Source organism: Cricetibacter osteomyelitidis (assembly GCF_004340985.1).
GTDB lineage: Bacteria > Pseudomonadota > Gammaproteobacteria > Enterobacterales > Pasteurellaceae > Cricetibacter > Cricetibacter osteomyelitidis.
In genome coordinates, this window is sequence record NZ_SLYB01000014.1 from 1 (window position 1) to 57,671 (window position 57,671).

49 protein-coding genes and 1 other RNA gene (1 of these 50 running past the window's edge) are annotated in these 57,671 nt (G+C 40.9%); 27 read left to right on the forward strand and 23 right to left on the reverse strand.

All coding sequences use genetic code 11. The features are described 5' to 3' along the window. Positions 1-198 precede the first annotated feature (198 nt). From tdeA to EDC44_RS07720, 5 genes are all read right to left on the reverse strand, one after another. The gene (gene tdeA / locus EDC44_RS07700; protein ID WP_131977026.1) at positions 199-1,578 is read right to left on the reverse strand and encodes a toxin/drug exporter TdeA; all 1,380 of its coding nucleotides are present in this window, start codon (positions 1,576-1,578) and stop codon (positions 199-201) included. Between the two features lie 111 nt (positions 1,579-1,689). Further along, positions 1,690-3,624: a MacB family efflux pump subunit gene (locus EDC44_RS07705; RefSeq protein WP_131977028.1), complete on the reverse strand. Its 1,935-nt coding sequence runs from the start codon at positions 3,622-3,624 to the stop codon at positions 1,690-1,692. A gap of 15 nt (positions 3,625-3,639) precedes the next feature. Further along, complete coding sequence (locus tag EDC44_RS07710) at positions 3,640-4,806, reverse strand: efflux RND transporter periplasmic adaptor subunit (RefSeq protein ID WP_131977030.1); 1,167 nt, start codon at positions 4,804-4,806, stop codon at positions 3,640-3,642. Positions 4,807-4,945: 139 nt separating this feature from the next. Then, entirely contained in the window at positions 4,946-5,494 is a 549-nt protein-coding gene (locus EDC44_RS07715) for a KdsC family phosphatase (protein WP_131977032.1), read from the reverse strand. After that, entirely contained in the window at positions 5,494-6,429 is a 936-nt protein-coding gene (locus tag EDC44_RS07720; protein WP_131977034.1) for a KpsF/GutQ family sugar isomerase, read from the reverse strand. The genes EDC44_RS07715 and EDC44_RS07720 overlap by 1 nt, the downstream gene beginning before the upstream one ends. A 95-nt stretch (positions 6,430-6,524) precedes the next feature. On the opposite strand from EDC44_RS07720, the gene rnpB reads away from it, so the two are divergent. Next, an RNA gene (gene rnpB / locus EDC44_RS07725) (RNase P RNA component class A) lies at positions 6,525-6,910 on the forward strand. 69 nt (positions 6,911-6,979) lie between these two features. On the opposite strand, the gene mrcB is transcribed toward rnpB, so the two are convergent. Next, the gene (gene mrcB, locus EDC44_RS07730) at positions 6,980-9,352 is read right to left on the reverse strand and encodes a penicillin-binding protein 1B (protein WP_131977036.1); all 2,373 of its coding nucleotides are present in this window, start codon (positions 9,350-9,352) and stop codon (positions 6,980-6,982) included. 978 nt (positions 9,353-10,330) lie between these two features. Continuing rightward, the gene (locus EDC44_RS13320) at positions 10,331-10,462 is read right to left on the reverse strand and encodes a hypothetical protein (RefSeq protein ID WP_279388373.1); all 132 of its coding nucleotides are present in this window, start codon (positions 10,460-10,462) and stop codon (positions 10,331-10,333) included. Positions 10,463-11,901: 1,439 nt separating this feature from the next. Here EDC44_RS13320 and EDC44_RS07735 point away from each other — a divergent pair. The 3 genes from EDC44_RS07735 to EDC44_RS07745 all read left to right on the forward strand — a co-directional run bounded on the left by EDC44_RS07735 (position 11,902) and on the right by EDC44_RS07745 (position 14,211). Next, on the forward strand, positions 11,902-13,107 hold the full coding sequence (locus EDC44_RS07735) for a PqqD family protein (RefSeq protein WP_131977038.1): 1,206 nt from the start codon (positions 11,902-11,904) through the stop codon (positions 13,105-13,107). An 83-nt stretch (positions 13,108-13,190) separates the two neighbouring features. After that, a complete protein-coding gene (locus tag EDC44_RS07740) occupies positions 13,191-13,940 on the forward strand; it encodes a hypothetical protein (RefSeq protein ID WP_131977040.1) in 750 nt (249 codons plus the stop codon). A gap of 1 nt (position 13,941) precedes the next feature. Then, positions 13,942-14,211, forward strand: coding sequence for a PqqD family protein (locus EDC44_RS07745; RefSeq protein WP_131977042.1), 270 nt, complete (start codon positions 13,942-13,944; stop codon positions 14,209-14,211). Positions 14,212-14,269: 58 nt separating this feature from the next. Here EDC44_RS07745 and EDC44_RS07750 read toward each other — a convergent pair whose 3' ends face one another. The 5 genes from EDC44_RS07750 to erpA all read right to left on the reverse strand — a co-directional run bounded on the left by EDC44_RS07750 (position 14,270) and on the right by erpA (position 18,878). Next, entirely contained in the window at positions 14,270-15,196 is a 927-nt protein-coding gene (locus tag EDC44_RS07750; protein ID WP_131977044.1) for a glycosyltransferase family 52, read from the reverse strand. A gap of 23 nt (positions 15,197-15,219) precedes the next feature. Then, positions 15,220-16,329: a nucleotidyltransferase domain-containing protein gene (locus EDC44_RS07755; RefSeq protein WP_131977046.1), complete on the reverse strand. Its 1,110-nt coding sequence runs from the start codon at positions 16,327-16,329 to the stop codon at positions 15,220-15,222. Positions 16,330-16,341: 12 nt separating this feature from the next. Continuing rightward, a complete protein-coding gene (locus EDC44_RS07760; protein ID WP_131977048.1) occupies positions 16,342-18,042 on the reverse strand; it encodes an ABC transporter ATP-binding protein in 1,701 nt (566 codons plus the stop codon). Beyond that, positions 18,039-18,425, reverse strand: a complete 387-nt coding sequence (locus EDC44_RS07765) for a hypothetical protein (RefSeq protein ID WP_131977050.1) — start codon at positions 18,423-18,425, stop codon at positions 18,039-18,041. Before EDC44_RS07765 ends, EDC44_RS07760 begins: the two co-directional genes overlap by 4 nt. Positions 18,426-18,536: 111 nt before the next feature. Continuing rightward, positions 18,537-18,878, reverse strand: a complete 342-nt coding sequence (gene erpA / locus EDC44_RS07770; RefSeq protein WP_131977052.1) for an iron-sulfur cluster insertion protein ErpA — start codon at positions 18,876-18,878, stop codon at positions 18,537-18,539. Positions 18,879-19,016: 138 nt separating this feature from the next. On the opposite strand from erpA, the gene map reads away from it, so the two are divergent. Beyond that, complete coding sequence (gene map, locus EDC44_RS07775; protein ID WP_131977054.1) at positions 19,017-19,823, forward strand: type I methionyl aminopeptidase; 807 nt, start codon at positions 19,017-19,019, stop codon at positions 19,821-19,823. Positions 19,824-19,873: 50 nt separating this feature from the next. On the opposite strand, the gene EDC44_RS07780 is transcribed toward map, so the two are convergent. Beyond that, a complete protein-coding gene (locus tag EDC44_RS07780; RefSeq protein ID WP_131977056.1) occupies positions 19,874-21,082 on the reverse strand; it encodes an aromatic amino acid transporter in 1,209 nt (402 codons plus the stop codon). Between the two features lie 166 nt (positions 21,083-21,248). Further along, positions 21,249-22,109: an SAM-dependent methyltransferase TehB gene (tehB, locus tag EDC44_RS07785; protein ID WP_131977058.1), complete on the reverse strand. Its 861-nt coding sequence runs from the start codon at positions 22,107-22,109 to the stop codon at positions 21,249-21,251. Between the two features lie 274 nt (positions 22,110-22,383). Here tehB and rplM point away from each other — a divergent pair, with 274 nt between their 5' ends. The 4 genes from rplM (at position 22,384) to glmM (ending at position 25,706) form a co-directional block, all read left to right on the forward strand. Beyond that, positions 22,384-22,812, forward strand: coding sequence for a 50S ribosomal protein L13 (rplM, locus tag EDC44_RS07790; RefSeq protein WP_131977060.1), 429 nt, complete (start codon positions 22,384-22,386; stop codon positions 22,810-22,812). A gap of 17 nt (positions 22,813-22,829) precedes the next feature. Continuing rightward, positions 22,830-23,222 (forward strand): 30S ribosomal protein S9, encoded by a 393-nt coding sequence (gene rpsI / locus EDC44_RS07795; protein WP_131977062.1) that lies wholly within the window; start codon positions 22,830-22,832, stop codon positions 23,220-23,222. 293 nt (positions 23,223-23,515) lie between these two features. Beyond that, entirely contained in the window at positions 23,516-24,346 is an 831-nt protein-coding gene (gene folP, locus EDC44_RS07800) for a dihydropteroate synthase (protein WP_131977064.1), read from the forward strand. Positions 24,347-24,371: 25 nt separating this feature from the next. Continuing rightward, positions 24,372-25,706, forward strand: coding sequence for a phosphoglucosamine mutase (gene glmM / locus EDC44_RS07805; RefSeq protein ID WP_131977066.1), 1,335 nt, complete (start codon positions 24,372-24,374; stop codon positions 25,704-25,706). A gap of 38 nt (positions 25,707-25,744) precedes the next feature. On the opposite strand, the gene EDC44_RS07810 is transcribed toward glmM, so the two are convergent. Beyond that, positions 25,745-26,464, reverse strand: a complete 720-nt coding sequence (locus EDC44_RS07810) for a class I SAM-dependent methyltransferase (RefSeq protein WP_131977068.1) — start codon at positions 26,462-26,464, stop codon at positions 25,745-25,747. Positions 26,465-26,489: 25 nt separating this feature from the next. On the opposite strand from EDC44_RS07810, the gene gloB reads away from it, so the two are divergent. The 3 genes from gloB to hemA all read left to right on the forward strand — a co-directional run bounded on the left by gloB (position 26,490) and on the right by hemA (position 29,999). Next, a complete protein-coding gene (gene gloB, locus EDC44_RS07815; protein WP_131977070.1) occupies positions 26,490-27,197 on the forward strand; it encodes a hydroxyacylglutathione hydrolase in 708 nt (235 codons plus the stop codon). Positions 27,198-27,200: 3 nt separating this feature from the next. Next, a complete protein-coding gene (locus tag EDC44_RS07820) occupies positions 27,201-28,394 on the forward strand; it encodes a Bcr/CflA family multidrug efflux MFS transporter (protein WP_131977072.1) in 1,194 nt (397 codons plus the stop codon). A gap of 294 nt (positions 28,395-28,688) precedes the next feature. Beyond that, the gene (hemA, locus tag EDC44_RS07825) at positions 28,689-29,999 is read left to right on the forward strand and encodes a glutamyl-tRNA reductase (RefSeq protein ID WP_131977073.1); all 1,311 of its coding nucleotides are present in this window, start codon (positions 28,689-28,691) and stop codon (positions 29,997-29,999) included. Positions 30,000-30,003: 4 nt separating this feature from the next. Here hemA and matP read toward each other — a convergent pair whose 3' ends face one another. Beyond that, positions 30,004-30,450 carry a macrodomain Ter protein MatP gene (gene matP, locus EDC44_RS07830; protein WP_131977074.1) on the reverse strand — a complete coding sequence of 149 codons (447 nt, stop codon included), beginning with the start codon at positions 30,448-30,450 and terminating at the stop codon, positions 30,004-30,006. A 135-nt stretch (positions 30,451-30,585) separates the two neighbouring features. Between matP and EDC44_RS07835 the strand changes: the two genes are divergently transcribed. From EDC44_RS07835 to EDC44_RS07845, 3 genes are all read left to right on the forward strand, one after another. Next, positions 30,586-32,367, forward strand: coding sequence for an AAA family ATPase (locus EDC44_RS07835; protein ID WP_131977075.1), 1,782 nt, complete (start codon positions 30,586-30,588; stop codon positions 32,365-32,367). Between the two features lie 100 nt (positions 32,368-32,467). Further along, entirely contained in the window at positions 32,468-32,998 is a 531-nt protein-coding gene (gene fabA, locus EDC44_RS07840) for a 3-hydroxyacyl-[acyl-carrier-protein] dehydratase FabA (RefSeq protein WP_165870243.1), read from the forward strand. A 165-nt stretch (positions 32,999-33,163) separates the two neighbouring features. Continuing rightward, the gene (locus EDC44_RS07845; RefSeq protein ID WP_131977077.1) at positions 33,164-34,174 is read left to right on the forward strand and encodes a PTS sugar transporter subunit IIC; all 1,011 of its coding nucleotides are present in this window, start codon (positions 33,164-33,166) and stop codon (positions 34,172-34,174) included. Positions 34,175-34,210: 36 nt separating this feature from the next. On the opposite strand, the gene EDC44_RS07850 is transcribed toward EDC44_RS07845, so the two are convergent. Then, on the reverse strand, positions 34,211-34,819 hold the full coding sequence (locus EDC44_RS07850; protein ID WP_131977078.1) for a DedA family protein: 609 nt from the start codon (positions 34,817-34,819) through the stop codon (positions 34,211-34,213). Between the two features lie 205 nt (positions 34,820-35,024). Between EDC44_RS07850 and rplY the strand changes: the two genes are divergently transcribed. The 8 genes from rplY (at position 35,025) to nirK (ending at position 45,676) form a co-directional block, all read left to right on the forward strand. After that, positions 35,025-35,312 carry a 50S ribosomal protein L25 gene (gene rplY / locus EDC44_RS07855; RefSeq protein WP_131977079.1) on the forward strand — a complete coding sequence of 96 codons (288 nt, stop codon included), beginning with the start codon at positions 35,025-35,027 and terminating at the stop codon, positions 35,310-35,312. Between the two features lie 113 nt (positions 35,313-35,425). Beyond that, on the forward strand, positions 35,426-36,214 hold the full coding sequence (gene truA / locus EDC44_RS07860; protein ID WP_131977080.1) for a tRNA pseudouridine(38-40) synthase TruA: 789 nt from the start codon (positions 35,426-35,428) through the stop codon (positions 36,212-36,214). 186 nt (positions 36,215-36,400) lie between these two features. Then, positions 36,401-38,317 (forward strand): molecular chaperone DnaK, encoded by a 1,917-nt coding sequence (gene dnaK / locus EDC44_RS07865; RefSeq protein WP_131977082.1) that lies wholly within the window; start codon positions 36,401-36,403, stop codon positions 38,315-38,317. An 86-nt stretch (positions 38,318-38,403) separates the two neighbouring features. Continuing rightward, positions 38,404-39,012 carry a hypothetical protein gene (locus EDC44_RS07870; RefSeq protein ID WP_131977084.1) on the forward strand — a complete coding sequence of 203 codons (609 nt, stop codon included), beginning with the start codon at positions 38,404-38,406 and terminating at the stop codon, positions 39,010-39,012. A gap of 32 nt (positions 39,013-39,044) precedes the next feature. After that, positions 39,045-40,181: a molecular chaperone DnaJ gene (gene dnaJ, locus EDC44_RS07875; RefSeq protein WP_131977086.1), complete on the forward strand. Its 1,137-nt coding sequence runs from the start codon at positions 39,045-39,047 to the stop codon at positions 40,179-40,181. A gap of 244 nt (positions 40,182-40,425) precedes the next feature. Then, positions 40,426-43,233, forward strand: coding sequence for a 2-oxoglutarate dehydrogenase E1 component (gene sucA, locus EDC44_RS07880; protein ID WP_131977088.1), 2,808 nt, complete (start codon positions 40,426-40,428; stop codon positions 43,231-43,233). Positions 43,234-43,317: 84 nt separating this feature from the next. Beyond that, on the forward strand, positions 43,318-44,553 hold the full coding sequence (gene odhB / locus EDC44_RS07885; protein WP_131977090.1) for a 2-oxoglutarate dehydrogenase complex dihydrolipoyllysine-residue succinyltransferase: 1,236 nt from the start codon (positions 43,318-43,320) through the stop codon (positions 44,551-44,553). A gap of 40 nt (positions 44,554-44,593) precedes the next feature. Beyond that, the gene (nirK, locus tag EDC44_RS07890) at positions 44,594-45,676 is read left to right on the forward strand and encodes a copper-containing nitrite reductase (RefSeq protein WP_424276105.1); all 1,083 of its coding nucleotides are present in this window, start codon (positions 44,594-44,596) and stop codon (positions 45,674-45,676) included. A 45-nt stretch (positions 45,677-45,721) separates the two neighbouring features. Here the strand turns inward: nirK and ycaO are convergent, their stop codons facing one another. Further along, positions 45,722-47,482, reverse strand: coding sequence for a 30S ribosomal protein S12 methylthiotransferase accessory factor YcaO (gene ycaO, locus EDC44_RS07895; protein WP_131977092.1), 1,761 nt, complete (start codon positions 47,480-47,482; stop codon positions 45,722-45,724). Positions 47,483-47,583: 101 nt separating this feature from the next. Between ycaO and EDC44_RS07900 the strand changes: the two genes are divergently transcribed. Beyond that, entirely contained in the window at positions 47,584-47,925 is a 342-nt protein-coding gene (locus tag EDC44_RS07900) for a YegP family protein (protein ID WP_131977094.1), read from the forward strand. A 49-nt stretch (positions 47,926-47,974) separates the two neighbouring features. Here EDC44_RS07900 and parC read toward each other — a convergent pair whose 3' ends face one another. The 5 genes from parC to EDC44_RS07925 all read right to left on the reverse strand — a co-directional run bounded on the left by parC (position 47,975) and on the right by EDC44_RS07925 (position 54,823). After that, on the reverse strand, positions 47,975-50,230 hold the full coding sequence (gene parC / locus EDC44_RS07905) for a DNA topoisomerase IV subunit A (protein ID WP_131977096.1): 2,256 nt from the start codon (positions 50,228-50,230) through the stop codon (positions 47,975-47,977). An 18-nt stretch (positions 50,231-50,248) separates the two neighbouring features. Then, a complete protein-coding gene (locus tag EDC44_RS07910; RefSeq protein ID WP_131977098.1) occupies positions 50,249-50,869 on the reverse strand; it encodes a LysE/ArgO family amino acid transporter in 621 nt (206 codons plus the stop codon). A gap of 207 nt (positions 50,870-51,076) precedes the next feature. Beyond that, complete coding sequence (gene parE, locus EDC44_RS07915; RefSeq protein ID WP_131977100.1) at positions 51,077-52,975, reverse strand: DNA topoisomerase IV subunit B; 1,899 nt, start codon at positions 52,973-52,975, stop codon at positions 51,077-51,079. A gap of 289 nt (positions 52,976-53,264) precedes the next feature. Continuing rightward, complete coding sequence (locus tag EDC44_RS07920; RefSeq protein WP_131977102.1) at positions 53,265-53,969, reverse strand: YwiC-like family protein; 705 nt, start codon at positions 53,967-53,969, stop codon at positions 53,265-53,267. Continuing rightward, positions 53,966-54,823: an endonuclease/exonuclease/phosphatase family protein gene (locus tag EDC44_RS07925; RefSeq protein WP_131977104.1), complete on the reverse strand. Its 858-nt coding sequence runs from the start codon at positions 54,821-54,823 to the stop codon at positions 53,966-53,968. Before EDC44_RS07925 ends, EDC44_RS07920 begins: the two co-directional genes overlap by 4 nt. Positions 54,824-54,919: 96 nt before the next feature. Here EDC44_RS07925 and EDC44_RS07930 point away from each other — a divergent pair, with 96 nt between their 5' ends. The 3 genes in view from EDC44_RS07930 to EDC44_RS07940 are tightly spaced (at most 37 nt apart) and all read left to right on the forward strand, a layout consistent with a single transcriptional unit that may run on beyond the window. Then, positions 54,920-56,242 carry a cation:proton antiporter gene (locus tag EDC44_RS07930; RefSeq protein ID WP_131977106.1) on the forward strand — a complete coding sequence of 441 codons (1,323 nt, stop codon included), beginning with the start codon at positions 54,920-54,922 and terminating at the stop codon, positions 56,240-56,242. A 37-nt stretch (positions 56,243-56,279) separates the two neighbouring features. Then, positions 56,280-57,569, forward strand: coding sequence for an adenosylmethionine--8-amino-7-oxononanoate transaminase (bioA, locus tag EDC44_RS07935; RefSeq protein WP_165870244.1), 1,290 nt, complete (start codon positions 56,280-56,282; stop codon positions 57,567-57,569). Next, on the forward strand, positions 57,562-57,671 hold the beginning of the coding sequence (locus EDC44_RS07940; RefSeq protein ID WP_131977110.1) for an 8-amino-7-oxononanoate synthase. The gene runs 1,054 nt beyond the window's last position; 110 of the gene's 1,164 nt are visible here — the first part of the coding sequence; its start codon is at positions 57,562-57,564; its stop codon lies beyond the right edge, outside the window. The genes bioA and EDC44_RS07940 overlap by 8 nt, the downstream gene beginning before the upstream one ends.

Consider the following 57,671-nt stretch of genomic DNA (forward strand, 5'->3'; position numbering starts at 1 on the left):
CTCGTCTAGAGTATTTGCAAAAAAATCAGGGAAAATGACTGCTTGTGTGGTTATCTGAAAGGGAATATCAAGAGAAAGGTGAAAAAACTAAAAAATAAACCCTCTTTTATCAAATTGCTTTGAAAAGCAAAGCGGGAGTGGGTTTGTCAGTAGTCTGAAGCAAGGTCGAACCTTGCTTTTTTATCTTGAAAAAACGAATTAACGTTTTGGTGAATAATATCCGCCCATTGCACTATAAATCGCATTTTCGTTAGATAACGCACTGTATTTCGCATTTAAAATAGAAATTTGTGATGTTCTTTCAGTATTTAATGCGGTTAGCCATTCTCTTAATTCGGAAACGCCGGCGTTGTAACGGTTTTCATAATATTTGCTGACACGCTGATTGTAAGTATATTGCTTGCGTAAATTCTCGAAATTACGCACGGATTGTTGATAAGCAAAATAATTGGTATCAATTTCATTTAATGAAGTAGTGATGGATTTCTCAAAGTTTACACGAGCTGTATCATAAGCTGCTTCAGAGATTTTCACATTCCATTTTACATGATTCCAATCTAAGAATGGTAAAGTGATACCCACGGAACCCATACCGATAGGGCTGTTAAACGCATTATCCACTTTATTACCCGATGAACTTAACGAGCCGCCCAGAGTAATTGTCGGGAACCAGCTTTTTTGAGTTGCCTTAGCATCTTTGAATGCACTCATTAAGCGATATTGATAACCACGCACATCCGGACGATTAGCAATAGCCGATACCGGCACGTTTAAATTCACACCGGCAAACTCCACATTTAAAATATGCGGATAGCGTACATTTAAAGGTTCATTCGGTTTTAAATTCAATAGATTACGCAATGTTTGTTCAGCGGTTTTGCGTGCAGTTTCGTAGCTGATTAAATTATTTTGTGCAACTAAAATAGATTGTTGTGCTTGGTCGGAAGCAGCCGCATCAGCCACACCCTGTCTGAAACGGTTTTGCATTACGCGGTTTATTTCGCTGTAATAACGCACGGTATCTTTTGTTGCATCAATGGCATCATTTAAGTAAGCAATCTGATAATAAGTGACGACCACACTGTTAATTAGGGAAAGGCGTGTAGATTCCAAATCTTGTTGTGTTGCTTTGTATCTCCATTCGCCCGCATTCGCCGCATCGGCTAAACGACGCCATAAGTCTAGAGTATAGCTTACGGTCAAAGAGCCGCTATGGCTGATTGTTGAACCTTGGCCGTGGCCGCTTGTACTGGTATCGCGACTGGCTGATGAACTGGTCGAACCGTTAAATGCAGGCACTAAATCAGCACCTAATAAATTGGCGTTATATAAAGCGCTGTTGACCGAAATTGCCGCTAAAGCAAGATCTTTATTGTTAGTTAAAGCTTGTTGTACTAAGTGATTTAATTGATTATCGTGGTAGAGTTCCCACCATTTTTCGTTGATATTGTATTGTGCGGTAATATCCTGATATTGTTGGAAATCGGCATTGGCTTGATTAAGTGAATTGTCTAAATTGGCACAACCTGCTAATGCGGTTGAAAGTAATAGGGCTAAAGTTAATTTTTTCAGTTTCATAAGGTTTCTCTTAAATATTGAAAGTGCGGTAAAATTCACCGCACTTTTTGTTATTCGATGCTGTTTAAATTTATTAAACGATCGTTCAATGGGTGAAGTATATCAGCTTTTTTATTCTCTTGAAAGAGCCGTAATCGGATTTAATTGTGAGGCATTTTTCGCCGGCATATAACCGAATACTACGCCGATTAAAGTAGAGCAGAGCACTGCCGCCACAATAGAGAAGGTGGAAAAGACCATTGTAAAATCCTCTACAAATAGATTAAATAGCAAGCCGAATCCTACGGAAAGCACAATCCCCGTTGTGCCGCCGATTAAACAAATCAACACGGCTTCAATTAAGAATTGTTGCAGAATGTTCGATTGCCGTGCTCCGATAGCCATACGTACACCAATTTCTTTGGTACGTTCCGTCACCGAAACCAACATAATATTCATCACCCCGATACCGCCTACAATCAAGGAAATCACTGCAATAGACGAAATCAGAAATTTCATGGTATTAGTGGTGGCTTCAATGGTTTGTTTAATCGTATCCGTATTCATAATGAAAAAGTCTTTTTTGCCGTGACGAACCGTCAGCAACTGAGTCAGATCTTTTTCTGCGGCTTGGCTGTTGACTTGATCGCTGATTTTCACCGTAATGGAATCAATATGACGATCACCGGAAATTTTGTTCATTACCGTGGTATAAGGGATCCAAATATTCAACGAACCGCTGTCCATGCCCATACTATTTTGCGAGGCAACACCGATAATACGTAACGGCTTTTTATTCACCATAATAATTTTTCCGAGTGGCGAACTGTTTGGGAACACTTCTTTTTGTGTATTGGTATCAATCACCACCACATTTTCGCTGTGTTTCACATCATTTTCACTAAATAAACGCCCTTCTTTGAGCGTAATCCCTTTGACATCAAAGAATTGCAAGCCAGCCCCTCTCACCGAAGCGGTATAAGACTGATTGCCGTAAGTCAAAGAAGCACCGCTGACGGAATTGTTTGGCGTCGAGCTTTCAATATAGCTTTGTTTGCCTAAAATATCGGAATCGTTTACGGTGAGATTTTTGGTTCTGTCTGCCCGACGGTCGCCGAATCCCGTGCCGTTATAAATATTCATGGTGTTGGTTCCCATTGAGTTGATATCAGCCAGAATTTTTTGTTGCGAACCGTTACCCAGAGCCACCACACTGACCACAGAGGTGATCCCGATAATAATTCCCAGCATGGTGAGCAAAGAACGCAGTTTATGGGCGATAATGGCTTTTACTGACATGCGGAAAGATTCCACAAATTGATCTTTATAAAAGCTGAACGTGCTTTTATTGATTTTCACCGATTCTGGTTTTTCTGTTACTTTGTCGGATTTTTGACGATCTTGAATGATTTCACCGTCCTTGATTTCGATAATACGATTGGCAAATTCCGCCACGTTTTTATCGTGCGTGACCAAAATAATGGTATGACCTTCTTGGTGCAGTTGCTGCAGAATTTCCATTACCACTTCGCCGCTTTTGGAATCCAATGCACCGGTTGGTTCGTCTGCCAAAATAATATCGCCGCCGTTCATCAAGGCACGGGCGATACTTACACGCTGCTGCTGACCGCCGGATAATTCATTTGGACGATTATTTAATTTATCGCCTAATCCGAGTTTTTCTAATAATTGAGCGGCTCGTTCCAAACGGTTTTTTTGATCCATACCCGCATAAATTGCCGGAAGTACCACGTTTTCCACCGCACTTAGGGTTGAAAGCAGGTTATAACGCTGGAAAATAAAACCGAATTTCTTTTGCCGCAAATCCGATAATTCATCAAAGCTGAGATGGCTGACTTCCGTTTCTCCGATTTTATAAGAGCCGGAGGTAGCGGTATCTAAACAGCCAATGATATTCATCAAAGTGGATTTACCGGAACCGGATGCCCCGATAATGGCGATAAAATCACCTTTCTTAATGCTGACATTGATATTTTTCAGCACTTGTACACGGTTGTCGCCACTGCCGAAATATTTGTTAATCTCTTTTATTTCAATAATATTCATAGATTTGACCGCACTTTAGAATATTCTTGGCCCACGACCGGCACCACCCACTTTTTCACCTGCGGCTACTTCCGATGAAATGACTTTTTCCCCTTCGTTTAAGCCACAAATAATCTGGGTGTTTACATCATCGTTTAAACCGATAGTGACTTCTCGTTGTTCTACTTGGTTTTTATCATCCAAAACATTTACAAACACTTTGCCGTTTTGTTTTTTTAAGGTCATTGTCGGCACTAATAAAGTATCTTGTACGTCTGCAATGGTAATGGTATTTTCAGTAGTCATGCCGATACGCAATTTTTTATCGGGATTATCCACCACTACATTGGCGTAGTAATATACCGCATTGGTATCGGTGACATCTTCGGAATAATCATTATCCGTGAGCGTTGTTAATGCCGGATCGATGCTGTCGATTTCAGCGGTGTAAACGGTATCAGGATCGGATAGGCTGGTAAATTTCACCTGCATTCCTTTTTGTACTTTGGTTACATCACCTTCTGCGATTTCCGGTTTAATCAGCATTTTGGTTAAATCGGCCACATACACGATGGTCGGCGTGGTTTGATTGGCGTTCACTGTTTGCCCTTCCGATACCGGCACGGATAAAATAGTGCCGTCAATCGGTGCAGTGATTTTTGTATAACCTAAATTCGTTTCCGCATTGGCGACTTCGATTTCGGCACTTTGAATTGAGGCTTCAATCACTTTAATATCCGATTGTGCGGCAGATAAGGTATTTTTCGCATCATTCAGATCGTTAAGGGAAGTCGCCCCTTGCTTATAGAGCTTACTTAAACGGTTATAAGCGGATTGAGCCACTTCAAGTGCGGTTTGTTTTGCTTTTAATTGTGCTTGATAAGAGATGAGCTGTGCTTTGGCCGTATTTAATGTATTGCGTTGCGTTTTAGAATCAATTTCAGCAATTAAGTCGCCTTGTTTGACATCTTGTCCGCGTTTTACATGGAGTTTTTCGATTTTACCGGAGACCTGTGCCCCTACTTCAACCAAGTTATAGCTGCGTACCGTGCCGCTGGCAATCACGGTTTTAGATAAGTTGCCCCGTTGTACGGTTTCCGTGAGATAAGCGGTTTTATTTTCATTGCCCGATTTAAAATAATAGATTCCGCCGGCGACAATCGCAGCTACCAATGCTAGGGCTAAAAGACCTTTTTTATTCATAATGTATCCTAAGAAAGTAGAAATTGATTAAAATTGCGCGAATTATAACGGGGAATTATTAAGAGAATCTTAATTTTACGGATTTGTGACCGCACTTTATACGGTTAAGTTCATAAAAGTGCGGTCAGTTTTGAGAAAATTATTGTGCCATATTCTGCACAGTTTTTAGAAATCCTTGTGCCGTGGTTAAAGCATTAAGTTTGCCTTGGGATTTTAAAATCATATCCGCCATTTCCCGCACGGCACCGTGCCCGCCCTTGAGTTGTAATACATGATCCGCCTGCTGTTTCACATAATCCATGGCATCACCCACGGCAAAGGACACACCACACACCGCAAAGGCAGGCAAATCTACACTATCATCGCCGATAAATGCGGTTTGTTCTGCGGTAACGCCTGCTTGTTTCATTAATTCAAAACAGGCGCTTTCTTTTTCTAATTTACCTAAAAAAGCCAAAGAAATGCCGAGTTCGTCAATACGTTTTTGCAGAATCGGTGATGAACGGCCGGAAAGTACCGCCACTTGAATACCTTGTTCCATCATCATTCGCAAACCTAAACCGTCGCGCACGTGAAAACTTTTAATGGCTTCACCATTGGCATCGTAATGTAGCAAACCGTTGGTGAGTACGCCGTCCACATCGCAGATAACCAATTTAATTTTTTTTAATTTTTCTCTGAGTAACATTAGCTGGCAAACTCCACAAGACCGACAACATCATTGTTGTCATTTAGCACCACAAGAGAATGAATTTTACGCTCTTTCATAAAGGCTTCCGCTTTGGCTAAGAATTCATCTTGATGGATAGTTTTCGGCGATGATGTCATCAACGCCTGAGCGGTTTTCTGCAAGGTTTCCGCCCCGTTGGCGGTGAGTGCCCGACGAATATCGCCGTCGGTAATAATGCCTTGCAGTTTATGGTTTTCCATCACTAACGCCACACCCATTCGGCCTTCGTTCATAATGGTTAAGCAATCGGTAAATGAAGTGTTCAATGTTACCACCGGCAAACGGGTCTGCATTTGATCTTTCACGCGAGAAAGCAAACGACGACCAAGACTGCCGCCCGGATGATATTTTGCAAAGTCTTCCGGTTGAAAATTGCGGGCGGTAATTAACGCTACGGCGAGTGCATCGCTGAGTGCCAAGGTGATTAATGCCGATGTGGTTGGTGCCAGATTATTCGGGCAAACTTCTCTTTCCACACTGATATCCAACACAAAATCGGCGTGTTTCGCCAGAGTGGAATTTTTATTGGCTGTGAGAGCAATGATTTTATTACCGAAATTTTTCAGGCTCGGAATCAGCTTATTGACATCGTCGGTTTCACCGCTGTATGAAATCAGCATCACAATATCAATAGGTTTTAACATACCTAAATCGCCGTGGAAGGCTTCGGTCGGGTGAAGGAAAAAGCTCGGCGTGCCGGTGGAGGCAAAAGTGGCGACCATTTTTTTACCGATTAAACCGGATTTACCAATTCCGCCGATCACCAAACGGCCTTCGCAGGCTAGGATCAATTTCACTACATCGGAGAATTGTTGATCTAAATGTTCGCTTAAACGGTCAATGGCTTTTTGTTCCACCGCAAGAGTATCGCGGGCAATTTGTAAATAATCCATAAATTGATCTCTTTTTAGCTGTAAAGTGCGATTATTTTAACTCAAGTTTCCGATTTACTCTATATTATTGCGTGAAATTCGGTTATACTGCGCGCCGAGTTGATCAGGCAATCGCCGGTTTATTGAAGCCCTTAACCGCCGCAAGGCAATCTAGCGGGACAAGTAAACGGGAGGAAAGTCCGGGCTACACAGGGCAGAGTGCCAGGTAACACCTGGGGGAGGCGACTCCACGACCAGTGCAACAGAGAGCAAACCGCCGATGTTCGTAAGAGCAGGTAAGGGTGAAAGGGTGCGGTAAGAGCGCACCGCGTACGTGGTAACACGGCACGGCAAGGTAAACTCCACTCGTAGCAAGACCAAATAGGAACCCAATCGGCTGCCCGTCGAGGGTTCGGGTAGGTTGCTTGAGCGTTAGTGTGAATTAACGCCTAGATGAATGATTGTCCAACGACAGAACTCGGCTTATCGATCAACTCACCAAATTTTCCGAAAAATGACCGCACTTTTAGCCCGCTGGGGTATATAAAGTGCGGTTATTTTTTAGCGGGTTTTAATTTGTCGGGGCTGCATCTTCAATTGGTGCCGGCGTATTTGCCGGTCGGGCTTGAATTGTGCTTGCAGGCACTGTCGATTCTGAACTTGTTGCAGCGTCGGTAATAATCTCTTTCGGCTTTAATTGGCAGAATGATTGGTTTTTATCCGCCCATACCGGAATAGTACGTCGGCTATCGCAATCCCAGCTGCCATGGGCGGTAATTCCCACCCATTTTATGTCATCCGGTTTTTGGGGCTTCAATGTTTGAACATTGGAGCGGGAAAGATAATCTTTATAGACCCGTAATGCTCCGGAGGCACCGGTTAAACCGGTTTCGCCGTTATCATCACGTCCCAACCATGTGGTCACCACATTTTCACCGTCAATGCCTACGAACCAAGTATCCCGGGCATCATTTGTCGTGCCGGTTTTGCCCGCTAAACGCAAATTCGCATAATCATTCATCAAACTGCGTGCCGTGCCGCGTTCCACCACTTGCTGCATGGCGTAAATGGTTTGGAATGCCGCTTCTTCCGGCACAACTTGTTCCGAGGCGGTGGAGTGCTCGTATAACACATTACCTTGACGATCAAGCACCGCATTAATCGTAGAAAGCGGAATTTTTCCGCCTTGATTGGCAATGGTTTGGTAGAGTTTGGTCACATCATAAGGAGAAATACTGTAAGAGCCCAACAATGTTGACGGAACTTTAGGAATTTTGACTTTATCCCATCCCATCGCTTGCTGTGTTTCGATGACTTTAGTTAAACCGACCGCACGACCGATATTGACCGTCGGAATATTGAGCGAGCGGACGAGTGCATCCATCAACATAACCGAACCGCTGTATTTTCGGTCATAGTTACGTGGCTGCCATGGGGGACTGCCTTTAATATAGATAGTAATCGGCTGATTTTGAATCGCAGTATTTAAACGGAACCGCTGCGGTTCGGTAAGTGCGGTCAAATAAATGGAAGGTTTGACTAACGAACCGATTTGGCGATTGGCTTTTAACGCACGGTTAAAGCCCGCATAGTTCACTTGCGTACCGCCTACAATTGCCTGCACTTCACCGGTATGATAATTTGCGATCACCATTGCAGATTGCAGGCTTGGATTTTTCATTTTAATTTGTAATTCACCGGTCGCCTTAATAACAGCTTGCTCCGCATTATATTGCTGTTTGGTATCAAGTGTTGTGAAGATCCGAGCACCTAATAAATTGCCGATTTTATTTTCGCCTAAGTGATGACGTAATTCTGCCTGAACGATTTGGATAAAGGCCGGATAGTTGCGGGTGATATTACCTTTAGGTTGTACGCCCAACGGACGCTTACTCAGAATATCATACAGTTCCTGGTCGATCATTTGATGTTCCAACATCAAACGCAGCACTACATTACGGCGTTCCAACGCATTATTCGGATTACGCCACGGATTATAAAGTGACGGACCTTTAACCATCCCCACTAACAATGCCATTTGATCCAGGCTGATTTCACGAATCGGGCGATTAAAGAAAAATTGGCTTGCCAATTCAAAGCCGTGAATTTGCGTATCACCGTTTTGACCGAGATAAATTTCGTTTAAATAGGTTTCTAAAATGCGATTTTTATCGTAACGCCAATCTAACAAAATTGCCATTAAGGCTTCATTGATTTTGCGTGTCAGCGAGCGTTCGTTGGTCAGAAAAATATTTTTAACTAACTGCTGTGTAAGCGTACTCCCGCCTTGCACCGTATGGCCTGCTTTAAAGTTGGCGTACATCGCACGAGCTATGCCTAACGGGCTTACACCGCCATGTTCGTAAAAACGGCGATCTTCCGTTAAAATGAGTGCATCAATCAATAAACGCGGATAATTTTGCAACGGAATAGCCAGGCGTTCTTCATTTTCCGATTGTAGCATTGCAATGAGTTTTGGGGCTAAACGGAAATCATCAATGCGGCGACGGGCCACTAAATCTTCAATGGCACTGAGTTTGTTATCGGTGAAGCGTAAACGTAATACGCGTTGGGCTTCCGGTTGTTGTGGAAACGGAAACGCCCGACGAATTAAAACAATAGTATTTTCTTCTTCTTTAAAGTCGCCGGGATTTGCCACTATAGTCGTTTGGCGATATTCGTTTTCCCACAATAATTGTTTAACTTGAGCTTGTGTTAAACCGTCAGACACTCGAATGGATTCTATTTTACTGTACACTTCCGCCGGTAAACGCCAAATTTGACCATCCATTTTGTTGCGGATTTTAGAATCCAAATACGCCAAATACACGGTCAACAGGCAAGCCACGGTAAAGCCCGCTTTGGCAATAAAAATAAGACAGGATTTCTTGAAAGTTCTTTTTGCAGGTGAGGTTTGTTTGTTATTTTCGCTTGCGTCTGACATAATTTTTTATTATTCGCTGAAATTTTGCCAAATTTTATCATATTTCAATTAGATTGATATGAAAAAAGGCGTACAAAAATACGCCTTTAATAAAAAATTTCTGGAAAAATAACCGCACTTTAATCTAAATCTCAAAAGTTGGACAAATAAACCAAACGGGTTAAGGTGCAGATTTCTATGGGTACTCTTCTGATGGCCCAGGTGTTACAACGCCGCTAGAAGTTGTAATTACATCTTCTTTTTCAAAGGTAACAGTCTTAAACTCAGGTTTTTGATATTCTTTTGTCATAAAATAACTCCTTTTACTAATTTATAATTTATTATTCAGTTTTCCGAGTCGGGGAATCTATCACATAACAAATGAGTTATCAAGATACTAGTGCAGCAAAAAACACATCAAGTACAATGTTTCGATTGTGTCTGACATAATTTTTTATTATTCGCTGAAATTTTGCCGAATTTTATCATATTTCAATTAGATTGATATGAAAAAAGGCGTACAAAAATACGCCTTCAATAAAAAATTTCTGGAAAAATAACCGCACTTTAATCTGAATCTCAAAAGTTGGACAAATGAACCAAACGGGTTAAGGTGCAGATTTTTATGAGTAAGATCCTCCTCCTGATGGCCCAGGTGTTACAACACCATTAGAAGTTGTAATTACATCTTCTTTTTCAAAGGTAACAGTCTTAAACTCAGGTTTTTGATATTCTTTTGTCATAAAATGGCTCCTTTCACTGATTTAAATTTAATCGTAGACTAGAGTCTATCACATAACAAAATGAATTGCCAAGATACTCGTGCAGTCAAAAAACACACATTAAGTACATGTTTCGGTTGTGTCTGACATAATTTTTGCTGAAATTTTGCCGAACTTTATTATATTTCAATCAGATTGATATGAAAAAAGGCGTACAAAAATACGCCTTTAATAAAAAATTTCTGAAAAAATAACTGCACTTCAGACTTCGCAGCTACTACCGATCAGTATTATCACAACCATCATAAAGTGGATTTGTTGTACCGCAATAACTATTAGAAGTTGTAATTACATCTTCTTTTTCAAAGGTAACGGTCTTAAATTCAGGTTTTTGATATTCTTTTACCATAAAAAACTCCTTTTACTAAATTCAAATTCGTTTTTTCGGTTTTCCTTTTTCTTGAGTTGAAAACTCTATTACATAGCAAATGAATTGTCAAGATACTAGTGCAGCAAAAAAATACACATCAAGTAAGTGTTTCCGTTGAGTCTGACATAATTTTTTATTATTCGCTGAAATTTTGTCAAACTTTATTATATTTCAATCAGATTGATATGAAAAAAGGCGTATAAAAATACGCCTTCAATAAAAAATTTCTGAAAAAATAACCGTACTTCGCTTTTAGCAGCTGCTATATATCAACATTAACATCTGGAATATCCGGTGTTACAACGCTGCCAGAAGTTGTAATCACATCTTCTTTTTCAAAGGTAACAGTCTTAAACTCGGGTTTTTGATATTCTTTTGTCATAAAAGTTCCTTTCAGTAATTTAAATTTAATCGCAGGCTAGAGTCTATCACATAACAAAATGAATTGCCAGGATACTCGTGCAGCCAAAAAATACACATCAAATAAGTGTTTCCGTTGAGTCTGACATAATTTTTTATTATTCGCTGGAATTTTGCCGAATTTTATTATATTTCAATTAGATTGATATGAAAAAAGGCGTATAAAAATACGCCTTCAATAAAAAATTTCTAAAAAAATGACCGCACTTTAATCTGAATCTCAAAAGTTGGACAAATGAACCAAACGGGTTAAGGTGCCGATTTCTATGAGTAATCTCCTCCTGATGGTGCAGGTGTTACAATGCCGCCAGAAGTTGTAATTACATCTTCTTTTTCAAAGGTAACAGTCTTAAACTCAGGTTTTTGATATTCTTTTGTCATAAAAGTTCCTTTCACTAATTTAAATTTAATCGTAGACTAGAGTCTATCACATAACAAAATGAATTGCCAGGATACTCGTGCAGTCAAAAAACACACATTAAGTACATGTTTCGGTTGTATCTGACATAATTTTTGCTGGAATTTTGCTGAATTTTATCATATTTCAATCGGGTTGATATGAAAAAAGGCGTATAAAAATACGCCTTCAATAAAAAATTCCTGAAAAAATAACCTTACTTCTCAGGTAACGGAAGCGGAGGTGTTAGAGTACCACCAGAAGTTGTAATTACATCTTCTTTTTCAAAGGTAACGGTCTTAAATTCAGGTTTTTGATATTCTTTTACCATAAAAAACTCCTTTTACTAAATTCAAATTTGTTTTTTCGGTTTTCCTTTTTCTTGAGTTGAAAACTCTATTACATAACAAATGAATTGTCAAGGTATTATTGTTGCAAAAAAATACACACCTCAAACGCATGAAAACACTGCTTTTTTAGCAGATCCGACATATTAGAACATCTTTGATACGCCTTGAATTTGCCCTTGTCTTTATATACAATAGCGAAATTTTACATATACATATAATAGAAGAATAGGTTTATTGAAAATGAGGAAAAAATGTACATAATCACCTGTACACAAGCCAGCCTGCGTTATCGTTGGGAAAGCGAGGTGCTTCTAACTAATCTTCAAAAACACGGGTCATATAACATTATCTTCCTGCTGTATGGAAAGGATCGTTCCATGGGGCCTTATTTGCAGGAAAAGTACGGAATCAGTTATTACTATTTTGAAGATAATCGACCTCAGAAACATTATCTAACCTCTATTCGCCCTTATCTTTGGTATCAGTTTTTAAGCCAATATCCCCAGATGGAAAAGGAAGTTTTCTTTTACATTGACACAGATATCATTTTTCGGGAAATGATTGCTTTTGATAAGATACCTGTTGATGCTCAAAATTGGTATGGGGCGAATAGTCCTTACGTGAAAGCAAGTTATTTGCGATCTAAGCATCCTCTTTATTTGCAGGGGCTGCAAACTATTTTATCTGTAACAGATGAGGAATTGAAGTGGACGGAAAACAGTCCGGCCGGTGCACAGTGGCTTATTGCTCAGCCCACAGCAGCCTTTTTTAATGAAATGTATGTGCATTGCGAACGCGTCTATGATTTTCTGCTCACCATGGAACGGATTCCGCTTTTACAAAAAGAAGAGCGGTTAGAGGAGCATGGAAAATGGTTGACAGACATGTGGTGCATGGCATGGTTGGCACCTAAATACGGAATTACTGTTCATACGTCATCTGAATTGGATTTTTCATGGCCGACTCATTCTGCCGAACAGTGGGAGCGTTATAAGATACTCCACAATGCCGGAGTTACTAGTAAAAATGCAGATGCTTTTAACAAGGCCAAATGGGCACGAATTCCCCCTTTCTTTTTTAATCATGATAACGTTTCTTCTAAACTTGGTTCCATTTATTATGTAAAGGCGGTACAAGCTGTGAATATCAGACCACAAGACTACGATAAGGTTAAAATCCTAGGAACTTTTATTACTAATCAGGTGAAAGATACCTATATTGCGATTCCTTTGGATGAGGCAAAGCAAAAAGTTCCCGGTTACATTGAACTCAACGACAGTAGCTATTTGCTCTGGACATTGATTCAAGAAAAGGGTTCTATACAAGAAATTATTGAAGCTTATAGTCAAACCTTTGAGATTGACAAAGGGCAAGCCAAGCAAGATTTATTTGATTTTATCGCATATCTGGATACGATGAAGATTATCCGATTTGAGTGTGGAAGCAACTCTGACTAGCTCAGAAAATGATGGGTGCTATTTATATCTTATCAAAAGGAAATTTTCAGACACAAATACTCTAAAAGGATTAGGAAGAAACAGTGGAACAATTTTGTATTGGTTTGGCAGGCCTGGTGATCCGGGTGACTTGCCGTTTTGCTTCAACACGGATATTTTGCAAAGATTACCTAACGGATGATGAACCTGATTTTGAAATCAATGTTGAGCAGAAAGACATTGACTTTGAGCGAGTGAGAGGCGGTGAAAAAGCTCGGCATTTTTCAGGAAACTATTTAGAACAAATTGCCTTATATCGATTGATCTGCGAAGTATTACCAGCTTATGATCGACTACTCATTCATGGGTCGGCAATCGTATTAGATGGTCAAGCCTATTTATTTACAGCGCCAAGTGGAACGGGGAAATCAACTCACAGTCAGCTATGGCTGAAAGTCTTTGGCGATAGAGCCCGTATCTTAAACGATGATAAGCCCTTGTTACATATCACAGATAAGCAAATTTTGATCTATGGAACGCCTTGGGATGGGAAACATAGTAGGTCTTACAATGGCTCCGCACCATTAGAAGCCATCTGTTTTTTAAACCAAGGCTTAGAAAACGTAGCTATCCGGTTATCTGAAACAGTTGCTTTTGATGCCTTGGTAACGCAAACTTACAGACCCCTGCAATCAATTGATCAACTGAAAAAAACATTAGCTTTGCTGCAAAAAGTAAGCCATCTACCGACTTACCAATTAACCTGTACGATCTCTACGGAAGCGGTAGATGTTATTTACGAGAAAATGACACATAAAAATCATTCCAACAAAATAAACAACAAGGAGAAATAAAATGAAGTTAAAAGAAGGGCTCTTACGACATCACGATCGTAACGATGAGTATATCGGTGTTACAACAGGAGACTTGGCAGAAACGTTCAATGGCATGATTCGCTACAATACGACAACCCATTTCATTTTAGAAAAACTTCAGGCTGATACCACAAAAGAAGAATTAATCACTAGTCTTTGTCAAGAATATGATGTTACTCCTACGGAAGCAAGTGCTGATTTGACACAATTACTTCAAGAATTGACGACGCTGGGTTTATTAGAGGAATAAAATAAATATGGAGTAAAACACTGAAAACAGGGAGATGTTCCCCCTGTTTTCAGTGTTTTTAATTATGTGATTTAAGCCGGTTCTTTTGCTCTGTATAAATCACACGTTTTTCTTTAACCTTTGTGATTCCTTCAATAGAAGAAGACATTAGAGTTACAGCTACATCAAACGGAGTTGAAAGCCGTAAATCAATCATTTCCATCGGTGTATATCTCGGTAAAATCGTTATTTCCGGAATTCCATGATAGTCAAGATCGTCTCTTGGATGCGGCTTGAGGTAGACATGATAACCTGCCTCTTTTGCTTCTTGAGCCATCTTAAAGTAGAAGTAGTACTGCTTTGCATAATCCGGACTTTTATCTTCTTTTTTGAAAGTAGACCAAAAATCGTCAGCTAAAGGCTGGGTTAAAATCAGATAAGACGGTGAAACAAGATTAATATCTTCTACTTGATAAAGAGCAAATAACTTTTTCAGATGGGTTTCTTCCTGACGATCAAACAATTCTCTACGAGGGACTTCAATAAATTTGTCCAAAAACCGGGCGTAGAAGCTGTTATCTTTAATCTTACTAATGTCATTAACTTCAATATCCAAACAAGCCGGGTTGAATCCGTAATGTTCTAGAGAAGAATCAACATCTGATAAGCCTGCGAGTTGAGCATAATTATAGTGAAAATTTAAACCGTCTTCTATTAGATGGTAAGGGTATTTTCTATCCCGAAATTCCTGACCAACCTGATCGGCATCATTAAAGAGATAAACATGATCCTCTTCTTCAAGCCAATCAAAATACTGCTTGGTCTGAATGATTTTGCTTGTTAGAATTTCAACCCAAATATCAGGGAAAAATGCTTTTATGCGCTCCGCTAATTCTTGATGCCCGCGAACATTAAAATGGAGAAAGAGCGCTATGGATTCTCCTTTTTGTTTTTTCATCAAGGAAATCATAACTTGCATATTGGTAAAACAAATATATTTTTTCATCGTAGCTTCTCTTTATTTTAACGCTATTTCTCTTTTTTCCGGCTTAGTAAACTTACTGCTAATGAAAAATTTCGCCATCTTTTGGGTGTTGGAATAAAGCGATAAAGATAAAAGAGAGGCAAAAGATAACGATGCTTTTGCAAGGTAGGAAAGAGCGATTGCATAGTATTTACCGAGGGAAAGAAGCGCTCTTTCCAATAGAGCCATTGATTGCCATCAGAATGTTTTAACTTATTGATAATCTGATTTTCCGCCAAACCATAGGTACCGGATGACAACATGTAGGAAAGGACGTTTCTGTCATCATCTGTCAAGTCAGTCAAAGAGACGGCTTGTGCCCCAAATAGTTTAAAAGCCAATTTTCGTTGTTGCTGTTCAAAGTCAGTCAGGTTGAGCTTAAACAACTCTTTCTTGATATAACTCCAATCTAAGTTGTCATACTCAGTCTCTAAAAATAAGAAAAGATCAACCAAACTACGGATACCGGTCCCTGATTGCGAATAATGTTTGTAATCATGAAGCGTTTGATATAGATAAAAATCTTCCAAGCTGAAATGGTAAGCAAAGGGCCTATCTTGATCCGGCAGGAGACGAGATTTGACATCATCATAATAATCACTATCTATTCCGTCCAGTGGATTTATTAATTTTCGATGCATTTCAAAATGAAAAATAGGCTTTTTCATATAAGCATCAACATTAATTTCATAGGTAAAGCTATATCCCTCTTCTGTGAAAAAATGCTTAACTTCTTTTTGAAAGGATTCATCAAAGAGAATATCATTGTCGGACATTTCACGCATCCCTAGTTTGGGATAATATGTTTTTAAAAGAATGCCCTTTAATTCCGTATACCAAATTCCTGAACGGCTTAGCCATTGGGTTATTTTTTGACGTTCATGATCAAACAGTAATTCTCTTCGAATACCTTGATTTTTAGCTTCTTGAAACGCCTTTGGTAGTTCAATATAGTCTTCTAGAATCATTGCTACCATAGCAGATAGACTATGAAATTGAGCAAACTGAGCAAGATTCTCTAAGTTCATCTTTGCTATGATGTCATGACTAATCGGCTTTCTTTGAAGGTAATGCCTTAATAAATAGATGATATCTTCTTGTGTTTTTGAAAACATATTTTTTCCTAATTATGTTTGGTATTGCAGTGTTATTCCGGAGTCTGAAAAATGAAGTTGTTTGTTACATATTTCTAAGGCGGCCGGTCTGTGGGTTACAATAATAAGCGTTTTATCTGTCAGAGTTTTCATATTTTCTAAAATAGCTTTTTCAGTCTTTTCATCTAAAGCACTGGTTGCCTCATCGAGTACCAAAATTGGCGATTGAGAATAGATAGCACGTGCTATTGACAAGCGCTGCAATTGACCTTCAGATAAACCTGAACCTTGTTCCCCTAAAACAAAATCCAATCCCTGAGGAAGTTGCTCAACCAGCTCGCGTGCACAAACCAAATCAAGTGCCTGCCAAAGACGACTTTCATCTTCAGCAGTCAAACTGTCTGAAAAAGTAATCACTTGACGAATTGTGCCGACCATGAGGAGCTTCACTTGGGGAACATAGGCAAATAAACGATGAAAGCTTGAATCTAAGGCTACTTTTTCCCCATTTGTCAGGCGTAAGAAAAGTCCCCCTTTTTGGAGCTCATAGATGGAGAGAAGCAATTTAGTCAGAGTGCTTTTTCCACAGCCGGATGGACCTAAGAAAGCAATATAATCTCCTTTCTGAATCGCTAATTGAATATTTTCCAAAAGTTTTCGATCCGTATAAGAAAAACTTGCTTGTTCAAAAACAATAGCATCAAGCTTTCTATAAAATTTTGTAATTTCGGAATGCGTCTTCAACTCTGTTTTCAGAACTTTAAGTTCTTCTACTTCCATTAAGCGTTCGCAACTAACTAACATGGAATAAAAACTCGGAATATAGACAGTTGCATTTGCAAATGGATAACTAACTTGGGTAACCAAGCGAGTAATCGCTATAAAAGTCCCATAAGACATCGTTCCGATGTAAATGCCGTAGGCACAGTAAACCGCAGTGGATATATAGGCTAACTGTAGAACGGCACTGAGACCTGTAAAATTGATATTGGAGAATGTAGCCTGTTCTAATCTGGCTTTTTTGTGTTCATCCAAATACTGTTGTGACTGTTTATTCACTCTTTGCTGAATAGAGAAAGCATTAATTATTAAGAGACTACTCAAATAATCTTGATAGAAGGCTTGCAGTTGGCTAACTTTTTCTTGAATATTACGGTACAGATAACGCAGCTTTAACTTTAATCCCAGACCAATCATAATATAAAGCAGCCCCATCGGAAAAATGAACCACAAAAATTTGCTATCAATATAGCTCATCGTCAGTAGAACGGCAAAGAGTCTGCTAAAGACACCAACTAAACCCGGAACGACTGTAGCCACTCCTCGTGAAATAATTCCGGTATCTGATGTAAGGCGACTTAGCCATTCACCGGTATGGATTTGAGAAATAGATTGGGAATCCCTTTGAAGCAGAGTCGTCAATAAGTAAGTCTTAAAGTGATTTTCAATATTAGCTTTAGCTGCTTCCTCTTGATAACGTTGTAGCGATTGAAGGATGAGTTGAATAAGTACAATCATCAGGAGCATCGTGGCTGAAAACCAAAAAACTTGACTATCTTTTGAAACTGCTGCATCAATGATATTGCGAAAATAAACCACAAATACGACTGATAAAACAGATAGAACCAACTCTAAAGTACAAAGTAAGGCTACCTGCAATTTATGAGAAGTAGGTAAAGTGAAAAATAACCATGTCAAGATTTTTTTAAAAGACAAGTATTGTAACTCTTTCATTTCCCTATGATCTTTCTTTTAAGTTTGGAGAGTTGCTGGCGAAAAAGCATTAATGGTTTACGAAACCAAAAGCTGTGTCGCCACACCAGAACATAAGCTTGGTAAGCTTTGCTATCTGTTGAAAACCATTTTCCATTCCGATAAATTTTTGTTACATAGCCAAAAACCTGTTCTCGCGGTACTTTTTCACCATACACACAATTGTCCCCGCGCGTGTAGTAATAATCATCATCTGAAGCAATTAGGCGATGTAGGACTAGCTGACCATTGGATTGTTTTTGGAAAATAGGAATATCACCGATGGCTAGCTGATGATGCGTCAGCGGTTCTAGATAAATTTGGGTGGCTTTCGGATGGTTCTTATCGTACAAGAGCGGACGCATACTAACTCCTTGGGTAAAATAAATGATCGATTGACCCGCTTCTAATTCTTTTCGAATAAGGGAGCTATGCACAATTTTGTCCTCGCCAATGTACTTTTTGACATTAAAAAATTAGATGCTGAAAGATGAACCGCAACCACAAGTGCTTGATGCATTTGGGTTATTGACGATAAAACGAGAACCTTCCAAACCTTCGGTGTAATCCACTGTGCCGCCGATTAAATATTGCAAACTCATCGGGTCAACCACCAACTGCACACCGGAATTTTCAATGGTTAAATCGCCGTCATTGACTTTTTCATCAAACGTAAAGCCGTATTGGAAACCGCTACAACCGCCGCCGGTGATATATACGCGTAATTTAAGTGCTTGATTATCTTCTTCACTGATTAATGATTTCACTTTTTTTGCCGCTGCATCCGTAAAGATCAATGGCACTGTAATATCTGACATATTTTTTCTCACATAATAAAAAATTGGCGTTATTATCTATCAACCGACTAAAGCGTTCAAGTATTTTGTGGAATATCTTATTTAGTTAGTGCTATTATAAGCAACACGTTTTTATCACAGAGTGGACTGGAGAAAGTAATGAGTATTCCATTAAGAACAGAAGAAGAAATTGTAAAATTACGGGAGACCTGTAAATTGGCATCAGATATATTAGTGATGATTGAACCCTATGTGAAACCCGGTGTGACGACGGGTGAGTTGGATCGGATTTGTCACGAGTATATGGTTAATGAGCAAAAAGTGATTCCCGCCTGTTTGAATTATCACGGTTTTCCTTATGCAACTTGTATTTCCGTTAACGAAGTAGTGTGTCATGGATTTCCAAGCTTTGATAAAGTATTGAAACAAGGTGATATTGTTAATATTGATGTGACGGTAATCAAAGACGGTTATTTCGGCGATAATTCCAAAATGTACGTGGTGGGCGGTAAAACCAATATCCGCAGTCAAAAATTAGTAGATGCGGCACAAGAAGCCTTGTATGTGGGCTTGCGGACAGTGAAACCGGGAATTCGTTTAAATGAAATCGGTAAAGCGGTACAAAAATATACGGAAGCACAAACCTTTAGCGTAGTACGTGAATATTGCGGGCATGGTATCGGAACGCAGTTCCATTGTGAACCTCAAGTGTTACATTATTATGCCGACGACGGCGGTGTGATCTTAAAAGAAGGTATGGTGTTTACTATTGAACCGATGATCAATGCAGGTAAAAAAGAAGTGCGTTTAATGAATGACGGTTGGACGGTGAAAACCAAAGATCGCAGTCATTCCGCACAATTTGAACATCAACTCGTGGTTACCAAAGACGGTTGCGAGGTGATGACGATTCGCGATGAAGAAATTGCGGAAGGCCGTATTTCACGGATTATGGTAAATGTGTAACTATCTTGCTAAAAAACGGTGGGTTGATTCCACCGTTTTTGTTTTGTCCGTTAACCAATTACAGGCGGTAGATAACCTACTTTAATAATAAATGGTACATTCATAATCAATAATCCGAGTAATAATGCAATAATCAATGAAATATTACCGCCGGTTACTCGGTAAGGCAGATCCGGATCTAATTTTCTGGCTCTCCATGCTAATCCTACCGGTAATACCAAACCATAAAAGGTAAACATTTGACCGGCATAACCTAACGCGACGATAAATCCGTCCGGATAGAATAATGCAAAGCAGAGTGGCGGCACAAAGGTCAATAAGCCTAATAATAAACGGTTCGGACGAACTTTAAAACGTTTTAATAAATCCGCTAATGTATCAAATAATGCCAATGATACCCCTAAAAATGAGGTAATGAGTGCAAGTGTTGAAAAAGTACGCACCGCACCACTGATTAAACCACTGCCGGTTGCATTATGAGTCGCATTAACCAAGCCATTTAAGGTCGGATCGTTACGGATAATTTGAATAAATTCCATTTGACTGAATACACCGTGAGTTGCCATTTGCCACAGAATATACGCTACTAACGGAATTGCCGTTCCCGTAATAATCGCGGTACGTAAACGGCGGATATCACCGTCTAGGTAATTATTAATGCTTGGAATTACAACATGGAAACCAAAAGAAGTGAAGAATACCGGGCTGGCCGAAATAATCAAAAAATGATGTAACGGCATTGCCATTAGATTTTCCACGGAAACTTTAGGTAACATCATTACTAACACCAAACCGAAAGCGACCAGTTTGAATAAGAATAGTAATCGGGTCACAATATCTACACTGCCGGTGCCGATGATAATAAACATCCCCAGTACTACGGTAAATAAAGTAATGGAAATCGGCACCGCACTTTCGCCTAAAAACGGTAAAATTCCCGCCAGAAGCGAACCACCGCCCGTAACGTATGCGGATAAAATAGCGTACATGAAGATCACAAGCGAAAGTGTCGCTAAAATGCGTCCGACCGGGCCAAAGTATTGCTCCGCTAATGTCGCAATGCCGGCATCCTTCGCTGAGGTTTGATACACCTCTACAAACAGCAAGGCACTGTAAGAAAGTAATAGCCATAGAATAATCAATAAAGCTAAGGTAAAACCAAAGCCCATTTCTGCAGATGTGAGCGGCATTGCCAGCATTCCGGCTCCGATTGTCGTACCGGCAACAATCAATGCACTGCCGAAGGTTTTATTTTTCATCGTTTCTCCCTTTAATAACAATGTAAAAGAGCGGTTATTTTACTGGGAAAACTTTACAATGTAATTATTTTTTTACATTTTGTTGCGGGTAAATTTGCTGATTGGATATGTTTTGAACATAAAAAAAGGACAATTAAGCCCTTTAGTAATTTTATCTTAAATTATTTTATTTTTTCTTTGCCAACATTGTGACAAATTTCATTTTAATACGGTTGCCGTTTTCATCGGTTTTGTGCAATTCGCCCATTTCTTCATTGTATTTAATGAATTCCCAATCGGTGTAGTAATCTTTCAATTCATTTTCTTTAAAAGTGAAAGAGAACGGTAGCGGGCAAGGCACATCATCGGTGGACATGGCCGCTACGATCAAGTTGTAACCGCCCGTATTGGTATGTGCTTGCATATTGCGAAGGATGTGAGGCACGGCATCGCGGTTTAGGAGCATAAACACCACGGTAGAAAGAATGAAATCGTAGTTTTCTTGAATCTTGGCACTGTTAATATCATAAAGTGCGGTGTTAATATTAAAATTTTCTTTTTCTGCGGTGCTCGCTAAGAATTGTAAACCGGTTTCATTGTGATCCCACGCGGTCACATCATAGCCCAATAAACTTAAGAACAATGAGTTACGACCTTGCCCGCAGCCTAAGTCCAACACTTTGCAAGGTTTGATAATTTCTACCGCACTTTTTACTTCCGAGTGAGTGGCGGTCATATTGTATTTTTTGCTGAAATAATCGGCTTTTTGACAATAGAATTCCAAGTAACATTGTAAATCGTCCGACATCGCTTCAACACGGTGCCATAATTGCGGTTCTACAAACGGCGTGTCATCGTTCGCAGTGAAAATGTGTTCACTGACTACATCACCTTCTTCCGTTAAGACATAGAATTTTAATTTACCTTGTAAAACCGTCACTTTGCCCCAAGTACCTACTTTTGTATTGTGTTTTTCTTGGAACATTTTCGGTAAGCTGTCTTTTGTCCAAACTGGCATTTTTTTGTAACAAATTAATTCGTTTTGCATTTTAAACTCCAAAATATGATATCTAAGTATTAAATAGTTGAGTGCAATGGTAGGATATTTTATTGTAATGTGCAACCAATTTATTTGTACAAATAATTAGCTTTTCATAAAAAACTCTTGTATAATCACGCGACCCTGTAAATGTGACGGATTCCCACCGCACATTATTATTTTGTCGAGATCGCACTCGAAGGGGTGGAGATTGAGATCAATGGTTGTGCTTAATTTTTATATAGGCACAGGGTTTAAAATAAAATTATTGGTAATTTATTAAATGAAAACTTTTGTAGCAAAACCAGAAACGGTACAACGCGACTGGTATGTAGTAGATGCGACAGGTAAAACTTTAGGTCGTTTAGCGACTGAATTGGCACGTCGCCTTCGTGGTAAACATAAAGCAGAATATACTCCGCACGTTGATACCGGCGATTATATTATTGTCATTAACGCTGATAAAGTAGCTGTAACAGGTAAAAAAGAAAGCGATAAAATTTACTACTGGCACACCGGCTATGTAGGTGGCATTAAACAAGCGACTTTCAAAGAGATGATTCAACGCCGTCCGGAAGCTGTGATTGAAATTGCGGTTAAAGGTATGTTGCCAAAAGGGCCGTTAGGTCGTGCAATGTTCCGTAAATTAAAAGTGTATGCAGGTGCAGAGCATCAACACGCAGCACAACAACCACAAGTTTTAGATATTTAATCACGAGGTAAAACAAAATGGCAGAGAATCAAAACTACGGCACAGGTCGCCGCAAAAGCTCTTCAGCTCGTGTATTTATCAAACCGGGCAGTGGTAACATCACTATCAACCAACGTTCTTTAGACGTATACTTCGGTCGTGAAACTTCACGCATGGTAGTACGTCAGCCTTTAGAATTAGTTGAGTTAACTGACAAATTAGACTTATACATCACTGTTAAAGGTGGTGGTATTTCTGGTCAGGCAGGTGCTATTCGTCATGGTATTACACGTGCATTGATGGAATATGATGAGACTTTACGTCCTGCATTACGTGCAGCCGGCTTTGTTACTCGTGACGCACGTCGCGTTGAACGTAAAAAAGTGGGTTTACACAAAGCACGTCGTCGTCCGCAATACTCCAAACGTTAAGGTGCGACAAGTTGTCGTACTTATGGCAAGATGGTTTCACCACCCGCTGCCAACTTTTCAAGTACCCCTCGGGGTACTTGGGAAGCAGACAATATCAGTTCAAATTTATCTCTTAATTTACATCAACATCTTTTATAGTCATCATTACTTTGCTAATTTTAATCGGTTTTTTTGCACAAATACTTTTTCTTATTTAGTGAAAGAATAAAAGTGCGGTGAAAAAATTAAATATTTAGCAGAGAGAAAAATTTCGTTATAATAACTGCTCTTTTTAGCCTACAAATTATTTATAAATGCAACTACAAGCCAATCAACGAATTTTAGATTTAAGCATTCCGCAAATTATGGGAATTCTTAATTTCACACCGGATTCTTTTTCCGATAGCGGAAAATTTTTCCAAAAAGACACCGCACTTTTCCAAGTAGAAAAAATGTTAAATGCCGGTGCCACAATTATTGATATTGGTGGTGAATCCACCCGTCCCATGGCCGATGAAGTGACTCTTGAACAAGAACTGGAACGAGTTATACCGCTGGTAGAAGCAGTGCGAAAAAATTTCGATTGCTGGATTTCCGTGGATACTTCAAAAGCACAGGTGATGCGGGAGTCTGCCAAGGTTGGGATGGATATTATTAATGATATCAGAGCATTACAAGAACCCGATGCTTTGCAAACAGCCGCTGAGCTGACATTGCCGGTGTGCATTATGCATATGCAGGGGCAGCCCCGCACTATGCAGGCAAATCCGCAATATGATGATGTGGTGCAAGATGTGAAGCAATGGCTGTTAGCACGGGCAGAACTTTGCATTAAAGCCGGTGTCAAAAAAGAGAACTTGATTTTTGATCCGGGGTTTGGCTTCGGCAAAAGTGTGGAGCATAATTATCAGTTATTGAAGCATTTAGATGAATTTTGTGCCTTGGGCTATCCCGTATTATCCGGGCTTTCCCGCAAATCAATGATTGGGGGAATATTAGATAAACCCGTAGATCAACGCACGACGGGCAGTGTAACCGGTGCGTTGATTTCTGCGATGAAAGGGGCAAAAATTTTACGCGTGCACGATGTGGAACAAACCATGGATGCATTAAAAATTTGGCTTGCAACAGAAAAAGTAAAATAACTATTAAAAATTTAGAGGACTAACTATGGCAGAACGTAAATATTTCGGTACAGACGGTGTACGCGGTAGAGTGGGACAATTTCCAATTACTCCGGAATTTGCTTTAAAACTCGGTTGGGCGGCAGGCAAAGTGTTGGCGACCCAAGGATCCCGTCAAGTATTGATCGGTAAAGATACGCGTATTTCCGGCTATATGTTGGAATCTGCCCTTGAAGCGGGACTTGCCGCAGCGGGTTTATCTGCGGCGTTTATCGGCCCTATGCCGACACCGGCGGTAGCTTATTTGACACGTACCTTCCGTGCGGAAGCGGGAGTGGTAATTTCTGCCTCACACAATCCTTATTTTGATAACGGAATTAAATTTTTCTCTGCACAAGGCACAAAATTGCCGGACGAGGTGGAAGAAGCCATTGAAGCTATGTTGGAGCAACCGATGGATTGTGTGGAATCCGCAGAACTTGGGCGTGCCAGTCGTATCAATGATGCTGCCGGTCGTTATATTGAATTTTGCAAAAGCACGTTCCCGAATCATTTAAGTTTAAGCGGTTATAAAATTGTGGTGGATTGTGCTAATGGTGCAACCTACCATATCGCTCCGAATGTGATGCGTGAGCTGGGGGCTGAAGTCATTGAAATCGGTACTAAACCTAATGGTATGAATATTAATGAAAAATGCGGTGCCACCGATATTAAAGCCTTGCAAGATAAAGTGCTTGAAGTAAAAGCGGATGTAGGCTTGGCTTATGATGGTGACGGCGACCGCATTATGATGGTGGATCACAAAGGCAATAAAGTCGATGGTGACCAAATTTTATTTATTATTGCCCGTGAAGCACAGCGTTCCGGTACATTAAAAGGCGGCGTAGTAGGCACATTAATGAGCAATATGCGATTAGAACTCGCCCTTAAAGAATTGGCGATTCCGTTTATCCGTGCTAACGTGGGCGACCGTTATGTACTTGAAAAAATGCAGGAAAATAACTGGGGCTTAGGCGGTGAAAATTCCGGCCACATTATTATTGCGGATAAAAACACCACGGGTGACGGCATTATTGCTTCTTTAGCCGTATTGAATGCTATGGTGCACCATCGTTTATCTTTAAATGATCTAGCCGGTGCAGTGCAATTATTCCCGCAAGTGTTAATTAATGTACGTTTTGCCGGCGGGGTGGATCCGTTAGAAAGCGAAGCAGTAAAAGTCGCTGCACAGAATGCAGAACAACAATTAGCAGGTAAAGGCCGCATTCTATTGCGTAAATCCGGCACCGAGCCGTTAATTCGCGTGATGGTGGAAGCTCAGGACGGGGATTTGGCTCAACGCTGTGCCGAGCAAATTGCCGAAGCAGTGAAGACGAATTAAATGATTAAAAGCGGGACGATATAATATATCCCGTTTTTTTATTTGCATTTTTCTTGAAATGCTTCCACCGGATTTAAAATTTCTTTTGGATTAAACCGCACTTTTTGTGGTGTTAAACAGAGTGGAAAAGTGCGTTTTCGGGCAACGATGGTGATTAGCGGAGCGAAATGTCTAGCAAAATGCACGCTTTTTTTGATTTCGATATACTGCATATCCAGTACTTCAAAATTTAATAATTCCAGCCAATCCACCACTCGCCATGCACAAAAACGGCGGAATAAAAATTTATCCGGTGATTTATTCAAATAACGTTTGAATAACAATGTGCCGGCGGGATTAAACAACGAAATAAACAAATAGCCGTCAGCCATGGTGACTCGTTCCACTTCCCGCAATAATTGGTGAGGATCTTGGCTAAAATTGATTGTATTGGCTAAAAAGCAGGCATCAATGCTTTTTTCGACCAAAGGCAATTCTGTGGGGTTAGCTTGAATAAGCGAATAATCCGCTTGATCGGCATAAAGTGCGGTTATTTTTTTAGAAATTTCGGGTGCGATGATCATTTGATGACGCAAGGGCAAATTACATTGAATTTCACCACTGAGACCGCCGATTTTTAAAATCTGATAACCTAAAATTTTTGGCAGCCATTTTCCAAAATAGTCGCTAATTGCGGTACAATAACGTTCACCACGCGGTAATTGTTGCCAGCTTTGCGGTAAATTAATTGCATTCGGATATTTGGCTTGCCATTTCATTGATTAACCTCAAAAGGATATTGTTATGTTGATTCCATTGCCCGCCTTAAATGATAACTACATTTGGCTTTATGCGCGAGAAAACTTACCTGTTATTGTGATTGATCCGGCAGAGAGTCGTCAAGTGTTAGATTATTTGCAGCAACATCAACTTACCTTGGAAGCCATTTTATTAACCCATAAACACAATGATCATATCGGTGGAGTTGCTGAGTTAAAAGCACAATTTCCAGCCGTATCGGTATATGGTCCGCCGGAATGTGCCGGGCTTGGAGCAACGGAAATTGTGCAAAATGGTGAAATTCAGACCGCATATTATCATATTCAAGTCATTTTTACCGGCGGACACACGGAGCAGCACATCAGTTACTTGGTAGATGAACATTTATTTTGCGGTGATAGTTTATTTTCTGCCGGTTGCGGCCGAGTGTTTACCGGTGATTACCAAGCGATGTTTGACGGATTGCAGCGATTAAAAGCCTTGTCCGATACAACGATTGTGTGTCCGGCTCATGAATATACCTTAAGTAATTTAGCTTTTGCAGAGACAGTGACCGCTCGGAGAATACAAAGTGGGGTACAAAATCACAAAAGTTTTGTAATGCAATTACGCCAAGCCGATAAACCGAGTTTGCCTACTACAATGGCATTAGAAAAACAAATTAACCCGTTTTTACAGGCAGAAACGTTGGAAAAATTCACCGCACTTCGCCTGGCTAAGGATAATTTTTAGATTATGAAAAAACAACAAAAAAATCAGCACGCCGGACCGGTGTTTATTTTAGTGCTGGGGATTTTGGCAATGCTACCGCCTTTGGCCATTGATATGTATTTGCCGTCATTTTTAGATATTTCTAAAGATCTCAGTGTCCCGGCGGAGAAAGTGCAAAACACTTTAGCATTATTTACTATGGGATTTGCCATCGGACAGTTGGTCTGGGGGCCGATTGCAGACAGCTTCGGACGTAAACCGGCGATTTTAATCGGTACATTGGTATCAGCGGGTGGTGCTTTATTATTAACGCAAGTCAATGATATTCATCATTTTGTTTCCATTCGTTTTCTACAAGGCTTTTTTGCTGCGGCACCGGCGGTGATTTTAGGGGCATTATTACGGGATCTGTTTAGCAAAAATTATTTCTCGAAAATGATGTCGATGATTATGCTAATTTCAATGATCGCTCCGCTTATTGCTCCGGTTATGGGCGGTTATATTGCCAAATTTTTCCACTGGCATTCGATTTTTTATGTATTGGCGTTTATGGGGTTGCTTAGCTGTGGGCTGGTGGCATGGCAAATTCCGGAAACCCTGCCTAAAGAAAAACGGATTCCTTTCGGTTTACGTAATGTGGTGCGTAACTTTGTGTCTTTAATTAAAGTGAAAGCCGTGGTGGGTTATGTATTGTTAAGCGGTTTTTCCTTTTCCGGCCTGTTTGCTTTTCTCACATCCGGTTCTATAGTGTATATTGATTTATACGGCGTAGCTGCGGAAAATTTCGGTTATTTCTTTTTAATGAATATGAGCGTGATGATTCTATTCACTAGCATTAACGGCAAAATGGTGATGCAAGTGGGAGCTGAAAAAATGCTTCGTTTCGGTTTAACCATTCAATTTTTGGCAGGTTGTTGGCTGTTATTAGTCGCATTGCTTGATCTCGGTTTTTGGCCGATGGCACTTGGTGTGGCTGCTTATGTGGGCATGATGTCCACCATCGGTTCCAATGCAATGGCAGCGATTCTTGACCGCTTCCCGCAGTATGCCGGTACTGCAAATTCCCTTGCGGGCACAATGCGGTTCGGAATGGGATCTATCGCCGGTGTATTAGTTAGCTTTATTCCCGTCACCAGTGCCGTGCCGATGTTGGTATCAATGTTTATTTGTATTACGTTGGGATTATTGAGTTATTGGTTTTTGACTTATGATAAATAATAAAAGGTTCGTAATGATCTGCACCAATTATTGATTCAGGCATTTACTTGTTCCTTTTGTTTATATAATTTGAACCTGAAGTCATTAGTGCAATAAAAATAAAATAAATCGATTAATTTTTATTAAATATGGAAATAAGATCACAAATTTTTAAGAAACAGCACAAATGATGATTTGTTCTCTACCTCAAACTAAGTATTCAACCCGAAATAAATCAAAATTCACCGCACTTTGATTTGCTCAATGTGTGACAATTTATTAGAATATCGGGAATTTATTTATTGCAGATTAGACATGACTATTTTAGCTATCGGAGTGAACCACAAAACCGCCAGTGTTGCTTTGCGGGAGAAAGTTGCTTTTTCGGAAGAAAAGCGGCTTTTAGCATTGAGGCAGCTACAAAATAATGGTCTGGCTCCTAATGCGGTAGTGTTATCAACGTGTAACCGCACAGAAATTTATCTGCATAATAAAAAAATCCCGCCGCAAGAAAACGAAATGTGGTTGCAACACTGTTTATATTGGTTCAGCCTGATTCATCAGATTGATCCTAATGAATTGGCGGACAGCCTGTATTATTACGAAAACACCGAAGCTGTGTCACACTTAATGCAAGTAGCAAGCGGATTGGATTCATTGATCCTTGGCGAACCGCAGATTTTAGGGCAAGTGAAGCAAGCCTATCAGCTGAGTGAAGATTATTATCAGCACGAACACACTCCTATTTCCGGCGAGTTATCCCGTTTATTTCAGAAAACTTTTTCTACCGCAAAACGTGTACGGACGGAAACGGATATCGGCGGAAGTGCGGTATCGGTGGCTTATGCCGCGTGCAGTTTGGCTCGTCAGATTTTTGAATCTTTTGAACCCTTAACCGTTTTGCTTGTGGGAGCCGGAGAGACCATTGAATTGACCGCCCGCCATTTATTACAACATGGTGCGGAAAAATTAATTATTGCCAACCGCACTTTAGCTCGTGCGGAAAAATTAGTAGAAACCTTGCAAAGTGCGGATAAAATTCAAGTAATTCCGCTCACCGAACTGCAACAGGGTTTAAATCAAGCGGATGTGGTGATTAGTTCTACGGGCAGTGATCATATTTTGATTTCAAAAGATATGGTGAAAAATGCCCAAAAACAACGTCGTAACAAACCGATGCTCATTGTGGATATTGCTGTTCCCCGCGACGTAGAAGAAAGTGCGGGTGAGATCAGCTCGGTTTATCATTATTCCGTGGATGATTTGCACAGTATCATTCAACGCAATCTTGCTCAACGAGTACAGGCTTCCGAACAGGCGAAAGAAATCGTTGAGCAAGAGTGTGAGAATTTCTTTGAATGGTTGAAAGTACATCAATTTTCAGGCTTGATTCGCTCTTATCGCGATAACGCAGAACAAGCCCGTCAAGAATTGTTGGAAAAATCACTGCAAGCCTTGCAACAAGGACTGGATGCCGAACAAGTGCTGTTAGAACTCAGTCGTAAACTTACCAATAAATTATTGCACGCCCCGACACAAGCAATGCAACAAATGATGAAATCCGCTAACCCGCAAGGTTTGCACGCGTTTTCTAAAGCCTTGGGTGTGGAAAGCGATTATGAATAAAATATTATTTTAACAAATCCGCCAATCCCGCTTTCATTACAGACATTTGCGATTCGTACAACGCCTTGCTTTCCCGTTCATCGATCATATACATAATGGTTTCCGACAAGGTCATTTTCATTTTTTTTGAATACTTGGATAAACGGTTCCACACGGCATATTCCAAATCAATGGATTTTTTTTTGGTGGATTGCTTTTCGCCGTTAAAATAACGTTTGCGTCTTGCCCGAATAGCCTGATCTAACTTTACCGTCAAATTTGGTGCAAGATGCAGTTTGATCCAATTTTCGATTTCTTGGGTATTATTTTGTGATTGTAACAGCTGTTTGACTTTTTCTTCTTCCAGACTTTTTTCTTCATATTGGGTGATCTTTCCGCCGTCGCGGTGTTTTTTGATCAAATAAACCCATTTCCAATTTGCTTCTTGATTCTCTAGTTTTTGATATTTCATCAGTTTTTCTCACTCTGTTACATTGTAACTGACAATAATATACCGCTGAAACAGGAATTTTTCCAGCATTGATAAGCGATTTTTTACAAAATATGCGATAATAACCGCATTTTGAAAAATCATAGAGAATATTGCGTGAATTTATCTTCTTTTGCCCTTGATTGGCAAGCCTTACAACCTGCATTCAATCTGAAATCATTCCGACCGCAAACGGTGGATTTTTTTAATTTACAACCGCGAGCAGTATCGGCGGTGCAACAATTTTTGCAAAATTCCCACCGCTCTTTATTGGTGTTGAAAGCTAATGATTTGGCCACCTCCGCAAGTGCGGTAGAAAAATGGGTGAAATCTCAACAAGCCCCTTTAACTGTGCAAGGTGTGCAATATGTGATCGAACAGGCGGATTCTTTTTCTTTCGCTCGAGTCACCGCAGAACCGGCTCAATCGATAGATGATAATTTCGCTGCCAAGCACATTGTGGCAACTGCGTTATATTGTGATTGTAATCAATTATTTGGCTCAATTCGCTTGCATCCGGTATCTAAAGATATTCAGCTGAATGCGGGATTGGTACACCAGCTTAACGGTGGTGTACTGATTCTGTCCGTGGCGGCATTATTCGAGCAATTTGATTTGTGGCTACGTTTGAAAAACTTGCTGGTAACCAAGCGATTTTCTTGGTATGCCAATAATCCGTTGAAATCTTTGCCTTGTGAGATTCCAAGTTATCCCTTGGATTTAAAAGTGATTTTATTGGGCGATCGTAACGAACTTGCGACGTTCGCGGAACTTGAGTCGGAATTATATAGCTTGGCGGATTATTCGGAAATTGATTATTACATCAACGTAGAACAGCCGGAGCAACGGCAACAATGGGCGGATTATGTGCAAACCTTGGCACATAATTTGCAATTAACCATTACGCCTGAAGGCTTAACTAAACTTTATCAATTATTAGTACGTGAAAGTGAAGATCGCACTTTAGTGAGCATTTCACCCGTAGAATTGACCGCACTTTTGCAGGCTACCTATCAGCAAACGTCGTCTAAAGCACTAAGTGCGGTCGATTTTGAACAATATTTCCAACAAAAAAGCTATCAGCAAAGTTTCTTGCGCGAACAGACCTATGCAGATATTTTGCACGACCAGGTTTATGTGGCGACAGAAGGCGAAGTAGTCGGGCAGATCAACGGCTTGTCTGTGATTGAGTATGCGGGGTCGCCATTATCTTTCGGCGAGCCTTCCCGTATCAGTTGCGTGGTGCAATTTGGCGACGGCGAAATCGTGGATGTGGATCGCAAAAACGAATTGGCGGGCAATATTCACGGTAAAGGAATGATGATCGCAGAAGCCTGTTTAGCCAATTTAATGAATTTCCAATCCCAACTGCCGTTTTCCGCATCACTGGTGTTTGAACAATCTTATAGTGATATTGACGGCGACAGTGCATCTTTAGCCACATTTTGTGTGCTAGTCAGTGCTTTGGCAGATTTAGCGTTGCCACAGGCTGTGGCGGTCACAGGGGCGATTGATCAATTCGGTTTGGTGCACGCAGTCGGCGGTGTGAATGACAAAATAGAAGGCTTTTTTGCTATTTGTCAACGGCGTGGCTTAACGGGATCGCAAGGTGTTATTGTGCCGTCGGCGGTGCTCGGTCAGTTAAGTCTTTCTGATGAAGTGGTGGAAGCGGTGAAAAACAATCAATTTACTGTTTATGCGGTAAATGATGTGTTTGAAGCCTGTGAAATCCTATTTAAACGGGCGTTCTTTGATGAAAACGAGCAAGAAAATCCGAACTATACCGATGAAAATATACCAATCGCTCATTTAATCAGTCAACGAATTGAACAAAAGGGAGATTTCCTACCGAAAATCGGCTTGTGGAATTTATTGCGTATCTTTAAAAGAAAAAATTAAAAAATAAAATAGCTTACAAGTGTTAGCTATTTTATTTTCCAATTAACTCTGTTAGAATGCTAGAATTTAATAAAATAGATGTCAAATTGGAGACAAAATAATGAACGCTTGTACTGAAAAACGACCTAGCTCTTACAATTACGATCACTTGCTGGCTTCCAGCCGTGGTGAGTTATTCGGTGAGAAAGGCCCACAATTACCGGCTCCGAGTATGCTGATGATGGATCGCATCATCGAAATGAACGAAACCGGCGGTAATTTCGGTAAAGGTTATATTGAAGCGGAATTGGATATCAAACCGAATTTATGGTTCTTTGATTGTCACTTTATCGGCGATCCGGTGATGCCCGGTTGTTTGGGCTTAGATGCAATGTGGCAGTTAGTGGGCTTCTATTTAGGCTGGATCGGCGGTGAAGGCAAAGGTCGAGCTTTAGGCGTAGGCGAAGTGAAATTCACCGGTCAAATCTTACCGACCGCTAAAAAAGTGGTATATCGTATTCATATGAAACGCGTAGTGAACCGCAAATTAGTAATGGGATTGGCTGACGGCGAAGTGGAAGTGGACGGTCGTGTAATTTATACCGCAACGGATTTAAAAGTAGGGCTGTTCCAAGATACTACAATGTTTTAAGCACATTATAAAATAGTTTAAAAACTGACCGCACTTTCTTAATTCAAAAGAAAGTGCGGTCTTTTTTATTAATTTTTCAAACATGTTTTTAATATATATCATATTGAATAAATGTAGCTTGTATGCTACATTTTTGCGGTGTGTAAATATTTATGAGGAATTATTATGGCTATTCGTTCATTTCTAAAAAAACAAAATATTGAATTTTCTGCCCGTCGATATGGTATTGAAGCACTGAATTTTATGGCGTTAGGATTATTTAGTTCATTGATTATAGGCTTGATTTTGAAAAATTTAGGCGGTTGGCTTCAGGTTCCTTTTTTGGTTGAAACGGGCGTGTCGGCTCAGTCGGCAATGGGGGCCGCCATTGGTGTTGGTGTAGCATATGGATTAAAAGCGCCGCCTTTAGTGTTGTTTTCCGGTGTGATCACAGGACTTGCCGGAGCGAATCTCGGTGGTGTGGTTGGTGCTTTTATTGCTGCTGTGATAGGTACGGAATGTGGTAAATTAGTGAGTAAAACTACCTTGATCGATATCATTGTAACACCTGCAACTAGCGTTATTTCCGGAATGTTGACCGCACATTTTATTGCACCGCTGATTGCTTCTGTGATGATGACTATTGGTGAGTTTATTATGTGGGCTGTGGAACTACAACCGATTTTGATGAGTATTGTGGTTGCTGTGGTGATGGGAGTAATTTTGACATTACCGATTTCCAGTGCAGCGATCGCGATCAGTTTATCATTAAGCGGATTGGCTGCCGGCGCCGCCACAGTCGGTTGTGCTGCACAAATGATAGGTTTTGCGGTGTTAGGTTATCGGGATAATGGTATATCCGGTTTACTTTCTAACGGATTAGGTACCAGTATGCTACAAATTCCCAATATCGTGAAAAATCCGAAAATTTGGTTACCTCCCACTTTAGCCGGTGCGATTTTAGCACCTTTTGCCGTTGCATTCGGTATGACGAATATCTCTAGCGGGGCGGGAATGGGCACATCGGGCTTAGTTGGGCAAATCGGTACGTTGGAGTCGATGGGAGCAAGCAAGAAGGTGTTAAGTTTAATCGGCATATTTCATATTGTACTACCGGCAATATTAACGTTGTTAATTGCTTATCCGATGAGAAAAAAAGGTTGGATCAAGAACGGGGATTTAAAATTAAATAGCTAAAAAGAAGCCCGGAAGTATTTATTCCGGGCTTTTAAATTAGTTTTCAATTGATTTACGTTTTTTATTTTTAAAATGTTTCCAAACAAAATAAGCCGCAACCACAATAATCGCAACCCAAATAATGATTTGTCCTTTTTTAATTTGAGCATGCAACCAATCTAAATTTTTTGCACCGAAATCACCCAAATATACCCAAATCGGCACGGAAATAATAGCGGCAAAGAAATCAATAAGTACAAATTTAATAAAGCTTACCTTGCGGGTAATGCCTGAAACTAAATAAATGACGGCACGTAATCCCGGTAAAAAACGGGCGGCAAATAATAGACGAACACCTTGAGTTTCAAATTTATCACGCACTAAGCGTAAACGTTTTAGCGTGACCAGTTTTCTCATAGGTCTGAAACGCAGAATTTTTGTTCCGTAATTTCTACCGAGCCAATACATTGTACTGTCACCGGCTAACACGCCGATCATACTTACAACTAACATCCAATGCACATCAGCAAAGCCTAATCCTGCGATCACACCACCGGAAACTAATGTAACATCTTCCGGAATCGGTAATCCGAATCCACATAAAATAAGTACGCCGAAAACGGCCAAATAGCCGTAGCTACTGAAAAAATCAATTAAAAATTCCATTATTGACCTTAGGTGAAATAAAAATGATAAAAACTTTCTTATTCTGCCTTTTTTAATAAAAAAATACCACTAAAAATTTGCCTTTTACTTGATAATTGATTACAATTTGCCGTCTTAATTCGTTATGAGTTAAGAAGTATTAGGGAAATCGCTGGGTCGCCTGCGGTTTTTTAAGTCAAAACATTTTATTAAAGAGAACATAAAAATGGCATTTAAATTTAACGCTGAAGTTCGTCAGTCGCAAGGTAAGGGTGCGAGCCGCCGCCTGCGTCACAACGGTCAAATTCCTGCAATCGTTTACGGTGGCAGCGAAGCACCGGTTAGCATCGTATTAAATCACGATGAATTAAACAACGCTCAAGCACACGATTCTTTCTATTCTGAAGTAATTACTTTGGTTATCGAAGGTAAAGAAGTTGCAGTTAAAGTACAAGCAATGCAACGTCACCCGTTCAAACCAAAACTAGTTCACATCGACTTCAAACGTGCATAATTAGTAATTTGTTTAAAGAACACCGATCTGCAAAGATGGGTGTTTTTTTATAAGTAAATTTTACGATAAAATATCGGAAAATCTAACCGCACTTTTAGAAAATAGAGCAAACAATGAAAATCGCATTAGGTATTGAATACGACGGTAAAAATTATTTCGGTTGGCAGCGGCAAGAGAAAGTGGAATCCGTGCAGCAAGCGTTAGAAACGGCATTGTCTTTTGTAGCAAATGAACCGATTTCGGTGTTTTGTGCCGGTCGTACGGATTCCGGCGTGCATGCCACCGGACAAGTGGTGCATTTTGAAACCAACACGGTACGCTCGGAGAAAGCTTGGTCTTTCGGCACCAATGCCAATTTGCCCGATGACATTGCGGTGAGCTGGGCGAAAACTGTATCTGAGGATTTTCACGCCCGTTTTAGTGCTATCGCTCGTCGTTATCGCTATGTGATTTATAACAATAAGCTACGTTCAGCGATTTTGCCGTTTGGTGTTACGCATCATCATTTCCCGTTGAATCATCAATTAATGCACCAAGCTGGACAGGTATTACTCGGGGAAAATGATTTCAGTTCGTTCCGTGCGGCACAATGCCAGTCCAACACGCCGTGGCGAAATGTACATCATTTAAATGTGACCCGTCAGGGTAGTTATGTCATTGTGGATATTCAAGCCAATGCCTTTGTACATCATATGGTGCGTAATATTGTAGGCAGTTTGTTGGAAGTAGGGGCGGGCAACAAACCGGTAGACTGGATTGCGGAAATTTTAGCGAAAAAAGACCGCACTTTAGCCGCTCCCACAGCCAAAGCGGAAGGTTTGTATTTAGTAAATGTGATTTATCCCGACCATTTTGACTTGCCGAAAAATCATCTCGGACCGTTATTTCTTGAAAATAATTAAAAATTTCCACTTTTTCCCCTTGAACTTCATCAATCCGTCCTTATTTAGTGAAACAAGAACGGATTATGATGAAATTGTACCGCACTTTTTAAGATAAAATTTTTTAAATCGGCTCTTGAAATTGGCAATCGCATCCCAATCTTAACAACATAATTGAATTAACGAATTTAACTAGGAGAAAACAAAATGGGAAAAATTATCGGTATTGACTTAGGTACAACCAACTCTTGTGTGGCTGTAATGGACGGCGACAAAGCGCGCGTAATCGAAAATGCAGAAGGTGATCGCACAACTCCTTCCATTATAGCTTATACCAACGACGGTGAAACATTAGTGGGTCAACCGGCAAAACGTCAGGCGGTAACCAATCCGAAAAATACTTTATTCGCAATCAAACGTTTAATCGGTCGTCGTTTTGAAGACCAGGAAGTACAACGTGATATCGGTATTATGCCGTTTGAAATCAGCAAAGCCGATAACGGCGATGCGTGGGTTTCAGTAAAAGGTGAAAAAATGGCACCGCCGCAAATCTCTGCCGAAGTATTGAAAAAAATGAAAAAAACTGCAGAAGATTTCTTGGGCGAAACCGTTACCGAAGCGGTAATCACTGTTCCGGCATACTTTAATGATGCACAACGTCAAGCAACTAAAGATGCGGGTCGTATCGCAGGCTTGGATGTGAAACGTATCATCAATGAACCGACTGCGGCGGCATTGGCTTACGGTTTAGATAAAAACACCGGTGACACCACAATCGCAGTATATGACTTAGGTGGTGGTACATTCGACTTGTCTATCATCGAAATCGATGAAGTAAGCGGTGAAAAAACCTTTGAAGTATTAGCAACCAATGGTGATACTCACTTAGGCGGTGAAGACTTTGATAACCGAGTGATCAACTATTTAGTTGACGAATTTAAAAAAGAGCAAGGTGTTGATTTGCGTAATGATCCGTTAGCAATGCAACGTTTGAAAGAAGCCGGTGAAAAAGCGAAAATCGAACTTTCATCTGCACAACAAACTGATGTGAATCTTCCGTACATTACTGCGGATGCAACAGGTCCTAAACATTTGAACATCAAATTGACTCGTGCGAAATTAGAGTCTTTAGTGGATGATTTAGTAGCTCGTTCATTAGAACCGGTGAAAGTGGCATTAGCTGATGCAGGTTTAAGCGTATCACAAATCAACGATGTGATTTTGGTGGGCGGTCAAACCCGTATGCCGTTAGTACAACAAAAAGTAGCGGAGTTCTTCGGTAAGGAGCCGCGTAAAGACGTGAACCCGGATGAAGCAGTTGCCGTTGGGGCCGCAGTACAAGGCGGTGTATTAGCCGGTGATGTGACAGACGTATTATTGTTAGACGTAACGCCGTTGTCACTTGGTATTGAAACCATGGGCGGTGTGATGACTACCTTGATTGAGAAAAACACCACTGTTCCAACCAAGAAATCACAAGTGTTTTCAACAGCGGAAGACAACCAAAGTGCGGTAACAATTCACGTGCTTCAAGGTGAACGTAAACAGGCTTCGGCTAATAAATCTTTAGGTCAATTTAACTTAGAAGGCATTAACCCTGCACCACGTGGTATGCCGCAAATCGAAGTGACTTTCGATATTGATGCGGACGGTATTATTCACGTATCTGCGAAGGATAAGGGTACAGGAAAAGAACAACAAATCACTATTAAAGCCTCATCCGGTTTAAGTGATGAAGAAATTCAACAAATGGTACGTGATGCGGAAGCGAACGCGGAAGCAGACCGTAAATTTGAAGAATTGGTTCAAGCTCGCAACCAAGCGGATGCGTTGGTTCACTCAACCCGTAAACAGTTGGCTGAAGTAGGTGATGCCTTATCCGCAGAGGATAAAGCACCAATTGAAACGGCAGTAAATGAACTTGAAGCAGCGGCGAAAGGTGAAGACAAAGCAGCCATTGAAGCGAAAGTGCAAGCATTAATTCAAGTTTCTGAAAAATTAATGCAGGCAGCACAGCAAAAAGCTCAAGCGGGTCAGGCAAACGCTCAAACTCAAAGCGGAAACAATACAAACAATGGCGATGATGTTGTAGATGCAGAGTTTGAAGAAGTGAAAGATAAATAGTTATTTTTCAAAATGTTAATTGTAGGGGCGTATTGCATACGCCCTTTTAGCGTATAAAATATGTCGGTACTTTGAGAATGAATAATATGAAAAAATTAATTTTAGCGTCTTTATCCTGTGTTCTACTCATCGCTTGTTCTAATTCAACAAAACAGGTAACGGCTAATGATTTAGTCGGGGAGTGGTCTTGTACAGCAGAGTATAAAGATCTTGGGGTAGGTACTGTAGATTTATTGAAATTAGATGCTAATGGCTCGATGAAAGATGAAAATTATATTTTTGATCATCAATTAAGTAGCATTACTTTCAATAAACCTATCAATGATTATTTTAGTTCTCCTTTCAAATATCTGAGAATTAATAAAGGTAAATGGCATTTAGAGAACAATCAATTAACCTATAATTTGACACCAGTGAGTTTCAAACGGATTATCTTTCATGACGTTTGGGAAAACATACAACAATCTGATTTTCTAAAGAGAGAAGAAGCTAAAATATTTAACATTTATTCATCAACTCAAGGTAATGATGAACCTATTAAATTAGAGTTTAAACGCTTCATTAAAAATGGATTTATAGTCACTCAAAAATTAGCAGATAGATCTTACGATAGTATTTGTACTTCTAAGCGGGCAGCAAAGTTTGAGGTTAGTGAGCGATTAGAAATCTATAAACAAATGCATAATATTAAATAATATCATTTATTAATAAATAGAAGTGAACCAAAATGGCAAAACGTGATTATTATGAAATTCTCGGCGTAAGCAAAACCGCAGATGAGCGCGAGATCAAAAAAGCCTATAAAAAGTTGGCGATGAAATATCACCCTGACCGTACCAAGGGTGATAAAGACGCGGAAGAAAAACTCAAAGAAATCAATGAAGCCTATGAAGTTTTAGCGGATAAAGAAAAACGGGCAAACTACGATCAATATGGTCACGCAGCCTTTGAAAACGGAGGTTTCGGTGGTGCTGGCGGTTTTAGCGGATTCGGTGGCGGTGATTTCGGCGATATTTTCGGTGATATTTTCAGCGATATGTTCGGTAGTGGCGGTCGTGGTCGTCAGCGTGTGGTACGCGGTGAAGATCTACGCTATGACTTGGAAATTACCTTAGAAGAAGCCGTTAAAGGCACAACCAAAGATATTCAATTAGATACTTTGGCAACCTGCGATCATTGCCAAGGCAGTGGTGGGGAAAAAGACAGCAAAGTAGAAACCTGCCCGACTTGTCACGGCAGCGGACGTGTACGCCGTCAATCCGGTTTCTTTGTACAGGAAATGGTCTGTCCAACTTGTCACGGTAGCGGCAAAAAAATTGAAAAACCTTGTAAAAAATGTCATGGTGACGGACGTGTTCATAAAAAGAAAAATCTTTCTGTGAAAATTCCGGCAGGCGTGGATACCGGTAATCAATTACGTTTGAGCGGTGAAGGGGCAGCAGGTGAAAACTTTGCACCGGCAGGGGATTTATATGTGGTGATCCATGTTAAAGAACACCATATTTTCCAACGGGACGGCAGTAATTTATATTGCGAAGTGCCGATCAGCTTCACAATGGCAGCATTGGGTGGTGAAATTGAAGTGCCGACGTTAGACGGTCGCGTGAAACTGAAAATTCCGGCAGAAACTCAAACCGGTAAATTATTCCGTATGCGCGGCAAAGGCGTTTCAGCAGTACGCAGTGGTTATGCCGGCGACTTGATTGTTAAAATCATCGTAGAAACCCCGCTTCATTTAAACGATGAACAAAAAGAATTACTACGCAAACTGGAAGAAAGTTTGGAAGGGCAAAGCAAACAACACCCTAAAGCCTCAGGCTTTCTTGACGGTGTAAAAAGATTCTTTGACGATTTAACGAAATAAAATGAAAACATTAGGAGTGGTTATAGCAATATGCTTTAACCACTCTTTTTTTGTGCCTAAATATGATCTCTGTCACAAAATCAACAAAAAACGTTACATAAATAGATTAAATGTTGGAAATTTGTAACAGATTGAGCTTTAATAATAAAATACCTAGCGATTCCTATATATAAAAAAACAGATCGCTTTTATAATAGAAAAATCTATCAATTCAGTCAAAGCAATACAAATCCAAGGGGTAAATATGCAAGATAATCATTTCTCTGCTTGGTTGGCTACCACTGCATTAGGCGGTGCAAATCAGTCCTATGTAGAAGACATTTATGAACAATATTTAGAAGATCCGAACAGCGTAGATGAAAGCTGGCATGAAATTTTCAAAACGTTGCCAAAAACCACCGCACTTGAACAACCCCATTCCCAGGTTAAAGATTATTTCCGTAAGTTAGCACGACAACATCATTTAGGCGAAGTTCCGGCTATTGATCCGGAAGCCAGTGGAAAACTGGTGCGTTTGTTGCAATGGGTGAATGCCCACCGTTTCCGCGGACATTTGGAAGCTAATTTGGATCCGCTGAATTATTATCGTTGGAAACGCTCTTATGTGTTGGCGGAATTGGATTATCATTATCACGGTTTTACCGATGCGGATTTAGACGAAACCTTTAACATTAAGCGTTATGTTTTTGATAAAGAAACCATGACCTTAGGCGAATTAGCCGTCGCATTGAAAGAAACCTATTGCGGCACAATCGGTTTGGAATTTATGCACGTGTCTAATATCGATCAACGCCGTTGGTTGCAACGCAAAATTGAAAGTTGGCAGACACAACCGCACTTTACTCCGCAAGAAAAATTGAATTTGCTTAAAGAACTTACTGCGGCGGACGGTCTTGAGCGTTATCTGGGGGCGAAGTTCCCCGGTGCGAAACGTTTCTCTTTAGAAGGTTCCGATGCTTTTATTCCGATGATGAAAGAAATCATCCGCCATGGTGCCAAACAAGGCGTGAATGATGTGGTGATTGGTATGGCACACCGCGGTCGTTTAAATATGTTGGTAAACGTATTAGGTAAAAAACCGGCAGAATTATTTGATGAATTTGCAGGCAAACACAGTGGCGACCGTACCGGCGATGTAAAATATCACCAAGGTTTTTCATCAGATTTTGCCACAGACAGCGGCACGGTGCATTTATCTTTAGCTTTTAATCCGTCACATTTAGAAATTGTCAGTCCGGTGGTAATCGGTTCAGTGCGTGCCCGTCAGACCCGTACCAATGATGAAACCCGTCAAAAAGTCTTAGCCGTTACCGTGCACGGTGATTCCGCGGTGGCAGGACAAGGCGTGGTGCAGGAAACATTAAATATGTCCGGTGCACGGGGCTACACCGTCGGCGGCAGTATCCGCATTGTGATTAATAACCAAATCGGTTTTACCACATCTAACCCGAATGATACCCGTTCTACGGAATACTGTACGGATATTGCTAAAATGATTCAAGCGCCGATCATTCACGTCAACGGCGACGATCCGGAAGCCGTTGCCTTTGCCGCTCGAATGGCTGTGGAATACCGCACGTTATTCAAACAAGATATTTTCATTGATTTAATTTCTTATCGTCGTCATGGACATAATGAAGCGGACGAACCGTTAGCCACTCAGCCGATGATGTACAGCTTAATCAAAAAACATCCGACACCGCGTAAAGTGTATGCGGATCGTTTGATTGCCGAAGGCACAATGACTGCCGAACAAGAAACGGAAATGATTAATTTCTACCGCGATGCGTTGGATAAAGGTGACCGAGTAGTCGAAGAATATCGTGATATTGATATGGAAAAAGTTGATTGGGTGAAATACCTTGAACATGATTGGCAATCGCCTTATGAAAACTGTTTTGACACGGAACGCTTCGCAGCATTAGCTCGTCGTGTGAGCGAATATCCGGAAAACCACCGCCCGCATCCGCGTGTCGAAAAAATTTACAGCGACCGCAAAGCAATGGCACAAGGCAATAAATTGCTGGATTGGGGGATGGCAGAAACAATGGCTTATGCCACGTTGTTAGATGTGGGCATTCCAATCCGTTTATCCGGCGAAGATGCGGGGCGGGGGACGTTTTTCCATCGTCACGCGGTTGTGCATAGTCAAAATGACGGAACGGGATATATTCCATTAAATAATCTGCATGCACAGCAAGGTCAATTTGAAGTGTGGGATTCCGTGTTATCGGAAGAAGCCGTGTTGGCATTTGAATACGGCTATGCCGTTACCGATCCGAAAACCTTGACCATCTGGGAAGCTCAGTTTGGTGATTTTGCCAACGGTGCACAAATTGTGATCGACCAATTTATCAGTTCCGGCGAGCAAAAATGGGGTAGAATGTGTGGTTTGGTAATGTTGTTGCCGCACGGCTATGAAGGTCAAGGGCCGGAACACTCATCCGCCCGCGTTGAACGTTATCTGCAGCTTTGTGCGGAACAAAACATTCAGGTATGTATTCCAAGTACGCCGGCACAGGTTTACCATATGCTACGCCGTCAGGCATTGCGGAAAATGCGTCGTCCGTTAGTAGCGATTTCACCGAAATCCCTCTTACGTCACCCGCTTGCAGTGTCGCCGCTAGATGCTTTAATTAACGGTCAATTCCAAAATGTGATTGGCGAGATCGACGAGCTGGATCCGAAACAAGTTAAGCGGGTCGTGATGTGTTCCGGTAAAGTGTATTATGATTTGCTTGAACAACGCCGGCAGAATAATCAAATTGATGTAGCCATTATCCGTTTGGAACAGCTTTATCCTTATCCGCATGATGATGTGAAAGCGATTCTTGCACCTTATGCACACGTAACCGATTTTGTGTGGTGTCAGGAAGAACCGCTCAATCAAGGGGCATGGTATTGTTCCAAACATAATTTTGAAGTATCGATTCCGGAAAACGCCAAATTGCGTTACGCCGGCCGACCGGCATCCGCATCACCGGCGGTAGGCTATATGTCACTGCATACCAAACAGCAAAATGCTTTGGTAGCTGATGCGTTGACGATTTAATAAAATATTAATAACTGTAAAACTTAGGTGTAACGGTGAAATTTTTTAAAAAATCACCGCACTTTATAAATATAGGAAAACAATATGAGCATACAAATTTTAGTTCCGGATTTACCAGAGTCCGTTGCTGATGCAACGGTGGCAACTTGGCATAAAAAAGTGGGCGATGCGGTGAAACGTGATGAAGTTATCGTGGAAATCGAAACGGATAAAGTCGTGCTGGAAGTGCCGGCTCAAGCGGATGGTGTGATTGCTGAAATTGCCCAAAGTGAAGGGGCAACGGTAGTTAGTAAACAGCTGTTAGGCGTTTTGCAGGCAGGCGGCGAAGGCGTGATTACCACTGCCGGTGTGCAGAAAAATATTGAACCGACTCCTGCAGATCGTCAAAAAGCCAATATCGAATACGATAATCGTAATGCAGACGATCAAAGCCCGGGTATCCGCCGTTTATTAGCCGAACATAATTTAGACGGTACAGATGTAAAAGGCACAGGTGTAGGCGGACGTATTACCCGTGAAGATGTGCTGAATCATTTAGCTAATGTTGAAAACACGGCTGAAAAAACACAAGAAAAACCAACCGCACTTTCATTTGTAAGTGTGAATAATGCCGTCGCAAACCGCGATGAAAAACGCGTGCCGATGACCCGCCTACGTAAACGTATTGCAGAGCGTTTATTAGAAGCGAAAAATACTACGGCGATGCTCACTACTTTTAATGAAGTGGATATGCAGCCGATTATGCAGTTGCGGGAAAAATATAGCGATCGTTTTGAAAAACAACACGGTGTGCGGTTGGGCTTTATGTCTTTCTATGTGAAAGCTGTGGTGGAAGCCTTGAAACGTTTCCCTGAAATCAACGCATCTATTGACGGCGATGATATTGTGTATCACAACTATTTTGATATTAGTATCGCGGTTTCGACTCCGCGCGGTTTGGTAACCCCGGTGATCCGCAATTGCGATAAACTCAGTATGGCGGAAATCGAGAAAACCATCAAAGAATTGGCGGTGAAAGGTCGTGACGGCAAATTAACCGTGGAAGATCTCACTGGTGGTAATTTCACTATTACCAATGGCGGTGTATTCGGATCTTTAATGTCTACCCCGATTATCAACCCGCCGCAAGCGGCTATTTTAGGGATGCACGCTATTAAAGAGCGCCCGGTTGCTATTGACGGCAAAGTGGAAATCCGTCCGATGATGTATTTGGCCTTGTCTTACGATCACCGCTTAATTGACGGCAAAGAATCCGTGAGTTTTTTGGTAGTGGTGAAAGACTTGTTGGAAGATCCAACACGTTTATTGTTAGAAATTTAAGTTGTTGAAAATTAAAAGAGCGATAAATCTGATGAAAGTTTTGAAACCTACGTTATTGGCTTTTTGTGTGGCATTGTCATTTAATGCAATGGCTACCGTGTCGGCGACATCCACTCAAACATCACAAACGCAAAAACTGCCGGTGATTGAAGCGGAACTGACTGTTGCCCCTCATGTGCCGGCACCTATTACGAGAAATTATCCTGCCCGCGTGTTGGTGAACTTGGAAGTGCAAGAGAAAATTATGCCGATTACCGAAGGTGTAGATTATAAATACTGGACCTTCAACGGTTCAACACCGGGACCGTTTATTCGAGTGCGGGAAGGGGATACGGTGGAAGTGAAGTTGGCGAATCCGCCGACTTCACGCATGCCGCACAGCATTGATTTCCACGCGGTCAGCGGTCAAAACGGCGGTGTGCAGGCCAGTGAAACAATGCCGAATAAAATGACCACTTTTGCCTTTAAAGCAGTGTATCCGGGGTTGTATCTTTATCACTGCGGTTCAACGCCTTCTGCGTCGATCCATTTATCGAAAGGGATGTTCGGCTTAATTTTAGTGGAACCGAAAGAGGGCTTGTCGAAAGCGGATAAAGAATATTTTATCGTGCAAAACGAATTTTATATTAACGAATCCGGTGCGGATCCCCATTCCAGCGTGTCGCAAAAGGTCACGCAAAATAACGAGCGGCTTGTTACTATGGATATGGCAAAAGCAATGGCAGAACAGCCGGATTTTGTCGTATTCAACGGTCATGCAGGTACGTTGCTGGATAATAATGCCCTCAAAGCCAAAGTGGGCGATAAAGTTCGTTTATTCGTCGGTAATGCCGGCCCGAATCTGGCATCATCCTTTCACATTATGGGAAAAGTAATGGATAATGTTCAAGTCGAAGGCGGCAGCGTGCAGAATCATAATGTACAAACCACGTTGATTCCCGCAGGCGGTGCAACCATTATTGATTTGAATATGCAGACACCGGGCAAATATATGTTTGTGGATCACAGCCTGTTCCGCTCAATGAAAGGTGCAATGGGGGAAATTGTGGTGGATGGCGAACCAAACTTAGAATTATTCGAAGGGCGGATTAAAACGGAGCCTTATCAATCATTAATTAAATAGCGACATAAAAATATCCCCCGATAATTCGGGGGATATGTTTATTGGTTATTTCCAATTTTCCCGTTTCGCTTTTTGCAGTTTTGCGTAAGCGGCCAGTAATTTTTGGTGAGCGGTGAATTGTTGCAGATGTTCATCATCAGCCAACAGATCATAAAACGGATTGCCGCCTTGAATAGCATTCCAGGCAAATTCTACCGCACTTTTGCTGTACATACGTTCAAATACTGCACGATATTGTGCCGGGTCACGGTTTTTATCTAAGAATAATTCTAAGGATTGAATCAAGCAACGATAGTAGTTGGCACGATCAGCGGTGAATACGGAACTGTTCATATTCATTGCCCATTCCGCCCATTCTAACGCCAATTCCAATTCACCTAAAGCCAAGCATAGCATTGATTTTAATTCACCGATACGCAAGGTTGTCCAGCCGGATTTTGGTGGTGCAACGACACCGATAAATTCACGTACCCGGATGGCATCATCAATGCCTTGCTCGTCCAATTCGGACAATAATTCCCGATAGGTTTCTTTGTTGTGGTGGAAGTGCGGTAAATCTAACAGAATTTCACGCCAGTCCATCCCCATATTATTATTGGCATAAACCAAATCGTCTGCCGGATAAATATCTGACATTCCCGGCACGATAATACGGCAGGCATACACATCTAAGTGATTGTAATCCATAATGTACACTTCTTTACCTTCCGCATTAAAGATTGACATTAGATTATCGTATTCTTCATGAGTCGTGCCGGAGAAATCCCAATGTACAAAATCATAATCTGCTTGTTTTTTGAATAAATCCCACGAGATCAAACCGCTGGAGTCGATGAAGTGAGTTTCCAAATTAGCGTGTTCTGCCACATCATCATTGTTAAATGATGGCGGTGTGAATACATCCAAATCTTTTAGGCTGCGACCTTGCAATAATTCCGTTACCGTACGCTCAAATGCCACTTGGAAATTCGGATGTGCTCCGAAAGAAGCAAAGCAAGTACCGTTATTTGGATTCAGTAAAATTACACAAATTACCGGATATTTACCGCCCAAGGATGCATCATAAGATAAAATCGGGAAGCCTTCTATTTCCAGTTTATCAATAGATGCCTTGATTGACGGATATTGTGCAATCACATCCGCAGGAATTTCCGGCAGGCTGATGGCTTCGGCGATAATTTTGTTTTTCACATAGCGTTCGAATACTTCCGATAAACCTTGTACGCGGGCTTCGTATTTGGTGTTACCGGCAGACATTCCGTTAGACACATATAAATTGGCGATAACGCTTTGCGGAATATAGGTGACTTCTTGGGTAGACTGGCGAATATAAGGCATTGCCACAATGCCGCGATCGTAATTGCCCGATTGTAAATCCACCAATAATTCCGGTGTGATATCGCCGTTCGGATCGTAATATTCCAATAAATCATCATTTAAAATACCTTCCGGCAGTTGAAAATCGTCGGTAATCGGGAACCATTTTTCGTTTGGATAATGCACGAAATCACCATTCGCAATATCTTGACCGAGATAGAAATCAGAAAAGAAATAGTTGGTGGAAAGACGTTCAAAATATTCGCCCAAAGCAGAGGCCAACGCCGCTTTTTTACTTGCACCTTTGCCGTTAGCAAAACATTGCGGACAATCGGCATCACGCACATGCACCGACCATACATTCGGCACGGGATTGAGCCAAGACGCTTCTTCAATATTAAAGCCAAGTGCGGTCAGTTTTTGTTGAAATTTTGCGATGCTGTCTTCCAATGCCGCATCTTTTCCGAGAATAAAAGTTTGTTCAGTCATTTTTGATCCTTAAAATAAAATATCGCAGGCATAATAGGGAACTTTTTTATTTTGAGCAAGTCTAATATGTTGGTAATTCATAACTTAAAAAGGAAAATATTATGGCATTAGGATGGTATGAACTCAAACAAGCTAAAAACGGTCAGTTTATGTTCAACTTAAAAGCAGCAAACAGCCAGGTTATTTTAACTAGCGAATTGTACAAAACCCGTGCTTCGGCAGAAAACGGCATTGCATCAGTTCAAAAAAACGGTGTTGATGAAAAGAATTTTGAATTTAGAGAAAATAAAAACGGCGAACCGTATTTTATTTTAAAAGCGGCAAACCACCAAGAAATCGGTCGTAGCGAATATTATTCATCTCAGGCAGCCGCTCAAAACGGCGTAAAATCTGTGATGAATAATGCAGCCACAACGACGATTAAAGATATAACAGCCGAATAATTAAGGCGTTTATTCTGAATTTAAGGCGTACACTTGGTACGCCTTTTTATCATTTAATTTCCGCCTCAATCACTTCAATATCGACATTGGAATGTAAGCCTCTTGGTAACGCCGAACCTTTTCTCCCGCGTTCAGCACGGAATTTTTGTAGATCTTCCGGTTTTAAGGTGATTTTTCGTTTGCCGGAATGGAATACCAAGCTAGCGTTTTCGGAAATCAGTAACAATTTAGCCAATAATTCCGTGCGGGCTTTTGCGGCAGCCGCAGGAATAGTGACGATTTTATTGCCTTTACCTTTGCTGAGTGCCGGTAAATCTGCCACAGGGAAAATCAACATTCTGCCCGCAGAGGTAATGGCCACTAAAAGTGCGGTGGAATTTTCGATTTTTTGGATTGGTAAGGCTTTAGCATTTTCAGGCAAACTTAACACGGCTTTACCGGCTTTATTGCGAGCGATCAAATCTTCAAATTTGCCGATAAAACCGTAGCCCGCATCGGAAGCAAACAGCAACGGTTGGTTTTCACTTTCCATTAACACTTGTTCTACTGTTGCACCGGCAGGTAAGGTGAGTTTTCCGGTTAATGGTTCACCTTGCGAACGGGCAGAGGGCAGACTCAGTGGATCTAAAGCGTAACTTCTACCTGTACTGTCCATAAATACCACAGGCTGATTGCTCTTGCCGTAAGCGTGCTGCAAGTAGTTATCGCCTGCTTTATAGTTCAAGCCTTTGGCATCAATGTCGTGGCCTTTGGCACAACGTACCCAGCCCATTTCCGATAATATTACGGTTACCGGTTCTGCCGGAGTCATATCACTTTCAGCAATAGCTTTAGCTTCTTCTCGCTCCACAATCGGCGAACGACGCGGACTGGCGTAAGTTTTGGCATCTTGTTGGATCTCTTTTTTGAGCAGCGTATTCAAACGGCGTTCTGAACCTAAAATCTGTTCCAAATTCAACCGCTCTTCTTCCAGTTTATCTTTTTCCGCTTGCAGTTCATGTTCTTCCAATTTAGCTAAATGACGCAAACGCAGGTTCAAAATAGCTTCAGCTTGTTCATCCGACAAATTAAAACGAGCCATTAACATAGGTTTTGGTTCGTCTTCGTTGCGGATAATATGGATCACTTCATCAATATTTAAGAAAGCAATCATCAAACCTTCTAAAATATGTAGTCGAGATAATACTTTATCTAAACGATAACGCAAACGGCGAGTAACCGTGGTGCGGCGGAAAGTTAGCCATTCTGCGAGAATTTGCAATAGGTTTTTGACTGCCGGTTTGTTATCAAGACCAATCATATTCATATTGATACGATAGTTTTTTTCCAAATCTGTGGAAGCAAATAAATGGCTCATCAGCGCATCGGTATCCACACGGTTGGAACGCGGTACGATAACCAAACGGGTCGGGTTGTCCTGATCGGATTCGTCACGGATATCTTCTACCATCGGCAGTTTTTTATTGTTCAGCATATCGCCCAGTTGAGCCATAATTTTAGACGGTGAAGCCTGATGCGGGAATGCAGTGATCACAATTTCGCCGTCTTCTTTTTTCCACACCGCACGCATTTTGATAGAGCCGCGGCCGGTTTCATAAATTTTTTGAATTTCGGTTTTCGGAGAGATAATTTCTGCTTCCGTCGGATAGTCCGGACCTTGTACGATATTCAGTATATCGCTTAACGTGGCATTAGGATTATCCAATAACTTCACGGCAGCATCAGCCATTTCGTTGATGTTATGCGGCGGAATATCCGTTGCCATACCCACTGCAATACCGGTTGTACCGTTGAGTAAAATATGCGGCAGGCGGGCAGGTAGATATTGCGGTTCTTCTAATGTTCCGTCGAAGTTCGGTTGATAATCCACCGTGCCTTGTCCGAGTTCTGTAAGCAGAATTTCGGAAATTTTAGACAGGCGGGATTCCGTATAACGCATGGCGGCGAAAGATTTAGGATCATCCGGTGCTCCCCAGTTGCCTTGTCCGTCAACTAACGGATAGCGATAAGAGAAAGGCTGTGCCATCAGTACCATGGCTTCATAGCAGGCACTATCGCCGTGCGGGTGGAATTTACCCAATACGTCCCCCACGGTACGGGCGGATTTTTTGTATTTCGCACTGGCATTTAAACCGAGCTCGGACATAGCATAGACAATGCGGCGTTGCACAGGTTTCAAGCCGTCGCCGATAAAAGGTAATGCTCTGTCCATGATGACATACATAGAGTAGTTGAGATAAGCACTTTCGGTAAAAGTGCGAAGCGGCATTTGTTCAACGCCGTCGTAGGTTATTTTGTTTTCCATTTTTTCGTCAATATCTTATTAATTTAACGTTATTGTATATTTTACTAAACTTGCTGCAATCAGCCACATCACAATGCCGATGATGAAATCCAACACCTGCCATACAAACGGACGTCGGAAAAGTGGAATTAGCAATCGTGCGCCGTAGGCTAAACTTAAAAACCATAAGGCGGAAGTGAGCAGGCCACCGATTAGAAACAGTATTTTGTCCGATTGGCTCAATGTCCCGGCGATACTGCCGAGAATCATCACGGTATCAATATAAACGTGCGGGTTCAGCAAGGTGACGGCTAAAGTCAGCAACACAGCTTTAAGTGCGGTCTGTTTTGACTGAGAATTATCCATCGCCAGCACACTTTTGCCGCGATAAGCGGAAATAAAAGAACGCAAACCATACACAAACAAAAATACCGCACCGACAATCGCCAATACCAATGATGCCGTTGGGTTACTGCTGATGAGCGACCCCATACCCAACACACCGATGCTCATCAGCACAAAATCGCATAAAAAACAGGTCAATGCGATTAAAAATGTATTCTGTTTCAATAACCCCTGCTTCAATACAAACGCATTTTGCGCTCCAATGGCAACAATCAACCCGCTAGTCACTAAAAAACCTTGAAGTATGGTTTCCATTTATTTTTCTCTTTAAAATTGAATAATATATTGAAATCTTTTAATATGTTTTAGCTGTTTACTAAGAGGCATCGATTATGTTAAAACATTTTCACCTTACAACCTCACAATATCCTTGATGAAAAAGTTGATATTAAAAGTGCACCGGTATTATTAATTTCATGTTCGTCGAAAAGAAGTATGCTTACTACCGTCAGGCGAAACGGACTAAACCGCCAATTCCAGCTGATCGCCTTTTGCCTGTAACCAATTTTTACGATCTTCCGAACGCTTCTTGGCTAGCAACATATCCATCAGTTCAAAGGTTTCTTGATTTTCATCCTGATCCGGCTCAAACGTTAACTGCACCAAACGACGCGTATTCGGATCCATTGTCGTCTCACGTAACTGCGGTGAATTCATCTCGCCCAAACCTTTAAAACGCTGTACATTTGGCTTGCCCCGTTTAGATTTCAAACGCTCCAAAATACCTTCTTTCTCGCCTTCGTCTAGCGCATAAAAAACTTCTTTACCTAAATCAATACGGTATAACGGCGGCATTGCCACAAAAACGTGACCTTCTTGCACCAATTTCGGGAAATGACGCAAAAACAATGCACACAGTAACGTCGCAATATGCAGACCGTCGGAATCTGCATCGGCGAGAATACAAACTTTACCATAACGCAACTGGCTCAAATCATCACTGTCGGGGTCGATCCCTAAAGCGACGGCAATATTATGAACTTCTTCCGAACCCAATACTTGTTCGGAACTCACTTCCCAAGTATTTAAAATCTTACCACGCAACGGCAAAATTGCTTGATATTCACGGTCGCGAGCCTGTTTTGCCGAACCGCCCGCAGAATCACCTTCCACTAAAAACAGCTCTGTGCGTTCCAAATCTTGTTGGGTACAATCCGCTAATTTGCCCGGCAGAGCAGGGCCGCTGACTAATTTTTTACGTACTACTTTTTTTGCTGCACGCAAACGACGTTGAGCGGAACTGATGGCCATTTCTGCCAACTGTTCGGCCAGTTGCACGTTTTGGTTTAACCATAATCCGAAAGCATCTTTCACAACGCCGGAAATAAACACCGCACTTTGACGGGATGATAAACGCTCTTTGGTTTGTCCGGCAAATTGCGGATCCTGCATTTTGAGAGATAACACATAAGCACAGCGATCCCAAATGTCATCGGCGGTAAGTTTTACGCCGCGCGGCAATAAATTGCGAAATTCACAAAATTCCCGCATTGCATCAAGCAAACCTTGGCGTAAACCGTTCACGTGCGTACCGCCTAATGGGGTCGGGATTAAATTCACATAGCTTTCTGCGGTTAATTCGCCGCCTTCCGTCAGCCAGCACAACGCCCAGCTGACTTCTTCCGTATCGCCTTTAAATTCGCCGATAAACGGCGTTTCCGGTAAGGTAGTAAAGCCTTGAACGGATTCGGTTAAATAATCGGACAAACCGTCTTGGTACAGCCAACTTTCCTCGGTGTTATTAACTTTATCAATGAATTTGATTTCCAAACCCGGACAAAGCACCGCTTTGGCACGTAATAAATGCCGCAAGCGGGTAACGGAAAAATTCACCGAGTCAAAATATTTCGGGTTTGGGTGAAAATGGACGGTAGTGCCCGTATTGCGGCGGCCGCAAGTGCCGATGACTTCTAATTCTTTAGTTTTTTCACCGTTGGAAAAGGCGATTTCGTGAATTTGCCCGTCGCGTTTTACGGTAACTTTTACCATGTCCGATAAAGCATTTACTACGGAAATCCCCACACCGTGCAAGCCGCCGGAGAAAGAGTAGTTTTTATTGGAGAATTTACCACCGGCGTGCAGTTTGGTGAGAATTAATTCCACTCCGGATATTTTTTCCACCGGGTGAATATCGACCGGCATACCACGGCCGTTATCGATCACTTCAAGGGATTGATCAGGATATAAAATCACATCAATTTTAGTGGCGAAGCCCGCCAAGGCTTCATCCACACTGTTATCGATGACTTCCTGACCTAAGTGGTTCGGACGGGTGGTGTCGGTGTACATCCCTGGTCGTTGCTGAACAGGTTCTAAGCCTTTTAATACGGTTAAATCTTGAGCTTGATAATTGGTTGACATAGTGTTATTTACAGTAAAATCGAATAAACAAAATTTCTGGAAGTATATCGTTTTTTGCTTTAAAAGTCAGGTGATTTTGGCTAATGATGGGATGAAGTGCGGTGAATTTCGGCAGAATTTTAGCTAATCCTGCTATAACGAAAAACAGTTCTTGTTGCCAACTGATTTTTTCGGATAAATCAACCGCAGCACTAAAAACCGATAGTAAAACGGATAATCAATATTTCCAATGGTGTGAAATCGAGCAAAAGCACTTTGTATTAAATGATAATTATTAATAATGTTTTTATTAAATTAATAATGCGATAAAAAAGAGTAAGGATACAACCATTTCGATTAAGCCGATTTGTTTGACTGATAATTTTTGCCGTGGCAACCAATAAGCTCGAATCAATGCAATAATAAATGCCCCCGTTAACCACCAATGTTGTAATGCTGCACACAGCAACAGGCAGGCAACATGAAACAGCAATGAAACATAATAATATTTCGGGTTTTTCCGTTCACGCATACTGGATTTTACATACAATGTCGTACCGATGAAAAATAATGACGGGTAAAGTGCAATATTGATCGCATGAAGATCCAGCGGATGATTAAATTCATAAGCCATAATTCCGGCGATGGCGAAAATCGCAATGCCGGCAAAATCATTGAGTAAATTACGCTCATCTTTTTTCTTTACAAAATAAATTGAAAGGGCACTAAAAGGCAACATGGCGACAATGGCATAAACGGTTTGCCAATGATAGAGGAAAACCGGTACAGAAAATACCGCACTTGCAATGCCGTAGATGAATGTCCATTTTTGATATTTTGCTAAATTTTTGCCTTTGAACAGGCTGAAAAACGGGTAAGTGAATAAGTATAACGAGCACCAAGCTAATAAAAGAAATATATCCTGCCAAATAAGTGAACGGGAAAGCATACCGTATAAAAAAGGCAATAGTGCCATCACAATGGCGCCGTGCTGATTGGATATTAATAATTTCATTGATTGTCCTTAATCGTAAATGTCGCAAATAGCGGATTATGATCCGAAGATTCGGTATTTGTTGTCGTGGCTACTTTAATATTTAAACCGCGAACGTAAATATGATCTAACGGATGGGATAAAAATTGCAAGCGATAATCGGCGGTAAATTGGACTTCCTGCAAATTATTTTTAGTCGTTAAATCATTAAGCAATTCAATTCTGCCATCATTCCAAGAATTAAAATCACCGGCCAGAATAATCGGGCCCTTATGTTGGCTGATTTGATTAATCATCGGAGTAAGCTGATTTTTGTAGTTGGTCGGTGTCCATTCGAAATTGACTAAATGCAAATTAACTATCAGTAAAGATTCTCCGTTGGTTAAAGGATAGGCTGCGGCAACACCCACTTTTGGAATGATAATCCAAGGTTCTTGTTCCGAACCGGCACAGAAATAATGAGGGGCGGTTTTGGATAATAAATTAACACCGGATTCGCGTTTTCGATAAGAAAATGCGGACACATAAATTGATGTAGGAAAATTTATAAGCTGCTGAATATTCTGTTGATTCGTCACTTCTTGCAACAATAAAAAATCGGCTTTTTCAGCATATTGCCGTAATGCGGATTGCCAACCCGGATCACTGCCTTTGTGAATATTCCACACAACAATATTAAATTCTTGTGATGTAAATGGCGAAACTGATTTATCTGTTTGATAACATTGAAAAGAATCTGATGATTTGTTTATAGTATAATCTAGTGACGTTGTGACTTTTGCTGGTGAAAATAACGAAATAGAAAAGTAAAGATAACCGATTACCGATAATAGTACCGCCAAAAGTGCGGTTAAAAATAAAGGAATTTTACGCATTTTTGTGTATTTCCGGATTTATGCCTTTATAAAGAAATGAAGTTTACTTATACTACACATCATTTCCAAAAGCTCAAAATTAATTAAGGTCATTTTATGAGCATTTACACCTATATTTGCTTTTTATCCGCCATGGCGATTTTGCTTGCGTTTATTACTCGTAAAATCAATGACAGAATTCAATCTACCATTGCCATTACCGCTTCTGCGATGATTGGTTCGATGTTGCTATTGATTCTGGGATATTTCAATCTGTTCAACTTAGATGATATTGCGACTAATGTAATGAAGCAGCTCGATTTCAAAAGTTTTTTATTAAACGGGATTCTGGGTTTCTTATTATTTGCGGGAGCATTAGGTATTAAGTTGCCGGTGATGAAAGATCAAAAATGGGAAATCACCACTTTTGCTCTCTTTTCAACCTTAGCCTCCTCATTTATTGTCGGATTGTTAATTTATTTTGTGGCAAATTTGCTTGGAATGGGCATTGATTTTATTTATTGTTTATTATTCGGTGCTTTAATTTCACCTACCGACCCGATTGCCGTATTGGCGATTATTAAAAATTTACGGGCACCGAAACGCCTTTCAATGCAGGTGGAAGGGGAGTCTTTATTTAATGACGGTGTAGGTTTAGTCGTTTTTATTACCGTTTTGACCGTTGCATTTAGCGGTCAAGAACCGACTTTTGGTCGTATTATCAGTTTGTTTTTACATGAAGCCGTAGGCGGTATTTTATTCGGTTTGGTATTGGGCTTCGTGGCTCATGTGCTTATTTCCAATACGGATGACGGTAGTTTGGAGATTTTATTAACTTTAACCGTGCCGACCGCAGGTTTTATGCTTGCCGGTTTATTACACGTTTCTGGTGCATTAGCGATGGTGGTTGCGGGGATTATGGTGGGAAACTGGACTCGTCAAAAAGGCTTTTCCGAACAAAGCCAGCGTTATCTCGATCATTTCTGGGAAATGATTGATCATTTTTTAAATTCATTACTGTTTTTCCTCATCGGTTTTGCTTTATTGTTGGTGGATTTCACTTTCAAAGGCTTTATTTTAATGTTATTAGCCATTCCTATTTGTTTGGCGGCACGTTATATCAGCTTATGGATTCCGTTCCAAGCAATGCAGCGTTTTAGAACCTATAACCCTTATACTTTGAAAATATTGACTTGGGGCGGATTACGCGGCGGTTTATCAATGGCAATGGCATTATCCGTTCCAAGCGGTGCTGCCTTTATCGGCGACGGTACGGATGTGCGGGATTTACTGTTGGTCGTAACCTATGCGGTGGTCATGTTCTCGATTCTGGTGCAAGGCATTACTATTGAACCGATGATTCAAAAATCAAAAACCGTCGATCCGAATCGTGAAGAATATCTACGAAGCAGTGAACAAGTGGAAAAATCATCACATTAGTGGCTGAGAAGTAACAAAATAGAATTACGTTATGAATTTGACAGAACAACAAATACTCGCTTTTGATCATCAACATATTTGGCATCCTTATTCGTCTATCGGATCAAAGATGCCGATGTATACCGTAGAACGTGCGGACGGTGTGATTATTACTTTAAAAAACGGCCAAAAACTTATTGACGGAATGTCTTCTTGGTGGGCGGCGTTACACGGTTATAATCATCCCCGTTTAAATGCCGCAGCAACCGCACAATTAAGTCAAATGAGCCATATTATGTTCGGCGGTTTTACTCATGATCCGGCAGTGAAATTGGCACAAAATCTCACCGCACTTTTACCGCAAGCTCTGGATAAAATCTTTTTTGCCGATAGTGGTTCCGTTGCGGTGGAAGTCGCGATGAAAATGGCGATTCAATATCAACAGGCCAAAGGGGAATTTTCCCGCTATAAATTTGCTACTATCCGTTCCGGCTACCACGGTGATACATGGCACGCAATGTCAGTGTGCGATCCGGTTACCGGAATGCATAATTTATTTTCCCAAAGTCTGCCTATTCAATATTTTCTTCCGCAACCCGGAGTCAAATTTCATCAACAATGGGATGATAACGCTATTCAACCTCTGGCGGATTTGTTAGCTCAAAAGCATCAAGAAATTGCAGCATTGATTTTAGAACCCATCGTTCAAGGGGCGGGAGGAATGTATTTTTATTCGCCTGCTTATTTAGTGAAAGCGAAAGCCTTATGCGAACAATACGGAGTGTTGCTGATTTTTGATGAAATTGCCACGGGATTTGGTCGCACAGGAAAATTATTTGCCTTAGAACACGCAGATGTTGTACCGGATATTATTTGTTTAGGCAAAGCCCTAACCGGCGGTTATCTGACGTTGTCTGCCACGATTACTACCGCCCATATTGCCGAAACCATTTGTTCCGGTGAAGCCAAATGTTTTATGCACGGGCCGACTTTTATGGCGAATCCGCTGGCTTGTGCCATCGCCAATGAATCCATTAATCTTTTATTGGAAAGCCAATGGCAACAGAAAGTCAAACAAATTGAGCAACAACTGACACAGGAACTGCAACCTGCCGGTTCGTTTCATTGTGTGAAAGAAGTACGGGTGTTGGGTGCCATCGGTGTGATTGAAATGCAGCAACCGGTGAATATTGCAAGTTTGCAGCCGCGTTTTGTGGAACAGGGAATTTGGGTACGACCGTTTAGTCATTTAGTGTATATTATGCCGCCGTTTATTATTGAACCCGAACAGCTTTCTTTGCTGACCAAAGGATTAATCACAGCAATTAAGGACGAATATAATGAATAAAGATTTTGCCGATTATCTGATCGAACTTAATGCTATCGGGCAATGTCGTTCAATTCCGACGCTAAATCACCAAGGAAAATATATTGAACGTAACGGACAATC

Coding starts and splice junctions, on each gene's coding strand:
- tdeA (WP_131977026.1), bottom strand. CDS start 1,578: ATGAAACTGAAAAAATTAACTTTAGCCCTATTACTTTCAACCGCATTA.
- EDC44_RS07705 (WP_131977028.1), bottom strand. CDS start 3,624: ATGAATATTATTGAAATAAAAGAGATTAACAAATATTTCGGCAGTGGC.
- EDC44_RS07710 (WP_131977030.1), bottom strand. CDS start 4,806: ATGAATAAAAAAGGTCTTTTAGCCCTAGCATTGGTAGCTGCGATTGTC.
- EDC44_RS07715 (WP_131977032.1), bottom strand. CDS start 5,494: ATGTTACTCAGAGAAAAATTAAAAAAAATTAAATTGGTTATCTGCGAT.
- EDC44_RS07720 (WP_131977034.1), bottom strand. CDS start 6,429: ATGGATTATTTACAAATTGCCCGCGATACTCTTGCGGTGGAACAAAAA.
- mrcB (WP_131977036.1), bottom strand. CDS start 9,352: ATGTCAGACGCAAGCGAAAATAACAAACAAACCTCACCTGCAAAAAGA.
- EDC44_RS13320 (WP_279388373.1), bottom strand. CDS start 10,462: ATGGTAAAAGAATATCAAAAACCTGAATTTAAGACCGTTACCTTTGAA.
- EDC44_RS07735 (WP_131977038.1), top strand. CDS start 11,902: ATGTACATAATCACCTGTACACAAGCCAGCCTGCGTTATCGTTGGGAA.
- EDC44_RS07745 (WP_131977042.1), top strand. CDS start 13,942: ATGAAGTTAAAAGAAGGGCTCTTACGACATCACGATCGTAACGATGAG.
- EDC44_RS07750 (WP_131977044.1), bottom strand. CDS start 15,196: ATGAAAAAATATATTTGTTTTACCAATATGCAAGTTATGATTTCCTTG.
- EDC44_RS07755 (WP_131977046.1), bottom strand. CDS start 16,329: ATGTTTTCAAAAACACAAGAAGATATCATCTATTTATTAAGGCATTAC.
- EDC44_RS07760 (WP_131977048.1), bottom strand. CDS start 18,042: ATGAAAGAGTTACAATACTTGTCTTTTAAAAAAATCTTGACATGGTTA.
- EDC44_RS07765 (WP_131977050.1), bottom strand. CDS start 18,425: ATGCGTCCGCTCTTGTACGATAAGAACCATCCGAAAGCCACCCAAATT.
- erpA (WP_131977052.1), bottom strand. CDS start 18,878: ATGTCAGATATTACAGTGCCATTGATCTTTACGGATGCAGCGGCAAAA.
- map (WP_131977054.1), top strand. CDS start 19,017: ATGAGTATTCCATTAAGAACAGAAGAAGAAATTGTAAAATTACGGGAG.
- EDC44_RS07780 (WP_131977056.1), bottom strand. CDS start 21,082: ATGAAAAATAAAACCTTCGGCAGTGCATTGATTGTTGCCGGTACGACA.
- tehB (WP_131977058.1), bottom strand. CDS start 22,109: ATGCAAAACGAATTAATTTGTTACAAAAAAATGCCAGTTTGGACAAAA.
- rplM (WP_131977060.1), top strand. CDS start 22,384: ATGAAAACTTTTGTAGCAAAACCAGAAACGGTACAACGCGACTGGTAT.
- rpsI (WP_131977062.1), top strand. CDS start 22,830: ATGGCAGAGAATCAAAACTACGGCACAGGTCGCCGCAAAAGCTCTTCA.
- folP (WP_131977064.1), top strand. CDS start 23,516: ATGCAACTACAAGCCAATCAACGAATTTTAGATTTAAGCATTCCGCAA.
- glmM (WP_131977066.1), top strand. CDS start 24,372: ATGGCAGAACGTAAATATTTCGGTACAGACGGTGTACGCGGTAGAGTG.
- EDC44_RS07810 (WP_131977068.1), bottom strand. CDS start 26,464: ATGAAATGGCAAGCCAAATATCCGAATGCAATTAATTTACCGCAAAGC.
- gloB (WP_131977070.1), top strand. CDS start 26,490: ATGTTGATTCCATTGCCCGCCTTAAATGATAACTACATTTGGCTTTAT.
- EDC44_RS07820 (WP_131977072.1), top strand. CDS start 27,201: ATGAAAAAACAACAAAAAAATCAGCACGCCGGACCGGTGTTTATTTTA.
- hemA (WP_131977073.1), top strand. CDS start 28,689: ATGACTATTTTAGCTATCGGAGTGAACCACAAAACCGCCAGTGTTGCT.
- matP (WP_131977074.1), bottom strand. CDS start 30,450: ATGAAATATCAAAAACTAGAGAATCAAGAAGCAAATTGGAAATGGGTT.
- fabA (WP_165870243.1), top strand. CDS start 32,468: ATGAACGCTTGTACTGAAAAACGACCTAGCTCTTACAATTACGATCAC.
- EDC44_RS07845 (WP_131977077.1), top strand. CDS start 33,164: ATGGCTATTCGTTCATTTCTAAAAAAACAAAATATTGAATTTTCTGCC.
- EDC44_RS07850 (WP_131977078.1), bottom strand. CDS start 34,819: ATGGAATTTTTAATTGATTTTTTCAGTAGCTACGGCTATTTGGCCGTT.
- rplY (WP_131977079.1), top strand. CDS start 35,025: ATGGCATTTAAATTTAACGCTGAAGTTCGTCAGTCGCAAGGTAAGGGT.
- truA (WP_131977080.1), top strand. CDS start 35,426: ATGAAAATCGCATTAGGTATTGAATACGACGGTAAAAATTATTTCGGT.
- dnaK (WP_131977082.1), top strand. CDS start 36,401: ATGGGAAAAATTATCGGTATTGACTTAGGTACAACCAACTCTTGTGTG.
- EDC44_RS07870 (WP_131977084.1), top strand. CDS start 38,404: ATGAAAAAATTAATTTTAGCGTCTTTATCCTGTGTTCTACTCATCGCT.
- dnaJ (WP_131977086.1), top strand. CDS start 39,045: ATGGCAAAACGTGATTATTATGAAATTCTCGGCGTAAGCAAAACCGCA.
- sucA (WP_131977088.1), top strand. CDS start 40,426: ATGCAAGATAATCATTTCTCTGCTTGGTTGGCTACCACTGCATTAGGC.
- odhB (WP_131977090.1), top strand. CDS start 43,318: ATGAGCATACAAATTTTAGTTCCGGATTTACCAGAGTCCGTTGCTGAT.
- ycaO (WP_131977092.1), bottom strand. CDS start 47,482: ATGACTGAACAAACTTTTATTCTCGGAAAAGATGCGGCATTGGAAGAC.
- EDC44_RS07900 (WP_131977094.1), top strand. CDS start 47,584: ATGGCATTAGGATGGTATGAACTCAAACAAGCTAAAAACGGTCAGTTT.
- parC (WP_131977096.1), bottom strand. CDS start 50,230: ATGGAAAACAAAATAACCTACGACGGCGTTGAACAAATGCCGCTTCGC.
- EDC44_RS07910 (WP_131977098.1), bottom strand. CDS start 50,869: ATGGAAACCATACTTCAAGGTTTTTTAGTGACTAGCGGGTTGATTGTT.
- parE (WP_131977100.1), bottom strand. CDS start 52,975: ATGTCAACCAATTATCAAGCTCAAGATTTAACCGTATTAAAAGGCTTA.
- EDC44_RS07920 (WP_131977102.1), bottom strand. CDS start 53,969: ATGAAATTATTAATATCCAATCAGCACGGCGCCATTGTGATGGCACTA.
- EDC44_RS07925 (WP_131977104.1), bottom strand. CDS start 54,823: ATGCGTAAAATTCCTTTATTTTTAACCGCACTTTTGGCGGTACTATTA.
- EDC44_RS07930 (WP_131977106.1), top strand. CDS start 54,920: ATGAGCATTTACACCTATATTTGCTTTTTATCCGCCATGGCGATTTTG.